Annotated in this window: 48 protein-coding genes (2 of these 48 cut by a window edge); 18 read left to right on the top strand and 30 right to left on the bottom strand. The window is 72.3% G+C overall.

Annotation, left to right across the window (positions count from 1 at the left end; genetic code table 11):
• Positions 1-2,950: the 5' portion of a UPF0182 family protein gene (locus B082_RS0100670; protein ID WP_026249278.1), read on the bottom strand. Its footprint begins 62 nt before the window's first position; the window shows 2,950 of its 3,012 coding nt (coding positions 1-2,950); it begins with the start codon at positions 2,948-2,950; its stop codon lies off the left edge, out of view.
• 128 nt (positions 2,951-3,078) lie between these two features.
• Between B082_RS0100670 and B082_RS0100665 the strand changes: the two genes are divergently transcribed.
• Positions 3,079-3,648, top strand: a complete 570-nt coding sequence (locus B082_RS0100665; RefSeq protein WP_234018096.1) for a PPA1309 family protein — start codon at positions 3,079-3,081, stop codon at positions 3,646-3,648.
• A 21-nt stretch (positions 3,649-3,669) separates the two neighbouring features.
• Here the strand turns inward: B082_RS0100665 and B082_RS0100660 are convergent, their stop codons facing one another.
• The 4 genes from B082_RS0100660 to B082_RS0100645 all read right to left on the bottom strand — a co-directional run bounded on the left by B082_RS0100660 (position 3,670) and on the right by B082_RS0100645 (position 6,897).
• Complete coding sequence (locus tag B082_RS0100660) at positions 3,670-4,761, bottom strand: PDZ domain-containing protein (RefSeq protein WP_018549891.1); 1,092 nt, start codon at positions 4,759-4,761, stop codon at positions 3,670-3,672.
• Between the two features lie 93 nt (positions 4,762-4,854).
• Positions 4,855-5,043: a hypothetical protein gene (locus tag B082_RS37665; RefSeq protein ID WP_026249277.1), complete on the bottom strand. Its 189-nt coding sequence runs from the start codon at positions 5,041-5,043 to the stop codon at positions 4,855-4,857.
• A 129-nt stretch (positions 5,044-5,172) separates the two neighbouring features.
• Complete coding sequence (locus tag B082_RS0100650; RefSeq protein ID WP_026249276.1) at positions 5,173-5,634, bottom strand: molybdenum cofactor biosynthesis protein MoaE; 462 nt, start codon at positions 5,632-5,634, stop codon at positions 5,173-5,175.
• 108 nt (positions 5,635-5,742) lie between these two features.
• Positions 5,743-6,897, bottom strand: a complete 1,155-nt coding sequence (locus B082_RS0100645; RefSeq protein WP_026249275.1) for an SDR family oxidoreductase — start codon at positions 6,895-6,897, stop codon at positions 5,743-5,745.
• A gap of 190 nt (positions 6,898-7,087) precedes the next feature.
• On the opposite strand from B082_RS0100645, the gene B082_RS0100640 reads away from it, so the two are divergent.
• Both B082_RS0100640 and B082_RS0100635 read left to right on the top strand, forming a co-directional pair.
• Entirely contained in the window at positions 7,088-8,578 is a 1,491-nt protein-coding gene (locus B082_RS0100640) for a zinc-dependent metalloprotease (RefSeq protein ID WP_018549888.1), read from the top strand.
• Positions 8,575-9,123, top strand: a complete 549-nt coding sequence (locus B082_RS0100635) for an NUDIX hydrolase (RefSeq protein ID WP_018549887.1) — start codon at positions 8,575-8,577, stop codon at positions 9,121-9,123. Before B082_RS0100640 ends, B082_RS0100635 begins: the two co-directional genes overlap by 4 nt.
• Positions 9,124-9,191: 68 nt before the next feature.
• On the opposite strand, the gene B082_RS0100630 is transcribed toward B082_RS0100635, so the two are convergent.
• The 4 genes from B082_RS0100630 to B082_RS0100615 form a co-directional block, all read right to left on the bottom strand.
• A complete protein-coding gene (locus B082_RS0100630) occupies positions 9,192-9,947 on the bottom strand; it encodes an AIM24 family protein (protein ID WP_018549886.1) in 756 nt (251 codons plus the stop codon).
• A gap of 18 nt (positions 9,948-9,965) precedes the next feature.
• Positions 9,966-10,646 carry an AIM24 family protein gene (locus tag B082_RS0100625; RefSeq protein WP_018549885.1) on the bottom strand — a complete coding sequence of 227 codons (681 nt, stop codon included), beginning with the start codon at positions 10,644-10,646 and terminating at the stop codon, positions 9,966-9,968.
• An 11-nt stretch (positions 10,647-10,657) separates the two neighbouring features.
• Positions 10,658-12,286 (bottom strand): TerD family protein, encoded by a 1,629-nt coding sequence (locus B082_RS0100620; RefSeq protein WP_018549884.1) that lies wholly within the window; start codon positions 12,284-12,286, stop codon positions 10,658-10,660.
• Positions 12,287-12,391: 105 nt separating this feature from the next.
• Entirely contained in the window at positions 12,392-12,973 is a 582-nt protein-coding gene (locus B082_RS0100615) for a M48 family metallopeptidase (protein ID WP_078622461.1), read from the bottom strand.
• Positions 12,974-13,221: 248 nt separating this feature from the next.
• Between B082_RS0100615 and B082_RS0100610 the strand changes: the two genes are divergently transcribed.
• Together B082_RS0100610 and B082_RS0100605 are read left to right on the top strand one after the other, a co-directional pair.
• Positions 13,222-14,370 (top strand): ThiF family adenylyltransferase, encoded by a 1,149-nt coding sequence (locus B082_RS0100610; protein WP_026249274.1) that lies wholly within the window; start codon positions 13,222-13,224, stop codon positions 14,368-14,370.
• A 41-nt stretch (positions 14,371-14,411) separates the two neighbouring features.
• Positions 14,412-15,929, top strand: coding sequence for an ABC1 kinase family protein (locus B082_RS0100605; RefSeq protein WP_018549881.1), 1,518 nt, complete (start codon positions 14,412-14,414; stop codon positions 15,927-15,929).
• A 174-nt stretch (positions 15,930-16,103) separates the two neighbouring features.
• On the opposite strand, the gene B082_RS0100600 is transcribed toward B082_RS0100605, so the two are convergent.
• From B082_RS0100600 to B082_RS0100585, 4 genes are all read right to left on the bottom strand, one after another.
• On the bottom strand, positions 16,104-16,427 hold the full coding sequence (locus B082_RS0100600) for a hypothetical protein (RefSeq protein ID WP_037709199.1): 324 nt from the start codon (positions 16,425-16,427) through the stop codon (positions 16,104-16,106).
• Between the two features lie 32 nt (positions 16,428-16,459).
• Positions 16,460-16,828 carry a WhiB family transcriptional regulator gene (locus B082_RS0100595; RefSeq protein WP_018105532.1) on the bottom strand — a complete coding sequence of 123 codons (369 nt, stop codon included), beginning with the start codon at positions 16,826-16,828 and terminating at the stop codon, positions 16,460-16,462.
• 173 nt (positions 16,829-17,001) lie between these two features.
• Positions 17,002-17,340 (bottom strand): hypothetical protein, encoded by a 339-nt coding sequence (locus B082_RS0100590; RefSeq protein WP_018549879.1) that lies wholly within the window; start codon positions 17,338-17,340, stop codon positions 17,002-17,004.
• Between the two features lie 165 nt (positions 17,341-17,505).
• On the bottom strand, positions 17,506-19,704 hold the full coding sequence (locus tag B082_RS0100585) for an ATP-dependent DNA helicase UvrD2 (protein WP_018549878.1): 2,199 nt from the start codon (positions 19,702-19,704) through the stop codon (positions 17,506-17,508).
• A gap of 260 nt (positions 19,705-19,964) precedes the next feature.
• Here B082_RS0100585 and B082_RS0100580 point away from each other — a divergent pair, with 260 nt between their 5' ends.
• Complete coding sequence (locus B082_RS0100580) at positions 19,965-20,222, top strand: mycoredoxin (protein WP_018549877.1); 258 nt, start codon at positions 19,965-19,967, stop codon at positions 20,220-20,222.
• A 69-nt stretch (positions 20,223-20,291) separates the two neighbouring features.
• Here the strand turns inward: B082_RS0100580 and nudC are convergent, their stop codons facing one another.
• Genes nudC through B082_RS0100565 form a run of 3 tightly spaced genes read right to left on the bottom strand, consistent with a single transcriptional unit; the run spans position 20,292 to position 26,207 of the window.
• Positions 20,292-21,236, bottom strand: a complete 945-nt coding sequence (gene nudC, locus B082_RS0100575) for an NAD(+) diphosphatase (protein ID WP_018549876.1) — start codon at positions 21,234-21,236, stop codon at positions 20,292-20,294.
• 44 nt (positions 21,237-21,280) lie between these two features.
• Entirely contained in the window at positions 21,281-22,675 is a 1,395-nt protein-coding gene (locus B082_RS0100570) for a dipeptidase (RefSeq protein WP_018549875.1), read from the bottom strand.
• Positions 22,676-22,685: 10 nt separating this feature from the next.
• Positions 22,686-26,207: a UvrD-helicase domain-containing protein gene (locus B082_RS0100565; protein ID WP_018549874.1), complete on the bottom strand. Its 3,522-nt coding sequence runs from the start codon at positions 26,205-26,207 to the stop codon at positions 22,686-22,688.
• 153 nt (positions 26,208-26,360) lie between these two features.
• Here B082_RS0100565 and B082_RS0100560 point away from each other — a divergent pair, with 153 nt between their 5' ends.
• The gene (locus B082_RS0100560) at positions 26,361-27,266 is read left to right on the top strand and encodes an SAM-dependent methyltransferase (RefSeq protein WP_018549873.1); all 906 of its coding nucleotides are present in this window, start codon (positions 26,361-26,363) and stop codon (positions 27,264-27,266) included.
• Positions 27,267-27,275: 9 nt separating this feature from the next.
• Here the strand turns inward: B082_RS0100560 and B082_RS0100555 are convergent, their stop codons facing one another.
• Together B082_RS0100555 and B082_RS0100550 are read right to left on the bottom strand one after the other, a co-directional pair.
• A complete protein-coding gene (locus B082_RS0100555; RefSeq protein ID WP_026249273.1) occupies positions 27,276-30,602 on the bottom strand; it encodes an ATP-dependent helicase in 3,327 nt (1,108 codons plus the stop codon).
• A 213-nt stretch (positions 30,603-30,815) separates the two neighbouring features.
• Positions 30,816-31,184 (bottom strand): MGMT family protein, encoded by a 369-nt coding sequence (locus B082_RS0100550; protein ID WP_026249272.1) that lies wholly within the window; start codon positions 31,182-31,184, stop codon positions 30,816-30,818.
• A gap of 221 nt (positions 31,185-31,405) precedes the next feature.
• Here B082_RS0100550 and B082_RS0100545 point away from each other — a divergent pair, with 221 nt between their 5' ends.
• The 3 genes from B082_RS0100545 (at position 31,406) to B082_RS0100535 (ending at position 37,464) form a co-directional block, all read left to right on the top strand.
• Positions 31,406-34,144 (top strand): lysylphosphatidylglycerol synthase domain-containing protein, encoded by a 2,739-nt coding sequence (locus B082_RS0100545; RefSeq protein ID WP_018549870.1) that lies wholly within the window; start codon positions 31,406-31,408, stop codon positions 34,142-34,144.
• 70 nt (positions 34,145-34,214) lie between these two features.
• A complete protein-coding gene (locus tag B082_RS0100540; RefSeq protein ID WP_018549869.1) occupies positions 34,215-35,816 on the top strand; it encodes an alpha/beta hydrolase in 1,602 nt (533 codons plus the stop codon).
• A 67-nt stretch (positions 35,817-35,883) separates the two neighbouring features.
• Positions 35,884-37,464 carry an alpha/beta hydrolase gene (locus tag B082_RS0100535; RefSeq protein WP_018549868.1) on the top strand — a complete coding sequence of 527 codons (1,581 nt, stop codon included), beginning with the start codon at positions 35,884-35,886 and terminating at the stop codon, positions 37,462-37,464.
• A 64-nt stretch (positions 37,465-37,528) separates the two neighbouring features.
• On the opposite strand, the gene moeZ is transcribed toward B082_RS0100535, so the two are convergent.
• The 7 genes from moeZ to B082_RS0100500 form a co-directional block, all read right to left on the bottom strand.
• Positions 37,529-38,707, bottom strand: coding sequence for an adenylyltransferase/sulfurtransferase MoeZ (gene moeZ / locus B082_RS0100530; protein WP_018549867.1), 1,179 nt, complete (start codon positions 38,705-38,707; stop codon positions 37,529-37,531).
• An 85-nt stretch (positions 38,708-38,792) separates the two neighbouring features.
• Positions 38,793-39,614 (bottom strand): spherulation-specific family 4 protein, encoded by an 822-nt coding sequence (locus tag B082_RS0100525; protein WP_018549866.1) that lies wholly within the window; start codon positions 39,612-39,614, stop codon positions 38,793-38,795.
• Positions 39,602-40,567 (bottom strand): NAD-dependent epimerase/dehydratase family protein, encoded by a 966-nt coding sequence (locus B082_RS0100520; RefSeq protein WP_018549865.1) that lies wholly within the window; start codon positions 40,565-40,567, stop codon positions 39,602-39,604. The genes B082_RS0100525 and B082_RS0100520 overlap by 13 nt, the downstream gene beginning before the upstream one ends.
• 193 nt (positions 40,568-40,760) lie before the next feature.
• Positions 40,761-42,311 (bottom strand): hypothetical protein, encoded by a 1,551-nt coding sequence (locus B082_RS35360; RefSeq protein WP_018549864.1) that lies wholly within the window; start codon positions 42,309-42,311, stop codon positions 40,761-40,763.
• 70 nt (positions 42,312-42,381) lie between these two features.
• The gene (locus tag B082_RS0100510) at positions 42,382-44,175 is read right to left on the bottom strand and encodes a glycosyltransferase (protein WP_018549863.1); all 1,794 of its coding nucleotides are present in this window, start codon (positions 44,173-44,175) and stop codon (positions 42,382-42,384) included.
• Between the two features lie 408 nt (positions 44,176-44,583).
• Positions 44,584-45,963 (bottom strand): DUF3152 domain-containing protein, encoded by a 1,380-nt coding sequence (locus tag B082_RS0100505; protein WP_026249271.1) that lies wholly within the window; start codon positions 45,961-45,963, stop codon positions 44,584-44,586.
• Complete coding sequence (locus B082_RS0100500) at positions 45,948-46,913, bottom strand: alpha/beta fold hydrolase (protein WP_018549861.1); 966 nt, start codon at positions 46,911-46,913, stop codon at positions 45,948-45,950. The genes B082_RS0100505 and B082_RS0100500 overlap by 16 nt, the downstream gene beginning before the upstream one ends.
• A 110-nt stretch (positions 46,914-47,023) precedes the next feature.
• Between B082_RS0100500 and B082_RS0100495 the strand changes: the two genes are divergently transcribed.
• From B082_RS0100495 to B082_RS0100480, 4 genes are all read left to right on the top strand, one after another.
• Positions 47,024-47,239 (top strand): hypothetical protein, encoded by a 216-nt coding sequence (locus B082_RS0100495; RefSeq protein WP_018549860.1) that lies wholly within the window; start codon positions 47,024-47,026, stop codon positions 47,237-47,239.
• A gap of 168 nt (positions 47,240-47,407) precedes the next feature.
• Positions 47,408-48,049 (top strand): TetR/AcrR family transcriptional regulator, encoded by a 642-nt coding sequence (locus B082_RS0100490; protein WP_018105511.1) that lies wholly within the window; start codon positions 47,408-47,410, stop codon positions 48,047-48,049.
• 131 nt (positions 48,050-48,180) lie between these two features.
• Entirely contained in the window at positions 48,181-48,408 is a 228-nt protein-coding gene (locus tag B082_RS0100485) for a DUF3107 domain-containing protein (RefSeq protein ID WP_018549859.1), read from the top strand.
• A 212-nt stretch (positions 48,409-48,620) separates the two neighbouring features.
• A complete protein-coding gene (locus B082_RS0100480; RefSeq protein ID WP_018549858.1) occupies positions 48,621-48,890 on the top strand; it encodes a hypothetical protein in 270 nt (89 codons plus the stop codon).
• A 34-nt stretch (positions 48,891-48,924) separates the two neighbouring features.
• Here B082_RS0100480 and B082_RS0100475 read toward each other — a convergent pair whose 3' ends face one another.
• Entirely contained in the window at positions 48,925-49,659 is a 735-nt protein-coding gene (locus B082_RS0100475) for a ferritin-like fold-containing protein (RefSeq protein ID WP_026249270.1), read from the bottom strand.
• A 316-nt stretch (positions 49,660-49,975) separates the two neighbouring features.
• Between B082_RS0100475 and B082_RS0100470 the strand changes: the two genes are divergently transcribed.
• Positions 49,976-52,060: a DEAD/DEAH box helicase gene (locus tag B082_RS0100470; protein ID WP_202453309.1), complete on the top strand. Its 2,085-nt coding sequence runs from the start codon at positions 49,976-49,978 to the stop codon at positions 52,058-52,060.
• A 178-nt stretch (positions 52,061-52,238) separates the two neighbouring features.
• The gene (locus tag B082_RS0100465; protein WP_018549855.1) at positions 52,239-53,084 is read left to right on the top strand and encodes an alpha/beta fold hydrolase; all 846 of its coding nucleotides are present in this window, start codon (positions 52,239-52,241) and stop codon (positions 53,082-53,084) included.
• A 24-nt stretch (positions 53,085-53,108) separates the two neighbouring features.
• On the opposite strand, the gene B082_RS0100460 is transcribed toward B082_RS0100465, so the two are convergent.
• Positions 53,109-53,996, bottom strand: a complete 888-nt coding sequence (locus B082_RS0100460) for an NYN domain-containing protein (RefSeq protein ID WP_018549854.1) — start codon at positions 53,994-53,996, stop codon at positions 53,109-53,111.
• Positions 53,997-54,216: 220 nt separating this feature from the next.
• Between B082_RS0100460 and B082_RS39395 the strand changes: the two genes are divergently transcribed.
• Complete coding sequence (locus B082_RS39395) at positions 54,217-54,369, top strand: hypothetical protein (protein WP_018549853.1); 153 nt, start codon at positions 54,217-54,219, stop codon at positions 54,367-54,369.
• A gap of 127 nt (positions 54,370-54,496) precedes the next feature.
• Here the strand turns inward: B082_RS39395 and B082_RS0100450 are convergent, their stop codons facing one another.
• From B082_RS0100450 to B082_RS0100440, 3 genes are all read right to left on the bottom strand, one after another.
• On the bottom strand, positions 54,497-55,102 hold the full coding sequence (locus tag B082_RS0100450; protein WP_026249268.1) for a MarC family protein: 606 nt from the start codon (positions 55,100-55,102) through the stop codon (positions 54,497-54,499).
• 151 nt (positions 55,103-55,253) lie between these two features.
• On the bottom strand, positions 55,254-56,120 hold the full coding sequence (locus tag B082_RS0100445; RefSeq protein WP_018549851.1) for a PHP domain-containing protein: 867 nt from the start codon (positions 56,118-56,120) through the stop codon (positions 55,254-55,256).
• A gap of 75 nt (positions 56,121-56,195) precedes the next feature.
• Positions 56,196-56,840 carry a DUF6758 family protein gene (locus B082_RS0100440; RefSeq protein ID WP_026249267.1) on the bottom strand — a complete coding sequence of 215 codons (645 nt, stop codon included), beginning with the start codon at positions 56,838-56,840 and terminating at the stop codon, positions 56,196-56,198.
• A 168-nt stretch (positions 56,841-57,008) separates the two neighbouring features.
• On the opposite strand from B082_RS0100440, the gene B082_RS0100435 reads away from it, so the two are divergent.
• Positions 57,009-57,671, top strand: the 5' portion of a protein-coding gene (locus B082_RS0100435) for an MFS transporter (protein ID WP_018549849.1). Its footprint extends 585 nt past the window's final position; only the first 663 of its 1,248 coding nucleotides appear in the window; its start codon is at positions 57,009-57,011; its stop codon lies beyond the right edge, outside the window.

Genomic DNA, 57,671 nt, shown 5'->3' with positions numbered 1-57,671 from the left:
TCGTACCGGCCTTGTCGCCCTTGCCGTCACTGTCGGCCTTGCCGTCGCCGTCGCCCTTGCCGTCACTGTCGGCCTTGCCGTCGCTCTCGACCTTGGACTGGGCCGCCGCCGCCCGCTCCAGCGCGTCCTGGAGATCGGTCTGCGCCTTGCCGTAGGCCGCCCAGTCCTGCTTCTTCAGGGCCGCCTCACCTTCCGTGTACGCCTTCTGCGCATCGGAGATGGCCTTCTTGAGCGCGGCGTCACCGGTGGCCGGCGGCTGGGTGGTGTCCGGCGGCTCGGTGGTGTCGCCCGGTGGCTCGCTCGTATCGGAGCCCTCGGTGCCGAAGACGGCGTTGAGCGCCTCACCGAGACTGTTCTCGAAGACGATCTTCGAGCCGTACGAGGCGGCGACCTTGCGCAGCAGCGGGTAGTTCTGCGTGCCACCGCGCGTGTAGACCGGCTCGATGTAGAGGAAGCCCCCTTCGAGCGGCACGGTCAGCAGGTTGCCGTACTCGATGTCGGAGTCGGTGCCCTTGAGGTTCCGCACGAACTCGGCGACGTCGTCGTTGCCGTTGAGCTCACTCTGTACCTGGCCGGGACCCTTCACGGCTCCGGTGACTCTCAGGAGTCTTATCGTGCCGTAGTCCTTGCTGGCCGCATCGGCGTCCACCGCCATGAACGCACCCAGGTCGGGTCGCCCCTTGGGGGTGAAGGTCGTGGTCAGCGAGAACTTCTGGGCCGACTGGTCCGGCATCTTTATGCTCAGGTAGTACGGCGGGACGGAGCCGGACTCCTTGTTGGTCGGGTCGTCCGGGACCTGCCAGGCGTCACTGCCGCTGTAGAACTGGGCGGGGCTCGTGACGTGGTAGCGGGTCAGCAGCTCGCGCTGCACCTTGAACAGGTCCTGCGGGTAGCGCAGGTGCTCCATGAGCTCCTGCGGGATGTCCGACTTGGACTTCACGGTCCCGGGGAACGCCTTGCGCCAGGTCTTGAGGACGGGGTCCTCGGTGTCCCACTCGTACAGCGTGACCGTCCCGTCGTACGCGTCGACGGTCGCCTTCACCGAGTTGCGGATGTAGTTGACCTGGTTCTGCTGGGCGACGACCGCGCGCTGGTTCGTGGTCAGCGAGTCGGCCGTGGTGTCACCGAGCGTGGTCCGCGAGGCGTACGGGTAGCCGTTGGTCGTGGTGTACGCGTCGACGACCCACTGGATCCGCTTGTTGACCACGGCCGGGTAGGCGTCGCCGTCGATGGTGAGCCAGGGGGCCACCGCCTCGACGCGCTCCTTGGGCGTGCGGTTGTAGAGGATCCGCGAACCGTCGCCGATGGCTCCCGAGTACAGGATCTGCGGCTCGCTGAACGCCACCGCGTACGCGGCCCGGTTGAACGCGCTGGAGAGACTGACCCCGCTGTTGCCCTTGTAGCTGGTGGTCTTCTCGCCGTCCTCCTCGTAGTCGAGCTCCTTCTGGGGCCCGCCGACGATGGAGTACTGCTCGGTCTTCTCGCCGTAGTAGATCTCCTGCTTGTACGTGCCCAGGTCGCCGGTGGTCGGCAGGCCGGACTCGGTGAAGTCGGGAGATCCCTTCGGGTTCTTGCCGGTCGTGGTGCCCCGGGCCGCGATGGCGCCGTAGCCATGGGTGTAGGTGAAGTGGTCGTTGATCCAGTTGCGCTTGGGGATGCCCTGGATGTTGAGCTCGCGCAGACCGATGACCGTGTCCTGGTCCTTGCCGGACTCGTCCTTGTAGCGGTCGACGTCGAGCGTCTTGGGGAACTGGTAGTAGTTCCTCTTCTGCTGGAGCTGCTGGAAGGCCGGCGAGACGACGTTGGGGTCCATGACCCGGTAGCTCGCCGCGGAGTCCGCGCTCGCCCGGAGCTTGGTGCCGTCGTCCTCCGTCGACTGGCCCGCGTAGTCCGTGACCTGGGCGTTGTCGATGTCGTAGGCCTCGCGCGTGGCCTTGATGTTCTTCTGGATGAACGGGGCTTCCTTGGCCTGCTCGTTCGGCTGGACCTGGAACTTCTGCACGATCGCCGGGTAGAGCCCGCCGATCAGGATCGCCGAGAGGACCATCAGCCCGAAGCCGATCACCGGGAGCTGCCAGGTGCGCCGCCACAGCGTCGCGAAGAACAGCACCGCGCAGATCGCGGCGATGCAGAACAGGATCGTCTTCGCCGGCAGATACGCGTTGGCGTCGACGTACCGCAGGCCCGTCCAGTTGTCCGTGGCCTTGAAGTCACTGGACTTCACGGCCAGGCCGTAGCGGTCCAGCCAGTACGCCACGGCCTTCAGCGTCACGAAGACGCCGAGCAGCACCGAGAGGTGGCCGGTGGCCGCGCCCGTGGCCCGCGCGCCGGGGCTGGTGATGCGCAGCCCGCCGTACAGGTAGTGGGTCAGGGCGGCGGCGATCAGGGAGAGGACCGTCGCCGCGAAGCCGAAGCCCAGCAGGAAGCGGTACCAGGGCAGGTCGAAGGCGTAGAACGACACGTCCAGATGGAACTGGGGGTCCTTCTGGCCGAACGACACGCCGTTCACATACATCAGCCAGGTACGCCACTGGCCCGAGGCCGAGGCCCCGGCGATCAGACCGACGAGCGCGGTGATCGCGAGCAGCACCCACTTCTTGTACGGGGCGAGACTCATCCGGTAGCGGTCCAGGCTCTGCTGCTCCAGCGACATCGCGCTCAGCGGCGGCCGGAGCCGGTGCGCGAGCCAGATGTTCAGACCGACGGCCAGGGCCATCAGCAGTCCGAAGACGAGGAACAGCCCGATCTTGGTCCACAGGGTGGTGGTGAAGACGGACGAATACGCGACCGACCTGTACCAGAGCCAGTCCGTCCAGAACCCCGCGAACATGACGAACGCCATGGCGAGAATCGCCAGGACGCCAAGTGTCATGAGCAGGGTTCGGGCGCGCCGGGACGGGCGGCCGACTCTGATCCGTGGCCCGGTCGGGCCTCCGCCGCGGTCCGGCATCTGGAAAGCCAACGTGCGCACCTCGAAGTTCGCGGGTCGTGTGGAGCGGGCCCAGCGATCGTAGAGCCCATCCCTTCAACTTACTGATGCTTTACCTAGTTCCCGTTCCCGGGGCGGAAGGAGGCAGGATGTTGTCCATGCCCAACGTTTCCCCCTCAGGCCCTCCGATGGCCGCGAGCCCGCTCACCGTCGCGGTGCTCGAAATCGACGAGTACATCTCCGGCCTCGGCTGGGACCAGCCCGCCCGCCTCTTCGCCCTGGTCGACACCGCCCGGCTGCGGGTCCAGGAACCAGGGCTCGCCGCCCAGCTCGGCCTGGACGACGACGGCTCGAAGCCCGCCGCACTGACCCCCATCGAGCAGGAGGAGCTGCCGGCGGGGACGGCGCTGGACGAGTTCCTCGCCACGATCGCCTGGCCCGACGCGGTCGTCGGGTGCGCGATGACGGTGGAGCGGCTGATGCTGCCGCCGTCCGCCGAGGCCTCCGTGCCCGAAGGCCTCGACGAGAAGCGGCTGACCGAGTGGGTCGCCGAGCATCCGGACCGGCAGGAGGTCCGGATGACGGTGGCCGTGCTGCGGGACGGGGCGCGCGAGTCGGCCGTACGGCTGCGCGAGAAGGACTCGCCCAGCGAGGTGCTGACCGGTGCCGGCCTGGTGCCGGGGCTGGCCGAGGCGCTTGCCGCGACGTTCGAGTCCTGACCGCCCGGTGCGGGGGCGCGGTCAGCCTGTCGAGCAGCTCGGCAGTCCGGCCGTGTCTCCCGCGCGGAGCTTGTCCAGGGACTTCTTGGCGTCCGCGATGGTCTTGACCCGGATCAGGGTGAGCCCGTCGGGGGTGTCGGACGCGGCGGCCTTGCAGTTGTCGTCGGGGGTCAGGAAGTAGCGTGCGCCCGCGTCGCGCGCGCCGACCAGCTTCATGTTGATGCCGCCGATCGGGCCGACCTTGCCGTCGTCGTCGATGGTGCCCGTGCCGGCGATGAACTTCCCGCCGGTCAGCTGCCCCGGGGTCAGCTTGTCGACAATGCCCAGGGCGAACATCAGCCCCGCGCTCGGGCCGCCCACGTCGGCGAGCTTGATGTCGATGTCGAAGGGGAAGGTGTGGTCCGTCCCCGCCTGGATACCGACGATGGCGCGGTTCTCCTTGGCGGAGGCCTTCCGGGTGGTGATGGTGACCTTCTCGGAGCCCTCGGGCTTCTTGCCGGCCTTCTCTGCCGCAGCCGCGGTCTTGGCCGGGATCACCGTGAAGGTGACGTCCTCGCCGGGCTTGTGCCGGGTGACGAGCTTCGCGACGTCCTCGGGCCCCTCGACCGCGGTGCCGTCGACGTCCTCGATGATGTCGCCCGCGTGCAGCTTGCCCTGGGCGGGGCTGTCCTTGACGACGGTCGAGACCACGACGTACGACGTCACCGGGATGCCGAGCTCGGTGAGGGCCGCGACCTTGGCGCTCTCCTGGGACTGGCTGAACTCCTCGGCGTTCTCCTGCGTCGACTGCTCCTCGGTCTTGCCGTCCGGGTAGAGCGTCTCGTGCGGTACGACCACACTGTCGTGGGCCAGCCACCCGTAGAGGGCCTCCACGAGGTTCATGCTGTAGTCGGCGCCGGTGACCCTGACGGTGGTCATGTTGAGGTTGCCGGACGTCTTGTACGTCCGGTGGCCGGTGATCTGCAGGACGGGGTCGCCCGCGACCTTGCCGAGCGTGTTCACCGTCGGGCCGGGCGACATCTCCGAGTACGGCACTTTGATGACCACGCCCGCACAGATCAGTGCGATCAGGATCAGCGTGGAGGCGAGCATCGTCGCGGTGCGGCGTGGCATGGAACGACAGTACGGGAAGGGTCTGTCAGTGCACCGCCGGGGCCGGTCCGTACGGGGCCCGGGGCGGGGGCGTCGAGGGCGGTCTCCGCGGCCTCAGACGTTCGATATCTGCTCCAGCGGTTCGGAAGCGGAGTGCGACTTCTCCATCGCTTCACGGAACCGTGCGTACCCGGCGAGTTCGGTGACGTCACCGGTGGTGCGATTACGTGCGGCCCAGCTTCCCCATATCGCTGCTCCGAACGCAGCGAAAAGCGGAATCAACAACCAGGCGAGTGCTGCCATGCCGACCTCCCTACCCCAATGAGCGGTCGCAACTGACCGATCAGCAGATTAACCATCCGCAGGACCAACGCTCACGGCCGGGGTGCGGTTACGCAAATCGGGGCGGATGCCCGCCGTTCCGGTTTGCGCTCAGCAGGCTCCGACCCACTCCTCCGTGCCGTCCGAGAAGCGCTGGTGCTTCCAGATCGGAACCTCGTGCTTGAGGTCGTCGATGAGCTTGCGGCAGGCGGCGAAGGCCTCCGCGCGATGGGGGCAGGACACCGCCACGACCACCGCGAGATCACCCACTCGCAGGTCACCCACTCGGTGGACCGCCGCCAGAGCCCGAACGGGGTAGTCCGCGACGACCTTCTCCGCCACACGGCGCAGTTCCTCACCGGCCGAGGGGTGGCACGAGTAGCCGAGGCCGTCGACGTCCTGGCCGCCGTCGTGGTTGCGCACGGTGCCGACGAAGAGCGCGGTGCCCCCAGCGGCGGCGTCGCCGACCGCCCCGAAGACCTCGTCCACCGACAGCGGCGTCTCGCGGATGTCCAGCAGCCGGATCGGGTCCAGTGCCGTCTGCTCGCCCGGATGGTCGTACGTGAGTGCCATGACCACCATCGTGCCGTACCGCGCGGACAACACGGAATTGCCGATTCACCCGGCGGGCCGCGCCGCGCCTTGGAGCCTCCTACAGCGGACGGCCCGCGGCCCCCGCTCTCAGATGCGGCGGCGGGCCTTGCGGGCGCGGCGGACCAGGGCCGCGGTGCCCAGGAGGGCGACGGTCGCGCCGGCGGCTCCGGCCGCGGTGGCGTCCTTGCGGCCGAGCCTGCGGCCGGCGACGGTGTGGCGCCCCTCCACCTCCTCCAGGAGCGCGGCGAGCACCTCCTCGTTGGTCCAGCTCGGGCGCCATCCCGCGTCGTGCAGCCGGCTCACGCTGACCACCCAGGGGTGCATCGTGTACGCCAGGTCGCCCGCGGGCGAGGGGGTGAGGCCGATCCGGTGCAGCCGGGCGGCGGCACCGAGCGCGACGGCGGAGGGCAGCTCCATCCGGCGCACCCCGCTCAGCTCCTCGACCTCGGCCTGTTCGAGCCAGCCGTCGCAGCCGACCGCGAACTCCCCGTCGATCTTCTCCAGTGCCGCGTACTCCAGCGCCGTGACCAGGTCGTCGACATGGCAGAACTGCCAGGCGGGCCGGGAACCGGCCACGACGAGCAGCCGGGGCGACTCGAAGTAGCGGGTCAGCGCTGTGTCGGTGCCGCCGACGAGCACGGTCGGGCGCACGACGGTGACCTGGAGCCCGGGGTGGGCGCGCGGCGCCCGGCGGCCCAGCCGTTCGATCTCCAGCAGGTCTCCCACGCCGGTGGCCTCGGCGGTGGCCCGCAGCTCGGCGTCCTCGGCGAGCGGGAGGTCGTTGTCGGGCAGCGCTCCGTAGACCATCGCGGAGGTGCATAGGACGACGCGGTGCACGCCGACGGCCGCGGCGGCGGTCAGCACGGTCTGGGTTCCCCGCACGTTGTAGGCGGTGCGCGCGGCGGGGTCGGTCTCCAGGTCGAGGTCGAGGGCCAGGTGCACCACGACGTCCGCGCCGCGCAGCTTCTCGGCGATGGCCGGGTCGCGTACGTCGAGGAGGTGCCAGGTCGCGTCGGAGACATCGCCCCGGCGCTCGTCGATGGCGATGACCTGCTTGATCTCGTCGGAGGCCGCGAGGCGCGCGGTGAGGAGCTCACCGACGCCCTTCGCGGCTCCGGTGACGGCCACGACGGGGCCGCGGCTTCTGGGGCGGCCGGGGACGGACGTGTTCTCGGGCTTCTTCTCTAGCGATGGGTCGGCCAGGTTTCGCGCTGCGCGAACCTGCGGATCTGGGGAACTCACCGGGCGTCTCCAGCGGTTGTCTTCAGTACGTACCCGCATGACTCGTACGTACCAGGTGGCGTCCATCCTGCCGCAGGGCCGGTGCCGACGGAGCACTGAGGCCCTGAGCGGACTTGGTGTCTACGCTGGAAGGTGATGTCGGGCAGTCGCCGTCGGTTCCCACCGGCGGCCCTACGAGCCGAGGAAACCCGTGAGTGACACCCCATTCGGATTCGGCCTTCCGCCGGAGGAGCCGGACGACGGCGACAAGGGCAAGAAGAACGACCCCACCGGAGGTGGGCAGGGTTCGGGCGGTCCGGCGAACCCGTTCGGCTTCGGTCCGGGCGCGGGCGGTGACAACCCCTTCGCCGCCATGTTCGGCTCGATGAACCCGAACGATCTGGGCGCGGCGTTCCAGCAGCTCGGGCAGATGCTGAGCTACGAGGGCGGTCCCGTGAACTGGGACATGGCCAAGCAGATCGCCCGGCAGACGGTGTCGCAGGGCACGCCGGACGGTTCCAAGGACGCGAGTGTGGGCCCCGCCGAGCGCGCCTCGGTCGATGAGGCGCTGCGTCTGGCCGACCTCTGGCTGGACGGCGCGACGTCGCTGCCCTCCGGTTCCGTCTCCAGCGTGGCGTGGAGCCGCGCCGAGTGGGTGGAGGCGACGCTTCCGGCCTGGCAGCAGCTGGTCGACCCGGTCGCCGAGCGGGTCGGCCTCGCCATGGGCGATGTGCTGCCCGAGGAGATGCAGGCGATGGCGGGCCCGCTGATCGGCATGATGCGGTCGATGGGCGGCGCGATGTTCGGCCAGCAGATCGGGCAGGCCGTCGGCGTGCTGGCGGGCGAGGTGGTCGGTTCGACCGACATCGGGCTGCCGCTCGGCCCGGCCGGCCGCGCCGCGCTCCTCCCGCTGAACGTCGAGCGGTTCGGCAAGGACCTGAGCGTCCCGCAGGACGAGGTGCGGCTGTATTTGGCGCTGCGCGAGGCCGCCCACCAGCGGCTCTTCGCCCATGTGCCGTGGCTGCGCTCGCATCTGTTCGGTGCCGTCGAGGGCTACGCGCGCGGGATCAAGGTGGACACCAGCAAGCTGGAGGACGTGGTCGGCCAGTTCGACCCGTCGCAGCCCGAGCAGTTGCAGGAGGCGCTCCAGCAGGGAATGTTCCAGCCGGAGGAGACCCCGGAGCAGAAGGCGGCCCTGGCCCGGCTGGAGACGGCCCTCGCCCTCGTGGAGGGCTGGGTGGACGCCGTGGTGCACGCCGCCGCGAAGTCCCGTCTGACCTCCGCCGACGCGCTGCGCGAGACGATGCGCAGGCGGCGCGCTTCCGGTGGCCCCGCCGAGCAGACGTTCGCCACGCTCATCGGCCTCCAGCTGCGGCCGCGGCGGCTGCGGGACGCCTCTCGGCTGTGGGCGTCGCTCACGGACGCGCGCGGTCTCGACGGGCGCGACGCGCTGTGGGAGCACCCCGACATGCTCCCGACCGCGCACGACCTGGACGACCCGGACGGTTTCGTCCACCACGAGCAGCTGGACTTCTCCGAGCTGGACAAGATGCTCGGCGAGGCGGCGAACAGGCCGCGGAAGCCCGCGCCCGGAGCGGATGCCCAGGACAAGCAGGGCAATCAGGACACCGCGGCCGATGACGACAACGGCAGTGGCGGGGGCACGGACGCGGGCGACGGCAAGGACGACACCGACAAGTGAGCCTGCACGACGAAGCCGTCCTCGTACTGAAGGGTTACGAAACCGGGGGCGACGCGGCCCAGGAAGAGTTGCGCGACATCTATCTGGAGCACCTGGCGCTCCATCCGGACGGCATGTGGAAGGCCTGCGGTGCCGGGCATCTCACGGCCAGCGCCCTGGTCGTCGACCCCGAGCGCGGCCGGGTGCTGCTCACGCTGCACCGGAAGCTGCGGATGTGGCTGCAGATGGGCGGCCACTGCGAGCCGGGGGACGCCACGCCGGCGGCGGCGGCGCTGCGCGAGGCGACGGAGGAGTCCGGCATCCCCGGGCTGACTCTGCTGCCGGACGGGCCGGTGGTCCTGGACCGCCATCCGATCCCCGGCCCGTGCCACTGGCACCTGGACGTCCAGTACGCGGCGCTGGCGCCCTCGGGCTCCACGGAGCGGATCAGTGAGGAGTCCCTCGACCTGCGCTGGTTCCCCTACGACGAGGTGGCGCGGGTCGCCGACGCCTCGGTGGTCCGGCTGATGGAGCGGACCCGCGCGGCGATCGACGGCGGCCGGTAGCCGCCCGTACGACACGCATGGGTAAGGGGCGCCCTCTCTGGAGGCCGCCCCTTACCCATGCGTGTGACTCAGTTCCAGGAGTTGTTCTGGTTCTGGCCGTGCGCGCCGTGCTGGCCCACACCGAACTGGGCGGCGAGGCCCTGTCCGATCTGGGCGTTCTGCGGCGGAAGCAGCTCGCTCGGCTGCACCAGGGCGAAGCCCTGACCGAGGAAGCTGAGCTCCCAGCCCTCCCCGGTGTTGCCGCGGCGGCGGAAGACACCCGAGGAATGCGTCTGGGCCTGCATCTGCACCCGCAGGGAGCTGGACCAGGCGACGATCGCGTCGGCGTCGGCACTGACGTACTTGTCGGGCGTGACCTGCATCATCAGCGGCTGGCCGGAGGTCATCAGCGCGACCTTGCCGGTGCCGGAGATGTTGAGCTGGTACTTTCCGGTGCCCGAGATGCCGTACTGGCTGTCCACGGCGATGACCTCGGCGTGCAGCGAGGAGTCGAGCGCCAGGACATAGGCGCTGTCGACCGTCAGACCGTCGTGGTCGACGTCCACCACGTGGATGTACTGCGCCAGGTTGGCGAAGTAGACGGTGCCCTGTCCTGAGCAGCGCATCAGGTCCAGGCCCTCGCCGGTGTGGGCGCGGGCGCGGCGCTGCTCGTTCGACTGGTATTCGCCGTCGAACTCCATCAGCCCCTGGTAGGCGACCATGGCGCCCTTACGGGCGAGGACGTCGTCGTGGCCGGTCAGCGAGACGCGCAGGAGCTGCGGGTTCTGGATCGTGTAGCGGTCCTGGGACTGCTGTTCCGTGTAGTTGAAAAGCGGACTCTGCATGGTGTGCTCTCCCTCCCGTCAGTTCCGGATCCGCAGCCGGTCGGTACTGTCCTCGCTCGGCTGGACGACGACGATCCCCTGGCCGGAGAAGGCCATCTGGAACGCCTCGCCGCTGCCCCGCCCGATGAGCGAGGATGCCTTGAAGCTCCGCTTGCCCTTCACCTTGAGGTTCGGGGACCAGGCCACGAGGGCGTCGGGGTCCACGTACGTCTCGTCCTCGCCACGTCCGCAGTCGACGACGATCGGCGTGCCGCGCGAGGTGATCGCGACCCAGCCGGTACCCGAGATGCAGACGTTCCACAGCCCCTGGCCGGCGAACTTGGCGAGCCCCTTGACCCGCTCGACGCCCCAGCTGAGATGGCCGTCGAAGGCGAGGACGTTGGTGCCGTTGACCGAGAGGGAGTCGTTGTTGAGGTTGATGACGACGACATCGGCGCCGTAGTCGGCGAGGTAGAGCAGCCCGTCCCCGGTGCACTTCATCAGGGGCGCGCCCTCGCCGGTGATCCACTGCGAGGCGATCTGGCGGACGGCGGGCGGGTTGGGCTCGTACTGGATGAAGCCCTCGTACGCCACCATCGAACCGGTGCGCGCGTAGAGATCCTGGCCGGTCGCCATCGCGACCTTCAGCATGGAATGGCCGTGGTTCTCCATCCGGGCCGTGACGGGGGTCGGGACGTAGCCCGCGAGTTGCTGGTTCATGACGGGCTCCCTCAGACCTCGTAGGGCTGGACGACGATGAAGTTGCCGGGTGCGCCCCGGAACTGGAGGTTCACGGACTCCCCGCTGTGCCCGGGGTACGCGTTGCGGCGCAGCCGGACCTGGCTGGAGACGATCACCTGGGACGCGGACGACCACGCCACCACGGCGTTGCAGTCGGCGAAGGTGGTCGGGGTGACCGGCAGGACCACGGGGGTGCCGTGGGTCTTGACGACGATGGTGCCAGTGCCCTGGAACTGCATGGTGAACAGGGCGCCGCCGGGGATGCCGTGGCCCTCGATCCTGCGGACCTCGTACTGGAGCGACTCGTCGAAGGCGAGGACGTTCTCGGCGGAGACGCAGATACCGTCGCCCTGGAGCTCGATGGAATGCAGATGGGTGCCGTCCTCGGCGAGGAAGACCTGTCCGCGGCCGGTACAGCGCATCAGCTGCATTTCCTGGCCGGTGGCGTTCCCGACCATGCGGCCGGCGAAACCCGCGCCCTTGTAGCTGAAGTCGACCTTGCCCTGGTACATCACCATGCTGCCCTGCCGGGCCAGCACTCCGGCACCGCCGCTCATGGTGAGGTCGACCCGCATGAGCTGGCTGTTCTGCGAGGTCCAGCGCTGACCGGTGGCGGTCTCCTTGTACGGCTGGAGCGCGGCCAGCAGCCCGGCACCGGCCTGCGGAACGGCCTGCTGCCCGCCCGGCGGCATCCCGGGAGGCTGCTGTCCGAACGGGGCGGGGGCGGGCTGTCCGTACGGCGGCGGAGCCTGTCCGGGGACCTGTCCGAACTGCGGCGGCTGGGGCGGCTGCCCGAACTGCTGTGCCGGCTGCTGCCCGTACGGGGCGGGTGGGGGCGGCGGCGGGGGTACCGTGCCGCCGGGCGGCGGCGCCAGGGGGGCGACGATCGTCGGCGCGGCGTGCATCTGCTGCTGCGCGGCGGGCATCGGCGGCGGGGCGGGGGCGGGCGGCGCTCCGAAGGACGGTGCGGGCTGCGGGGCCTGAGGGGCCTGCGGTGGGGCCGGGGCGCCGAACGACGGAGCCGGGGACGCCTGGGCGGGCGGGGCGAACGACGGCGCCGCTGCCTGCGGCTGCGGGGCGGCCGGCTCCTCCTCGGCGACCTCTCCGCCGAAGTTCTTCAGCAGCGCTTCGAGTCCGCCGTCGAAACCCTGGCCGACGGCGGCGAACCGCCAGACGTCCTTGCGGTAGAAATCGCCCAGCATGACCGCGCGCTCGGTGCTGAACTCCGAGCCGGTGAACGCGTACCTGACGACTTCCTCGCCGCCCGCGACGATCCGGATGTAGCCGGGGCCGACCTGCGACATCTGCCCGGCGCCGTCCACCGTCGCGGTGAACGACAGCCTGTGGATGCTCGCCGGAATACGGTCCAGGGTGACGCGGAAGGACTCGGTGTCACCGGCCTGGGCACCGAGGAGCTGAATGGACTCCTCAGGGGATTTCGGCTGATTGAAGAAGATGAAATAACGGTCGTCGGAGAGCTGCTCATTGGCATCGAGCCCGAAGCAGCTGATGTCAAAGGTCAGTCCCGGGCCGGCGATCTGCACACCTACGTACAGGTCCGTCCCCGGCGTGAGATCGCTGATCTTGGCCTTGTGGCCGCGTTGGAATTCCCTGGCCATGCGTAACGACCGTCCCCCATCCGGAAGGTGAATGCGTCGCGTCAGGCTATCCGCAAACTCCGGCAGGGAGTGAAGCCGGTACAGACCCGGTACACAACCCCCGCGTCACTCGCCGCGCGCGGCCGGCAGGTGCGGCAGCCGGTCGGCCGCCACCACCCCTTCCAGATAGCCGCGCGCCCGTTCGGTGCGCGGATAGGCGTCCAGCAGCCGCCAGAACCGGGGGCCGTGACCGGGCACCAGGAGGTGCGCCAGCTCGTGGACGAGCACATAGTCCACGACGTACTCCGGCATGCCCTGCAACCGGTGCGACAGGCGGATGCTGCCCTCGGCCGGGGTGCAGGAGCCCCACCGGGTGTTCTGGTTGGTCACCCACCGCACCGATACGGGCCTGGCCCGGCCCTGGAAATACTGGGCGGACAAGCGCTCCGCGCGTTCCGCGAGCTCGGTGTCGCCGATGATCCGCTTCTTCTCCTGGGCGGCCAGCTTGTCGAGCATCACGCTCACCCAGCGCTGCTCCTCGGCCTCGGACATCCGGGCGGGAATCAGCACAATGGTGCGGTCGCCCTCTCGGTACGCGGAGACCGTCCTGCTGCGACGGGCGCTCCTGCGGACCTCGACGGCACTCGTCGCCGAGGCTCGGCGGGCAGGGTCCGCCGAGCTGCGCCGGTGGGTTCCGGCTGCGGGCACGGCAGGCTCCCCGGCGGAGCCGGGCGACGGGTCGGCGGGCACGGCACGACGTTACCCGCTGCCAGGCCGGGAAGTCCCGCCCCCGGGACGGTTCCGCATGATCGGCTCCATGCCTTGCACCATTTGAACGACTAATACCCCAGGCCTGTGGATAACTTTCCGCACGCCTCGGCGGTCCGCTGCATTCTGGCAATGCACATCGCACAGCAGTCACAGCCACACAGGCCGCACACAGACCGGGGGAAGCCGTGCATCCGATGTTGAAGCCCGCACTGCGCCGCGCATGGCGCGGACGCGACACCGTGCAATTCGGAGTGACACCCGCCCACGCGGTGAAGGTGGGCCCGATGGATATCGCGACGGGCTGTTTCATGGAACTGCTCGACGGGACCCGGGGCATGCCTCTGCTGCGCGAGGAAGCGAGGGCGATGGACCTGAGCGAGCGTCATGTGGACGCGCTGGTCATGCGGTTGATGGACGCCGGTCTGGTCGATGACGTACGGGCGGGCGGCCCGGAGGCCGACGCCCTGCGGAAGCGGCCGGATGTCCTGGAGCGCCACCGCCCCGATCTGGCGTCGCTCTCCGTCGTGCATCCCGAGCCCGGGGCGGCGATGCGCCGGCTGGCGGCCCGCCGCTCGACGCGCGTGCAGGTACGGGGCGCGGGGCGGGTCGGCGCGGCCATCGCCGCGGTGCTCTCCGGGGCCGGCGTGGGGCGGGTCGAGGTGCTGGACGGCGGATGCGCGGAGCCCGGTGACGTGTCGCCGGGCGGGCTGCCCGCCTCCGCCGTGGGCGAGCGCAGGGACATGGCGGCCCGCCAGCTGGTACGCCGCTCCGCCCCCGGCCCGGCTCCGCGAGCGCCCGGGGCGGCGGGTACCGGCCCGGCCGGCCGGGAGCCGGGCCTGTCTCTGATCGTGGTCGCCCCGCGCGACGGTCTGTCCGGGTACGTCCCCGATCCGGGTACGGCCGAGCCGTGGATCTCGTCGGGCACGCCCCATCTGTACGCCGGGGTGATGGAGGCCACCGGATTCGTCGGGCCGCTGGTCCTGCCCGGCGGCACCGCCTGTGCCGGCTGCCTGCGTCTGAACCAGCGGGACCGGGACCCCCAGTGGCCGCGCATGCTGGCGCAGTGGCAGTCCGGGCGTCGCGGTGCCGTGCAGGCGTGCGACCTGGGGCTGGCAACGGCAGTCGCGGGCCTCGCGGCGGCCCACGCGCTGGCCTTCCTCGACGGTGAGCTGCCGGCGAGCACCGGGTCCCGGTGGGAGGCGGCGCTGCCGCTGTTGGACTGGAGGTCGGAACGGATCGGGGCTCACCTCGACTGTTCCTGTGGGGCCGCCGGTCACACTGAAGGGGTCCGCGCCTCCGTAGCCGGCAGGGCGCACGACACAATGGCCGGGTAACCGCCGCACGCAGCGCGGCAGTCTGGGATTTGGAGGGGCATATGTCTGATCTTCCCCGGAAGGCGGTCACCCGAACCGCCAAGCTGGCCGCGCTGCCCTTGGGATTCGCCGGCCGCGCCACGTGGGGCCTGGGCAAGCGCATCGGGGGTAAGTCCGCGGAGCTGGTGGCCCGCGAGGTGCAGCAGCGCACGGCCGACCAGCTCTTCAAAGTGCTCGGCGAGCTGAAGGGCGGGGCGATGAAGCTCGGCCAGGCCCTGTCGGTCTTCGAGTCCGCGCTGCCCGAGGAGGTCGCCGGCCCCTACCGTGCGGCCCTCACCAAACTCCAGGAGGCCGCCCCACCCCTGCCGAGCGCCACGGTGCACGCGGTGCTGGCGGAACGGCTGGGCGAGGACTGGCGGGAGCTGTTCCTGACGTTCGACGACAAGCCGTCGGCCGCCGCCTCCATCGGGCAGGTGCACCGGGCGGTGTGGCACGACGGCCGGGACGTGGCGGTGAAGGTGCAGTATCCGGGCGCGGGCGAGGCCCTGCTCTCGGACCTCACCCAGCTCAGCCGGTTCGCGCGGCTGCTCGGACCGCTGGTCCCGGGCATGGACATCAAGCCGCTCATCACGGAGCTGCGCGACCGGGTGTCGGAGGAGCTGGACTACGAGCAGGAGGCGCGGTCCCAGCAGGAGCACGCGCTGGAGTTCGCGGACGATCCCGACGTGGTGGTCCCCGGGGTGGTCCACCAGTGCGCCCAGGTGCTGGTCACCGAGTGGATCGACGGAATCCCGCTGGCCGAGGTGATCGCCGGGGGAACGGCCGGGCAGCGCGACCGGGCCGGGCAGCTGCTGGCCAGGTTCCTCTTCTCGGGCCCCGCGCGCACGGGCCTGTTGCACGCCGATCCGCACCCGGGCAACTTCCGGCTGCTGCCGCCCGCCTCGCCCTCCACCGCGGAGACCGACGGGACCGAGGAGACCGACGAGGCCGAGGGAGCCGAGGCGGCAGGGCATACCGAGCAGGGGGCCGACGACGCGGCTCAATGGCGGCTCGGGGTCCTCGACTTCGGGACGGTGGACCGGCTTCCGGGTGGGCTTCCGCAGACCATCGGGGACTCGTTGCGGCTGACACTGCGGGGAGACGCGGACGCGGTGTACGAGATGCTGCGGGCGGAGGGGTTCGTCAAGGACTCGATCGACCTCGATCCGGACGCGGTGCTCGACTATCTCCTGCCGATCATCGAGCCGGCCGAGGTGGAGAGCTTCACCTTCAGCCGGAGCTGGATGCGCCACCAGGCCGCCCGGATAGCCGATCCGCGCTCCCCCGCCCACCAGTTGGGCAAGCAGCTGAACCTGCCGCCCTCCTACCTGCTGATACACCGGGTGACGCTGAGCACGATCGGAGTGCTGTGCCAGCTCGGCGCCACGGTCCGGCTCCGCGACGAACTGGAGTCCTGGCTCCCGGGCTTCCTCCCGTCCGAGGAGACGGGCCTGCCCGAGCAGGAAGAGAGCCTCGCGGCAGAGAAGCAGTTGGGCGACGAGGCCGGGGCCGGGGCCGCTGAGACGGTGGATGCCGGGTAGGCGGAAGGCCGCGGGGCCGGTCCGTCGGACGGACCGGCCCCGCGGCACGGGCACTGCTGGGTGGGTGTTGCCGGCCGGACGCGGCCCGCCGTGCGCAGAGAGCGGCTGCGCGCCGGCGGACACCGTTGGTGACCGGCCCCGTCCGGCCCGTTCGGGTCGGCGGTGCGTGGCGGATCAGTGCATGACGGCCATGGCCAGCGCACGGCGGGCACGCATCGAGGCGCGCTCGGCCCGGCGCTGCATCCGCCGCGCGGAGATCAGGCGCACGGCCTGACGGTCCGCGTCGGCTTCACGCATCCGGTCGTGCATATGCGCACGAGCCAGCGCTTCTGGGATGAGTTGCATTTCGCGGGTCCTGTTCTGACGCGAGTCGTTCGCGCCGATGATGGTGACGTCTGGTGTCGCGGAGCCGACGGGCTCTGACGTGGGGATGGTCATTGGAGCCTGGTTTCGGGGGTCGTGGGTGAGGGGACGGTCGATGGTTCCGATGCGCTTCATGGGCTTGGGGGCCGGGACCCCCAGGTCGGCGGTCACGCCGCGACCGGGTTCTTGCGCGGACGGCCACGCGGACGCTTGCGGGCGACGACGACACCCTGGATGAAGAGCTCGCCACCCCAGACACCCCACGGCTCGCGGCGCTCCTTGGCGCCGGCGAGGCAGGCCTCGACGAGCGGGCAGGTGCGGCAGAGGGACTTGGCGTACTCGACGTCGGCCGGGGACTCCGCGAAGAAGACCTCCGGGTCGTAGGCACGGCAGGGGACGGGCACACCGAGGTTCTCGATGGCGTCGTCGAGCGCGGTGAGCGCGGTGAGGGGGGTCAAGGTGGAGTCCTCCGTGAGGCCGGGCGGGGAGATCGTGTCGGAAGGCGGTACTGACGGGGCGTGCGCTTCGAGTTGCACGGTGGTGGTGTCCTCGTCTGGTCGTTTCCGGCCTGTTGGCCGGGGGGCGGCTGGTACCAGGTCCTGCTTGTCCCGAGGCTCCTTCGCGCTGTCCCGTCCGTTCGGACAAAACAAAAGGGCCGCGGATCCCGAGTGGGGTTCCGCGGCCCTGAAGGCGCCGGCCTGATGCTGGATCAGGCTGGATCACTCCAGGGTTCAGGCCCACGGAAGGCCCACATCGTGTGGTGGTGCTTCGTCTGCTCGGTGAAGCCGGCTTCCGCTCCCGCACCGACGGCCGCAAAGGCATAGGCCTGGGCCTGTCCCTTCGCTACTGCTGCTGCCGGTGCCTGGGTCGGTCGCTCATTGCGCTCCCGCACGGGAAGGCCGGCCGGGGACATCGGGATGACGGCGGAGACGCCGGACACACCGGTGGCACGCAGCGAGGACTTCGAGGAACGGGCGAGAAGGCCGAGCGAGCAGGCGGAGACGACCGAGAGATCGGTCATTTTGTTGGTCTCGATGATGCTGATCACTGGAATCGCCTCCTCTCGGCGTCTCGGGGGGACCGGCGGACCGGTCCTGCGTATTCGGATAAGTACAGCACGGAACCAGGGCTTCAGAGAAGCCGCTGTTTCCGTGGTTAAGAACCTATGGTGATGACTGGGGCGGGCGCAAACTATTTTTTCGACGAGTTTTTCTCACATCTCCCCGTCGGCCTCCGCGCTCCCCTCGCTCCCGTCCCCACCTGCGCAGATGTCCAGGACAGCGGCACCGAAGCGGCCCAGCTTCCGCGCGCCGACCCCGGAGATCCCGGCCAGCTCGCCCTCGCTGCCGGGCACCGCCTCCGCGATGGCCATCAGCGTCTTGTCGGTGAACACGCAGTAGGCGGGCTGGCCGATCTCCCGCGCCCGGACCGCCCGCCAGTCGTGCAGTCGCTCGTACAGCGCCTCGTCCATGTCGGACGGGCAGTCGTCGCAGCGCATCAGCTTCATCTCGCCGGCATCCGTCAGCGTCTTGCCGCAGACCCGGCACCGCGCGGGGCCCCGGGGCTTGCGGCGGGCCACCACCGGCCGCTCGACGCCCCCGCCACCGACCGCGGTGCCCGCCGCGCTCCGGCCGCCGGGCCCGGCCGAGCCGGGGCGCAGCCCGTTCAGGAATCGGGTCGGCCGCCGTCCGGGCCGACCGCCGGGCGAGCGTGACAGCGACCACGACAGCGCGAGGTGGTAGCGAGCCCGGGTGACGCCGACGTACAGCAGGCGACGTTCCTCCTCGACCTGCTCCGCCGTCTTGGCGTAGGTGATCGGCATCATGCCCTCGGTCAGCCCGACCAGGAACACGGCGTCCCACTCCAGGCCCTTCGCCGAGTGCAGCGAGGCCAGGGTCACGCCCTGCACCGTGGGGGCGTGCTGGGCGGCGGCCCGCTCGTCGAGCTCGGCGACCAGGTCGGAGAGGGTCGCGCCCGGCTTGGCCCGTTCGAAGTCCTCGGCGAGCCTGACCAGGGCGGCCAGGGACTCCCAGCGGTCGCGCACCGCACCGGAACCGGCGGGCGGCTCGCTGCGCCACCCCTTCGTGGAGAGCACCGCCCGCACCTCTGCGGGCAGGCCCTCCGCGTCGTCGAGCAGGGAGTCGTTGCCCCCCGCGCGGGCCGCCCCGCGCAGTGCGATGCCCGCCTCGCGCACCTCGGGGCGCTCGAAGAAGCGCTCCGCGCCCCTGAGCTGGTAGGGCACGCCCGCGTCCGCGAGGGCCTGCTCGTAGACCTCGGACTGGGCGTTTACCCGGTAGAGGACGGCGATCTCACCGGCCGGGACGCCCGCGGCGATCAGGTCGCGGATGCGGCGGGCGGTCCCCTCGGCCTCGGCCGGCTCGTCCGCGTACTCCACGAAGGCGGGCTCGGGGCCGCGCTCGCGCTGCGAGACCAGGTCGAGGCGGTGCTCGGCGGCCCGGCCGGTGGCCTGGGCGAGCAGCCCGTTGGCCAGGTGGACGACCTGGGGGGTGGAGCGGTAGTCGCGGACGAGCTTGACGACCGTGGCCCCCGGGTGGCGGGTGCGGAAGCCCAGCAGGTGGTCGGGGGTGGCCCCGGTGAAGGAGTAGATCGTCTGGCCCGCGTCACCGACGACGCAGAGACTGTCCCGGTCGCCGAGCCAGAGGTCGAGCAGCCGCTGCTGGAGCGGGCTCACGTCCTGGTACTCGTCCACCACGAAGTGCTGGTACTGGCGGCGGACGTGGTCGGCGATGTCGTGCCGGTCCTGGAGGATGCCGACGGTCAGGAGGAGCACGTCCTCGAAGTCGATCACCGTCCGCTCGCGCTTCAGCTGCTCGTACATCGCGTAGACCTGGGAGATCTCCGCCGGGTCGCGCGGGGCATCCCGCTGGGACTTGGCGACCATGGCGGGGTAGTCGGCGGGCACGGTCTGCGTGACCTTGGCCCACTCGATCTCGCTGGTGACGTCCCGCAGCTCGTTGCGGTCGAGCCGGATGCCGCAGCGGGCCGCCGCCTCGGCCACCAGCTGGACCTTGCGCTCCAGCAGCCGGGGCAGACTGCCACCGACTGCTTTCGGCCAGAAGTACTGGAGCTGCCGCAGCGCGGCGGAGTGGAAGGTGCGCGCCTGCACCCCGCCGGCTCCCAGCTGCCGCAGCCGGCCGCGCATCTCGCCGGCGGCCCGGTTGGTGAAGGTGACGGCCAGCACGCTCGACGGCTGGAGTATCCCGGCGCGCACCCCGTAGGCGATGCGGTGCGTGATGGCACGCGTCTTGCCCGTACCGGCTCCGGCCAGCACGCACACCGGGCCCTGCAGGGCCGTGGCGACCTCGCGCTGCTCGGGGTCGAGCCCGTCCAGGACGGCGTCGGCGGTGTCGGGGACCTGGGGGAAGAGGGTGGAGTGCGTTGCTGATGTCACCCCGCCATGCTGCCAGGTCGCGCGGGGCCGGTGCGGTGGTTGTCCACAGGGGTGACGTATCCGTCGTACTAATGCGGCGGCCCCGTCCGGTCCGGTACGCGGCCGCCGCCCACCCGGCCCCCCGCGCCGGGAATGGCGGCCGGGCTCCGTACGTTCACCCTGCGTGCGGCAACGCACGTCCCGGCCCCTGTGCGACGCACCGGACCCCCGCCCGGACGTGAGGGATTGCCGGTACCGATGAGACAGAGGAGTGCGAAGACATGCCGGGCACTGTGACGATGTACAGCACCACGTGGTGCGGCTACTGCCGTCGGCTCAAGGGTCAGATGGACCGTGAGGGCATCGCCTACACCGAGATCAACATCGAGCAGGACCCGGAGTCGGCGGCCTTCGTCGAGAAGGCCAATGGCGGAAACCAGACGGTTCCGACGGTTCTGGTGGTCCCGGCCGGCGGCGGTGACGACGTCGTCATGACGAACCCGAGCCTGGCCCAGGTGAAGCAGGCCCTCGCGGTCTGATCATCCTCGCGCCCGCCCCGCCCTCTCCGGTCAGCGCACCGGAGGGGGCGGTCGTGTGTCCGGGTCCGGTCAGCCCGCCCGGACCGGCTTCGGGAGCGGCTTTCCGTACCAGAGTTCGATCAGGCGGGACGCGATCGAGATGCCGAACGGGGGCAGGATCTCGCCGGACTCGAAGGCGGCCGTCAGCTCCTCGCGGGAGAACCAGCGCGCCTCCTCGATCTCCTCGCCGTCCACGTTGATGTCGTACGTCGTGGCGCGGGCCATGAAGCCGAGCATCAGGCTGGAGGGGAACGGCCAGGGCTGGCTGGCGACGTACTCGACCTCGCCGACGGTGATGCCCGCCTCCTCGTAGACCTCGCGCGCCACGGACTGCTCGATGGACTCGCCCGGCTCGACGAATCCGGCCAGCGTGGAGAAGCGGCCCTCGGGCCAGTGGACCTGGCGGCCCAGCAGGGCGCGGTCCTGGTCGTCGGTGACGAGCATGATGACCGCCGGGTCGGTGCGCGGGTAGTGCTCGGCGCCGCAGGCCTGGCAGCGGCGGATGTGGCCGGCCGCCGCGATGACCGTGCGTTCGCCGCAGCGGGAGCAGAAGCGGTGCAGCCGCTGCCAGTTCTCCAGGGCGACCGCGTGCACCATCAGACCGGCGTCACGGGGGCCCAGGAGCATTCCGGCCTCGCGCAGCCCGGCGGGCCGGGCGGACTGGTCCATGCGGCCCGGGAGGGTGTCCTTCTGGAGGGCGAAGTAGCTGACGCCGTCGGCGTCCGTGCCGAGGAAGTAGCGGTGGGTCTCGGTGACGGGTGCCTCGAAGGCGGGCGTCATCACGAGTTCGGTGCCGTCGTCGGTGTCGTCGATCAGCACCTGACCGCCGGAGACGACGAAGACCCGGGTCGTCGGGTGGCTCCACGCGGCGGACAGCCATGCCTCGTCGAGGCGGTGGTGCGCGGCGCGGTCGATGCCGCTCGGCGCGGTCAGACCGATGGGCCGGTCTGCGGTGGCGTTGTCGAAGGTGCTCACAGGTGCTTCCTACTCCCCCGGGATGGATCGGGTGTTCAGAGAATTCAGCGGAGGGCGGCCGCCATTTCGCTCCAGAGGTGGGCGGCTGTCTCCACGCCCTTGAACAGCAGGCCGAGTTCGACCTTCTCGTCGGGGGCGTGCCAGCCGTCGGACGGTACGGAGATGCCGAGGAAGAGGACGGGTGCGCCGAGCACGTCCTGGAGGTCGGCGGCGGGACCGGAGCCCCCTTCCCGGGTGAAGAGGATCTTCTGGCCGAAGGCCCGGCCCATGGCGCGGGCGACGGCCCGCAGCGCCGGGTGGTCCAGGGGCGTCAGGCAGGGGCGGGTGGCGGGGAGGAAGGTGATCCGGTGGCCGATTCCGGCCGGGACGCGGGCCTCTGCCCAGGCCTGTACGGCCTGCTGGACGTGGTCCGGGTCCTGACCTGCGACCAGGCGGAAGCTGATCTTGACGCGGGCGGACGACGGGATGATCGTCTTGCTGCCGGCGCCCTGGTAGCCGCCGCCGATGCCGTTGACCTCGGCGGTGGGGCGGGCCCAGATCCGCTCCAGCGTGGAGTATCCCGCCTCGCCGGATGCCGCTCCGGACCTGGCGGTGCGCAGCCAGGTGTCCTCGTCGAACGGCAGCTCGGCGAAGAGGGCGCGTTCGGTGGCGGTGAGTTCGGCCACGCCGTCGTAGAAGCCGGGGACCGCGACCCGCCCGTCCGTGTCGTGGAGCGCCGCGACGAGGCGGGCGACCTCGGTCGCCGGGTTGGGGACGGCGCCGCCGAAGGAGCCGGAGTGGATGTCCTGCTCCGGCCCGTGCAGCTCGATCTCGCACTCGGCGAGGCCACGCATCCCGGTGCAGACGGTCGGAGTGGTCTCGTTCCACATGCCGGTGTCGGAGACGATCACCGCGTCCGCGGCGAGGCGGTCGGCGTGCTGCTCGACCAGGGCGCGGAAGTGCGGGGAGCCGGACTCCTCCTCGCCCTCCACGACGAGCTTGAGGTGGACGGCCGGGGTGGTTCGGCCGGTCGCGGCGAGGTGGGCCCGGACGCCGAGGGTGTGGAAGAACACCTGCCCCTTGTCGTCGGCCGCGCCGCGTCCGTACATCCGGCCGTCGCGGATCACCGGCTCGAACGGCTCGGTGCTCCAGCCGTCCTGGCGGGCGGCGGGCTGGACGTCGTGATGCCCGTACACCAGGACCGTGGGGGCCGCCGGGTCCTCGGACGGCCACTCGGCGAAGACGGCGGGCGCCCCGTCCGTCTCCCAGACCTCGGCGACCGGGAAGCCGGTCTCCTTCAGCTTGGCCGACAGCCACTCGGCGCTGCGCCGTACGTCGCCCTCGTGCTCCGGCTGAGCGGATACAGAGGGGATGCGCAGCCACTCGGCGAGGTCGTCGAGGAAGGCCGCGCGGTGCTGCTCGGTGTACGCGTGGACAGCGCTGTCCGGGGTGTCGCTCATGACCTTCAGCTTATCCGTCCGACGGAGGTGGCTCGTCCAGGAGGATGCGCTCCAGCTCCGGGCGGCCCGGGAGGCGGGCCGGGCGGACGCTCTCGCCGCTGCGGACGAAGAGGAACGTCGCCGTGACGTCGGTGAGCGCGAGGCCGTGCAGCTCGGCCCAGGCCAGCCGGTAGACGGCGAGCTGGAGGGGGTCGGCGGTGTTGGTGCGACTGGTCTTCCAGTCGACGATCTCGTACGTGTCCCCCGTGCGGTACACGGCGTCGATCCGGCCCCGGATGATCCGCCCGGCCAGTGTGATCTGGAAGGGCGTCTCCACGCGGTACGGGGTGCGGCGGGCGTACGGGGTGCGCTCGAAGGCCTCCTTCAGCTCGGCGAGGTCACGCTCGTCGGCGATGTCGGCGTCGCGCTCGTCGCCGCCGGGCAGCTCGTCGGGGCCGAGCATGGGCAGCGGCAGCTCCTCGAACCGGGACTCGACCCAGGCGTGGAAGCGGGTGCCCCGGCGGGCGGCCGGCTGCGGCGGGCGGGGCATCGGCCGGGCCAGCTCCCGGGCGAAGCCGTCGGGGTCGTCGGCGAGGCGCAGCAGCTGGGTGGCGGAGAGGGAGGCGGGGACGAGGACGTCGCGCACGGTGGCGCGGGCGCGACGCAGCTCCCCGGCGAGGGCGTCGAGGTCGCGGTCCCAGGAGGCGAGGGTGCGGGCCTCCTCGGGCGTGAGCCGCGCGGCGGCGGGGGTGCGGGCCGCCTCTGGCGTGAGCCGCGCGGCGGCGGGGGTGCGGGCCGCCGGGACGTGGGGGAGCGGCGGTTTGTCGTCGTCACTGCCGGGGAACGGCGCGTCGTCCGGGAACGGCTCGTCGTCCAGGAACGGGTCTTCCTCGAACGGGTCCTCCTCGTCGAGCAGGGCGTCCCCGTCGAGCAGGGCGCCCCCGTCGAACTCGCCGTCCTCCTCGGGGAACGGCTCGTCGTCGGGGAACGGCGGCCCCTCCGGGCGGGCGGTCTCCCCGGGCCGCGACGCCTCCCCCGTCACCGCCGCCAGGTGGTCCAGCACCGTGTCCGCGGCCGCGCGGCGGCGGGCCAGGGCGGTGGCGTCCAGAGGCAGCGGCCAGGCGTGGTCGGCGGCGGCCTCGGACAGGGCCGGGTTCTCCTCGGTCTCGGCCGGCCCGTCCTCCCAGGCCTCGATCTCGCCGTACCCGGCGGCGCAGTGCTCGTACAGCGCGTGCAGGAAGGCGGACGGGCCGCGCGGCTTCTTCTGGCTGGGGCCCCACCAGTGGCCGGAGCCGAGCAGCAGGGTGCGGGGGCGGGTGAAGGTGACGTAACCGAGGCGCAGCTCCTCGGTGTGCTGGTGCTCCTTCATCTCCTCCTTGAAGCCCTTGAGGCCCTTGGCGTCGACGGTGTGGAGGGCGGGCAGTGTGGCCCGGTCGCCGCGCAGGGCGTGCGGGAGGACCTGGGACTGGGTGGTCCAGGCGTCGCGGGACTGGCCGCTGGGGAACTGGCCCGCGACCAGGCCGGGCACGGCGACGACGTCCCACTCCAGGCCCTTGGACTTGTGGGCGGTGAGTACCTTGACGGTGTTCTCGCCTCCGGGCAGCGCGTTGTCCAGGCCCTTTTCGTACTGGGCGGCGGTGCGCAGGAAGCCCAGGAAGGCGAGCAGGGTGGCCTCGCCGTCGACGGCGGCGAAGCGGGCCGCGACGTCCAGGAAGTTGCCCAGGGTCTCGCGGCGGCGGGCGGCGAGTGCCTGCGGGGAGGCGGAGAGCTCGACTTCGAGGCCGGTCGTGCTCAGGACCCGGTGGAGCACGTCCATCAGCGGGTCGGCGAGCGAGCGGCGCAGCTCGCGCAGTTCGGCGGCGAGGCGGGCGAAGCGGACCCGGGCCTCGGCGGAGAACGGAAGCCGGTCGTCCTCCTGGCCGCCCGCGTCGAGGAAGGTGTCCAGGGCGTCGGCGAGGGAGATCACCTCGGCCGGGTCCACCCCCTCGACGGCCTCGGCGAGCCGGCGGTCGGGGTCGAAGTCCTCGTCGTCGCCGTGGGCCGCGCGGTGGACGAGGAGGCGGGCCCGGCGGCCGAGCAGGGCCAGGTCACGGGGGCCGATCCGCCAGCGGGGGCCGGTGAGCAGGCGGACCAGGGCGGCGTTGGCGCCCGGGTCCTGGAGCACCTCGCAGACGGCGACGAGGTCGGCGACCTCGGGGAGGTGGAGCAGCCCGGAGAGGCCGACGACCTCGACCGGGATGTCCCGGGCGACCAGCGCCGCCTGGATCCCGGGGAAGTCACCGGCGGTGCGGCACAGGACGGCGATCTCGCCGGGTGCCTTGCCGGTGCGCACGAGGTGGGCGATGGAGTCGGCGAGCCAGGCCAGCTCATCGGCGTGGGTGCGCAGCAGGGCGCAGCGGACGAGGCCGTCCCGCTCGGCGCCGGGGGCGGGGCGCAGGGCCTCGACACCCTCGTGCATGGCGCGCAGGGGTGCGGCGAGGTTGTTGGCGAGGTGGAGGAGGCGGCCGCCGCTGCGGCGGTTCTCGCTGAGGGAGTAGCGGGTGGCGGGGGTGCCGTCGGCGTGCGGGAAGTGGCTGGGGAAGTCGTCCAGGTTGGCGACGGAGGCGCCGCGCCAGCCGTAGATGGCCTGGCAGGGGTCGCCGACGGCGGTCACGGCGTGTCCGGACGCGGCGCCGTCGGGGCCGCTGCCGAAGAGGGCGGAGAGCAGGAGGCGCTGGGCGACGGAGGTGTCCTGGTATTCGTCGAGCAGGACGACCCGGTATTCGTCGCGCAGGATCGCGCCGACCTCGGGGCGGGTGAGGGCCAGCTCGGCGGAGAGGGCGATCTGGTCGCCGAAGTCGAGGAGGTCGCGGCTCCGCTTCGCCTCGCGGTAGCGCCGGGTCAGCGTGAGCAGTTCGCGGCGGGCCTCGGCGGTCTCGGGGATCCTGCGCAGCTCGGCGTTGCTGAGCCTGGCGGTCTCCAGGGTGCGCAGCAGTCCGGTGTCGTACTCCCCGAGCTGTTCGGGGCGCACGAGGTGTTCGGCCAGCTCGGCGTCGAGGGCCAGCAGGTCGCTGACCAGGGTGGGGAAGGACCTGGTCAGGGCAGGGTAGGGGCCGGGTGCCTCGCGCAGCACGCGGGCGGCGAGCTGGTAGCGGGTGGCGTCGGCGAGGAGGCGCGTGGTCGGTTCGAGGCCGATGCGCAGGCCGTGCTCGGTCAGGAGGCGGCCGGCGAAGGCGTGGTACGTGGAGATGCCGGGCTCGCCCGGGGGGTTGTCCGGGTCGATGGCGTCCGGGTCGGTGACGCCGGCCGCGACGAGGGCCTTGCGTACGCGCTCGGCGAGCTCGCCGGCCGCCTTGTTGGTGAAGGTGAGCCCGAGGACCTGCTCGGGGGCGACCTGTCCCGTGCCGACCAGCCACACCACGCGCGCCGCCATCACCGTGGTCTTCCCCGACCCGGCTCCGGCCACGATCACCTGCGGGGCGGGCGGCGCGGTGATGCAGGCCGTCTGCTCCGGGGTGAAGGGGATACCGAGAAGCTCCTTGAGCTGCTCGGGATCGGTGAGGCGCGGGGACACTCCACAGAGGCTAACCGGCTCCGCCGACAACCCACGAAGCGCCGGGGCGCGCACCCGTCACCGCCTCGTCCCCGCCTCCCGGTGGGACGCGTGCGTCGCGGATGCGTCTAAATTATCTACTTGTCGCATCAACAGCCTTACGAGGACGGTCATATGAGCGCCGACGCACCCGCCCCCGACGCCGCCGAGCTCCGCAGGCGCATCGACACGACGAAGGCACACCCCGCACGGGTCTACGACGTCTTCCTCGGCGGCAAGGACAACTACCCGGCCGACCGCGAGGCCGCCGCCATGGCCCTGGCCGCCAACCCGCGCGGCTACCTCACGGTGCGGCACAACCGGGACTTCATGCGGCGGGCGGTCACCCTCGCGGCGAACGAGGGCGTCCGGCAGTTCCTGGACATCGGCACCGGGCTGCCGACCCAGCAGAACGTCCACCAGATCGCCCAAGCCCTCGCGCCCGAGTCTCGGGTGGTCTACGTCGACAACGATCCGGTCGTCCTCGTCCACGCTCAGGCGCTGCTCACCAGCGGTCCGGAAGGCCGTACCGACTACATCGAGGCCGACCTGCGCGAACCGGACAGGATCCTGGAGGCGGCCCGCCGCACCCTCGACCTCGACCGGCCCGTCGCCCTCGTCCTCGCCGCCGTCCTCCACTTCATCGAGGACGAGACCGCCCACCCCGTCGTGCAGCAGCTCGTCGGCTCCCTCGCACCCGGCAGCTTCGTCGTCCTCAGCAATGTCAGCTCCGACCTCAACACCGAGCAGGTCGGCAGCATCACGAAGGGGTTCAAGGAGCGCGGCTTCGCCATGGTCCGCCGCTCCCACTCCCAGATGGAACGCTTCGTCACCGACAACGGTCTGGAGCTGCTCGACCCCGGGATCGTCCCCGTGCACCGCTGGCGGCCCGAGCGGGTCGTGGACCTGCCGGAGGCCAGGAACCCCGACCCGGAGTTCGTGGCGGACCTGGACGAGCTGGACCGTACGCGCTACCTGGACATCAACGACGTCACCGACGCGGATGTCAGTGTGTACGGCCTGGTGGCACGCAAGCACTGACCCGGGTTCCTACTCCAGGACGTGCCGGCCCTCCGGCTGCGCGCTGCACGAGGCCCGGAAGGCGCAGTGGGCGCAGTGCTGGCCGGTCGTCGGGGTGAACCGTTCGTCCAGGACCCGGCCCGCGGCGGTCGCCAGCAGGTCGGAGACCCACTCGGAGTCGGGCGGCGCCTGCCCCTGCACCTTGGGAGCGGCGTCGCCCCCCTCCTTCTTGGGGGCGGCCTGGCGCAGCTGTACGAGTTCGGCGCCTCCCGGCTCGGGCCGCGTACCGCCGAAGACGTCGTCGACCGCCCCTTCCCGGACCGCCAGCTGGTAAACGGCGAGCTGGGGGTGGCGGGCGACCTCGTCCTTCGTCGGGGACTGCTTGCCGGTCTTGAAGTCGACCACGTAGGCCCGGTCCTCGGCGTCCCGCTCCACGCGGTCCATGGAGCCCCGGATGCGTACCGCGAACTCCCCCGCCTCCAGCGTCACGTCGAAGTCGTGCTCACTGGCGACGGGGGTACGGCCGGCCCGGTCCATGACGTGCCAGCGCAGGAAACGTTCGAGGGCGGCCCGCGCCTGCTCCTTCTCCTGGCCGGACTTCCAGGGCGCGTCGAAGACCAGCCCGTCCCAGACCGAGTCGAGCCGCTCCATCAGGACGGCCAGATCGGCGGGCGTCCGGCCGGAGGCCACCTCGTCGGCCAGGACGTGGACGACGTTGCCGAAGCCCTGGGCGGCGGTCGCGGGCGCGTCGGCCTTCACCTCACGGCCCAGGAACCACTGGAGCGCGCAGGTGTTGGCGAGCTGGTCGAGCGCGCTCCCGGAGAGGGCGACGGGCTGGTCCCGGTCGCGCAGTGGCAGGGCCGAGCGGGTCTGCTCGTAGAGGCCCCACCACCGGTACGGGTGGGCCGAGGGCACGAGCGGCCGGCCCTCGTCGTCGGTGAGCGCGGCCAGCCGGGCGAGGCGGCGGGCGGCCTCCTCGCGCAGGGCGTCGGAGGCGGCGGGGTCGACGGTCGTGGCGCGCAGCTCGGCGACGAGCGCGGCGACGGCGAGGGGGCGGCGCGGGCGGCCGGTGACGTCCCGGGGTTCGACACCCAGCTCGGTGAGGAAGCGGGAGGGCTGGTCGCCGTCGTCGGCGGGGGCCTTGACCGCGGTGACGACCAGGCGCTCGCGGGCCCGGGTCGCCGCCACGTAGAACAGCCGCCGCTCCTCCGCGAGGAGGGCGCCGGGCGTGAGGGGTTCGGCGAGACCGTCGCGGCCGATCCGGTCCGCCTCCAGGAGCGAGCCGCGGCGCCGCAGGTCCGGCCAGAGCCCTTCCTGCACCCCGGCGACGACGACCATCCGCCACTCCAGGCCCTTGGACCGGTGGGCGGTCATCAGGCGCACGGCGTCCGGCCGCACCGAGCGGCGGGAAAGGGTGTCGGCCGCGATCTCCTGGGCGTCGACCTCCTCCAGGAAGTTGAGCGCGCCCCGGCCGCCCGTGCGTTCCTCGGCGCGGGCCGCGGTGTCGAACAGGGCGCAGACCGCGTCGAGGTCGCGGTCGGCGTTGCGCCCGCCCGCGCCCCCGCCCAGGGCCGCGCGCTCCAGCCGGCCCGGCCACGGGGTGCCGGACCACAGCGCCCACAGGGCCTCCTCGGCGGTGCCGCCCGCTTCGAGCAGCTCACGCGCCGTGCGCAGCAGCGCGCCCAGGCGCTGGGCGCCGCGGGCGTACGCCGGATCGTGCGCCACGAGCCGCTCCGGTTCGGCGAGCGCGCGGGCCAGCAGTTCGCCGGAGGGCGCGGGCACCCGGTTCCCGGCGGCGCGCTCCTCGTCCCGCAGGGCGCGGCCGAGCCGGCGCAGATCGGCGGCGTCCATGGAGCCGAGGGGTGAGGCGAGCAGGGTCAGGGCGGTCTCGGTGTCGAGCCAGACGGCTCCCTCCTCCTCGGCCGGTCCCCCCTCCAGGGCCGCCGCGGCCACCGCGCGCAGGGCGGTCAGGAGGGGGGCCACCGCGGGCTCGTGGCGCAGGGCCAGGTCGTCGCCGTCCACCTCCAGGGGGACGCCCGCCGAGGTCAGCGCCCGGCGCAGGGCGGGGAGCGTACGGCCGCCGGCCCGGACGAGCACCGCCATCTCGTGCCACGGCACCCCGTCCTCCAGGTGCGCCCGGCGCAGCAGGTCGGCGATGTTGTCCAGCTCGGTGGAGGCGGTCGGGTAGGTGTACGTCTCGACGCTGCCGCCCTCGAAGACCGCGCCCAGCTCCCGGTGGGCTCGGACCTTCGCCGACGGGAGCCGGGTGAGCGGCATCCGCCGGGTGAGCAGCCGGGTGGCGGCGAGCAGCCGGTCGCCGGAGCGGCGCGAGGTGGTGAGGACGCCGACCGGGGCCGGGGCGCCGTCCGCGCGCCGGAAGATCTCGGGGAAGTCGAGGATGCCGTTGACGTCGGCGCCCCGGAACGCGTAGATCGACTGGTCGGGGTCGCCGAAGGCGATCAGATCACGCCCGCCGCCTGCCCCGGGAGCGCCGCCCCGGTTGCCGGCCAGCGCGTGCAGCAGCCGCACCTGGGCCGGGTCGGTGTCCTGGTACTCGTCGACGAACACCGCGTCGTAGCTCCCGGCCAGCAGCGCCGCCACCTCGGGGCGCTCCGCGAGCAGCACCGCACGGTGGACCAGCTCGGCGTAGTCGAGGACGCCCTGGGCGTCCAGCACGTCGAGGTATTCGGCGAGGAAGCGGGCGGCGGCGCCCCAGTCGGGCCGGCCGGTGCGCCGGGCGAAGTCGGCGAGGGCGTCCGGGCCGAGGCCCAGCTCACGGCTGCGGGCGAGCACCGCGCGCACCTCGTCGGCGAAGCCGCGCGTGGTCAGGCAGGCCCGCAGCTCGTCGGGCCAGCGGATGTGCGGACGGCCCTCCTTCTCCAGGTCGAGCTGGCCGGCCAGCAGATCGCGGACGGTCACGTCCTGCTCGGGTCCGGACAGCAGCCGCAGCGGGTCCGCGAAGAGATCGGCGTCCTGATGGGCGCGGACCAGGGCGTAACAGAAGGAGTGGAACGTGGTGGCCTGCGGTCCCCGGGCGGCGCCGAGCCGGGCGGCCATCCGGTCACGCAGTTCGACGGCGGCCTTGCGGCTGAAGGTGAGGACCAGCACGCGCGCCGGGTCGGCGCCCCGGGCGATCCGGGCGGCGACGGCTTCGACGAGCGTGGTCGTCTTGCCCGTACCGGGTCCGGCGAGCACCAGCAGCGGCCCGCCGGGGTGGTCAACCACCGCGCGCTGCGCCGCGTCCAGGAGAGGGGGCTCCACGGAACCCGGCAGGGTACGCACCAGCCGGTACGGACCCGTGGTCCCCTGCCGTGCCTGACGGCGAGGGCTGTGCCGGGTGGTGGAGGAGGTACTCACGTGGGATCGCCGGTCCTGGTGGGTGTACGGGTGGTGAGGGCGTGGTGTCTGCCGCGAACTGACGACGCTACTCCGGCGCGCGGAGCGAATGCGCCGGGACGGCTGCGGGGATCGTCACGTTCTCCGGGCGGCCGCGTCCCGGTCCCGGGCCGTGCTTCCCGCACACCGTACGGACCAGGCTCCGCCCGATACGCCTCCGGATGGCCGAAGCTGTCAGGTGTGAGCTCCCCCACCGCCGCCCGTCACGCCGTCCCACCGGGCGCGCCGCATGTCCAGGCGCGGGAGGTGGCCCTCCGCGCCGCGCGACGCCTCGCGCAGCGGGGTGCTCTCCTCGCGGTAGTGGTCCAGCGCGCGCAGCTCGTGGCCGGGCAGCAGCGCGCCGTCCGAGCGCACCACGCGCCACCAGGGCGCCGCTCCCCCGTACAGCGCCATGACGCGGCCGACCTGGCGCGGGCCGCCGTCGCCCAGCCACTCCGCGATGTCGCCGTAGGTCATGACGCGGCCGGGCGGGATCAGATCGGCGACGTCGAGCACGCGTTCCGCGTACTCCGGCAGCGCGTCGCCCGTCGGGTGTTCACTCATCGTGCCCATCCTGCCGTACGCCACCGACAGTCCCCGCAGGTCCGTGTCCGGGCGCACACGCAGCGTGCGCGTGGTGGGAAAGGAGCGTATGTTGCGCATCGCACGCCCCCGCATCGCACCCTGATGCCCCCTTGTGTCCGTCGGCCGTGCCACCATCATGCGGGCGGTGACCGGTGATACGAGACCACGAAGACCAATCAGAGGCGACGAAGGAGCAGGGCGTGCAGCCACCGAAGGCGGCCGACGACGCCTCCGACGCCGAGCCACGCCCGGACAAGGCCCGGCAGGAGCCGGACACGGACGCGGAGGGCTCGTCCGGGCACCTGGCCGGCTCGACGCTCTCCACCTCCGAAGAGGCGCTCACCGAGCGCGTCTCGGGCGACGAGCCCCTGCTGCCCGCCCGGGTGCACCGCCCCTCCGACCTGCTGCGCCTGCTCATCGGGGTGCTGGCGGTCGTCGTGCTGTTCTCCGTCGCCGCCTTCGCCCACGGCACGACCACCGGACTCGAACAGGACATCAACAAGGGCACCGGACAGGCCCCCGACCTGCTCATCAAGCTGGCCGGGCTGGTCTCCAGCATCGCCGTGCTCCTGGTACCGGTCGCCTTCGCCATCGAGCGGCTGATCAAACGGGACGGGCTGCGGATCGCGGACGGGGTGCTGGCCGCGGTGCTGGCGCACGGTGTGACGCTCGCCACCGACCTGTGGGTCGCCAAGTCCGCTTCCGGAACCGTGCAGGACGCGCTGACCCAGCCGACGCCCGGTGACGCGGTGACCGATCCCGTGCACGGCTACCTCGCCCCCGTGATCGCCTATATGACGGCGGTGGGGATGGCGAGACGGCCGCGCTGGCGGGTCGTGCTGTGGGTGGTGCTGCTGCTCGACGCGTTCGCCATGCTGGTCGGCGGCTACACCACCCCGTTCTCCATCGTCCTGACGGTCCTGATCGGCTGGACGGTCGCGTACGGCACGCTGTACGCGGTCGGCTCGCCGAACGTCCGCCCCACCGGGCAGCACCTGATGGCCGGGCTGCGCCACGTGGGCTTCCGCCCGGTCACCGCGATGCGGGCCGAGGACGCGCCCGACTCCGGCGACCAGAGCGACCGGGGGCGGCGCTATCTGGTCTCACTGGAGGACGGGCCACCGCTCGATGTGACGGTCGTGGACCGCGAGCAGCAGGCCCAGGGCTTCTTCTACCGGGTGTGGCGCAGACTCACCCTGCGCGGCATCACCCAGCGGCGGTCCATCCAGTCGCTGCGCCAGGCGCTGGAGCAGGAGGCGCTCCTCGCGTACGCCGCCATCGCCGCCGGGGCCAACGCGCCCAAGCTGATCGCCACGTCCGAACTGGGCCCGGACGCGGTGATGCTCGTCTACGAGCACATCGGCGGCCGGTCCCTGGACGCCCTGGAGGACGCCGAGATCACCGACGCCGTGGTGCGCGGCGCGTGGCATCAGGTGAAGGCCCTCCAGTCGCGCCGGATCGCGCACCGCAGGCTCACCGGAGACGCCATCCTGGTGGATCGTTTCGGCAAGGTGTTCGTCACGGACCTGCGCGGCGGGGAGATCGCGGCCGGTGATCTGGTGCTGCGGATGGACGTCGCGCAGCTGCTCACGACGACCGGTCTGCGGGTGGGCCCCGAGCGGGCCGTGTCCGCCGCGCTCGCCGTGCTCGGCCCGGACGCCGTCGCCGATTCCCTGCCGCTGCTCCAGCCGATCGCGCTCAGCCGGTCCACCCGGGCGCATCTGCGCAGGCTCGCCCGGGAACGGTCGCAGCGCGAGCGCGAGGCCGTGCTCGACGCCTCGGACGCGGCGAAGCGGGCCAAGGCCGAGGGCGCGGAACTCCCCGATGACGGGGACGCGGGCCGAAAGGCCGGCCGCAAGTCGCTGCGCACCGAGAAGCAGGCCGAGAAACGGGCCATGGACGACGCGCTGGAGGAGGCGCGCGAGGAGGACCTGCTCTCCCAGATCCGCCGGGAGGTCCTGCTGATCCGGCCGCAGGCCCCCGTCGAGCCGGTCCGCCTGGAGCGCATCAAGCCGCGCACCCTGTTCAGCTTCATCGCCGGTGCCATCGCCGCGTACTTCCTGATCTCGCAGGTCACCCAGGCCGACTTCGGCGCGGTGGTCGAGCAGGCGGAGTGGGGCTGGGTGGCGGCGGCGGTCGGCTTCTCGGCGCTCAGCTACGTGGCGGCGGCGATGAGCCTGCTGGGCTTCGTGCCCGAGCGGGTGTCGTTCGGCAGGACGGTCCTCGCGCAGGTCGCCGGTTCGTTCGTGAAGATCGTGGCGCCGGCGGCGGTCGGCGGGGTCGCGCTGAACACCCGTTTCCTCCAGCGCTCCGGGGTCCGGCCCGGCCTCGCGGTCGCCAGTGTGGGCGCCTCGCAGCTGTTCGGCCTGGGCTGCCACATCCTGCTGCTCGGCGCTTTCGGCTATCTGACCGGCACCGAGAAGACCCCGTCCTCGCTCACCCCGTCCAGGACCGTGATCGCGGGGCTGCTGACGGTCGCCGTGCTGGTGCTGGTGGTGACGGCCATTCCGTTCCTGCGGAAGTTCGTGGTGACCCGGGTGCGGTCGCTGTTCGCGGGGGTCGTCCCGCGCATGCTCGACGTGGTGCAGCGGCCGCAGAAGCTGCTCACCGGCATCGGCGGGATGCTGCTGCTGACCGGTGTGTTCGTGATGTGCCTGGACGCCTCGATCCGGGCGTTCAGCGGACCGGACACCCCCCATCTCAGCTACGCGAGCATCGCGGTCGTCTTCCTCGCCGGCAACGCGCTGGGCTCGGCCGCCCCCACGCCCGGCGGCATGGGCGCCGTCGAGGGCGCCCTGACGCTGGGTCTGATCGCGGTCGGGCTGCCGAAGGAGGTCGCCGCGCCCGCGGTGCTGCTGTTCCGGCTGATGACCCTGTGGCTGCCGGTCCTTCCCGGCTGGCTCTGCTTCAACCACCTGACCCGCAAGGGCGAGATCTGAACCGCGCACCGGCCACCCGGTTGGACCGGCACCCCGTGCACCCCTCCCCGCACCGCCGCAGCATGGAGCGATGAGGACCTCCCCTGCCCTGCGCGCCGCGGCGCTCGCCGCCACCGTGACCGTGCTGCTCCCCCTCGCCGGCTGTGCGAACGGCGGTGACAAGGACGCGGCCGACCGCTCGACCAGCCCGCCGCGCGCGGCGAACGCCGCCACCGGCAGCCCGTCCGGCCTCGCCGCCCAGAAGCTGACGTGGAAGAAGTGCCCCGCCCCTTCCCAGGCACAGGGCGGCGGAAACGCGCCTTCCCCGCTGCCCGGCGGGGCCGCCTGGGAGTGCACCTCGATGAAGGCTCCCCTCGACTACGCGAAGCCCGACGGCGACACCATCGAGCTGGCCCTCGTCCGCGCCAGGGCGATCAGCGAGAAGAAGCGGATCGGCTCGCTCATCTTCAACTTCGGCGGCCCCGGCGGTTCGGGCGTCGCCACCCTGCCCGCGTTCGGCACCCAGTACGACAAGCTGCGCGCCCGTTACGACCTGGTGAGCTTCGACCCGCGCGGGGTGGGGAACAGCGACGGGGTGGAGTGCGAGACCGACAAGCAACTGGACGCGCGCTACCAGGAGGACGGCACGCCGGACGACGCGGCGGAGGAGAAGGCGTTCGTCAAGGACACCAAGGAGTACGCCGCCGCCTGCGAGAAGAGGTCCGGCGAACAGCTCCCGTACGTCGGCACCACCAACGCCGCCCGTGACATGGACCTGATGCGCCAGGTACTCGGCGACGACCGGCTCCACTACTTCGGCATCTCGTACGGCACCGAACTGGGCGGCGTCTACGCGCACCTGTTCCCCAAGAACGTGGGCAGGGCGGTGCTCGACGCGGTGGTCGACCCGACCGAGGACGCCGAGCAGTCCTCGCTCGGCCAGGCCAAGGGCTTCCAGCTCGCCCTGGACAACTTCGCGAAGGACTGCGCCGACCGGGGCGACGCCTGCAAGCTGCCCGGCTCCGACCGGAAGGAGATCGAGCAGGGCATCGTCGACCTGCTGGACCGGCTGGAGAAGAAGCCCGTCAGGGGCATCGGCTCCCGCAAGCTGACGCAGACCCAGGCCACCACCGGCATCGCTGCCGCCCTCTACTCCAAGGAGACCTGGCCGCTCCTCGAACAGGGTGTGGACGAGGCCGACGGCGGGAACGGCTCGCTGCTCCTGGCCCTCGCCGACTCCCTCAACGGCCGCTCCGAGGACGGGCGCTACGACAATTCGGCCGCCGCCTACACCGCGATCAGCTGCGCCGACTCCCGGGAGCGGTTCACCCTGGAGCAGACGAAGGCGAAGCTCCCCGCCTTCCGGGAGGCCTCTCCGGTCTTCGGCGACTACCTGGGCTGGGGCCTGATGGGCTGCACCGACTGGCCGGCGAAGGGCACCTGGAAGACCCCTGACGTCAGCGCTCCCGGCTCGGCCCCCGTGCTGGTCATCGGCAACACCGGTGACCCGGCGACCCCGTACGCGGGCGCCAAGGCGATGGCCGAGGAGCTGGGCGAGGGCGTCGGCGTGGAGATGACGTACAAGGGGCAGGGGCACGGCGCGTACAACAGCGGCGACGCCTGCGTGCAGAAGGCGGTGGGCGGCTATCTGCTGGACGGCAGGGTCCCGGCCGCCGGAACGGTCTGCGGATAGGCACCTGCCGCGCGCCTACCATGGGCGAACTGCCGGACGGCAGGGCTCTACGGGGAGGTACGCACACGTGGTCGCACACGCACGGGCCGGGGCACTCGCCGCCGCCGCACTGCTCCTGACCGGGGTGCTCGCGGGCTGCGAGGACGGTTCGGACGACAAGCCGGGCAAGGCGGCGGACGGCGGCACGGCCTCTTCGGCCGCCTCGCCGTCCGCCGGCCGTCCGTCCACCGCGGACGGGCTGCCGGCCCTGCCCACGTCGCTCACCTCCCAGCACCTGGACTGGAAGCGCTGCGAGGCCCCCGAGGGGGGCAGCGCCCCGGGAGCGGAGTGGCGCTGCACCCAGGTGAAGGTGCCGCTGGACTACGCGAAGCCCCAGGGCGACACGATCGGCATCGCCCTGGTCCGCAAGGAGGCCCGCGACAAGGGCCGGCGCCTGGGCTCCATGCTGTTCAACTTCGGCGGGCCCGGCGGCTCGGGCGTCTCGATACTGCCGCGCGCCGCCGCCTCGTACACCACCCTCAACACCCGCTACGACCTGGTGGGCTTCGACCCGCGCGGGGTCGCCGGGAGCGCCGGGGTGCGGTGCCGCGACGACAAGGAGCAGGAGGACGCCTACCGGGACGTCGACATGACCCCGGACACGGCGGCCGAGCAGGCCGAGTTCATGAAGGACGGCGCCGCCTTCGGAGCCGGCTGCGCACGCCTGTCGGGCAAGGTCCTCCCGTACGTCGGCACGACGAACGCGGCCCGTGACATGGACCTGATCCGCGAGGTCCTCGGCGACCGGAAGCTGACCTACTTCGGCATGTCGTACGGCACGGAGCTGGGCGGCACCTACGCCCACCTCTTCCCGGAGAACGTGGGGCGTACGGTCTTCGACGCGGTGGTCGACCCCACCGCGGACACCACCGGGCACGCCCGCAACCAGGCGACCGGCTTCCAGCGGGCGCTGGAGAACTACTTCAAGGACCGCGGCCAGGACCCGAAGGCCGCAACGCGGCGCATCGCCGCCCTGCTGAAGCGGATCGACGCCGAACCGCTGCCCACCGGCACCGACCGCGAGCTCAACGAGTCGCTGGCGATCACCGGCATCGTGCTCCCCCTCTACTCCAAGAGCAGCTGGCCGACCCTCACCCGGGCTCTGGACGAGGCGGAGAACGGCAGCGGCGCCACGCTGCTGCGACTCGCCGACTCGTACAACGGCCGCGACGAGAACGGGCACTACGACACCGAGAGCCACTCCCAGCGGGCCATCTCCTGCGCGGACAGCAGGGCCAGGCCCACGGCGGCCGAGGCGAAGGCGCTGCTGCCCGAGTTCGAGAAGCTGTCTCCGGTCTTCGGTCCGTTCCTGGCCTGGGACACGGCCGGCTGGTGTTCCGGCTGGCCGGTGGAGGGCGAGCACGACACGCCCGAGGCGAGCGCCCCGGGAGCCGGTCCGATCCTGGTCGTGGGGACGACGGGCGACCCGGCGACACCGTACGAGGGTGCGCGCAAGATGACGGACGAGCTGGGCGAGGGCGTCGGCGTCCTGCTCTCCAACAAGGGCGAGGGGCACGGCGCCTACGGCGGCAACAGCTGCGTCACCTCGGCCGTGGACGCGTACTTCCTGGAGGGCAAGGTCCCGGCGGACGGCACCACCTGTTCGTAGGCCCCGGGCACGAGAAGGGGGCCGGCCCGCATGACGCGGACCGGCCCCCTTTCGAAGCGCTGTTCTAGTAGACCGGCTTCTCGGGCTCGATCTGGTTGACCCAGCCGATCACGCCGCCGCCCACGTGGACCGCGTCGGCGAAGCCCGCCGACTTGAGGACCGCGAGGACCTCCGCACTGCGGACACCCGTCTTGCAGTTCAGGACGATGCGCCGGTCCTGCGGGAGGTCCTGGAGGGCGTTGCCCATCAGGAACTCGTTCTTCGGGACCAGCCGGGAGCCCGGGATCGCGACGATCTCGTACTCGTTCGGCTCGCGGACGTCGATGATCTCGATCTTCTCGTCGGCGTCGATCCACTCCTTGAGCTGCTTCGGAGTGATCGTGGAACCGGCAGCCGCCTCCTGGGCCTCCTCGGACACGACGCCGCAGAAGGCCTCGTAGTCGATGAGCTCGGTGACGGTGGGGTTCTCGCCGCAGACCGCGCAGTCGGGGTCCTTGCGGACCTTGACCTGGCGGTACTGCATCTCCAGGGCGTCGTAGATCATCAGCCGGCCGACCAGCGGGTCGCCGATGCCGGCGAGCAGCTTGATGGCCTCGTTGACCTGGATGGAGCCGATGGAGGCGCAGAGCACGCCGAGGACGCCGCCCTCGGCGCAGGACGGAACCATGCCCGGCGGGGGCGGCTCCGGGTACAGGCAGCGGTAGCAGGGTCCGTGCTCGGACCAGAACACGGACGCCTGGCCGTCGAAGCGGTAGATCGAACCCCAGATGTAGGGCTTGTTCAGCAGGACCGCGGCGTCGTTGACGAGATAGCGGGTGGCGAAGTTGTCCGTGCCGTCCACGATCAGGTCGTACTGGGAGAAGATGTCCATCACGTTGTCGGCTTCGAGCCGCTCCTCGTGAAGGACCACGTTGACCAGGGGGTTGATTCCCTGCACGGTCTCCTTGGCCGACAGCGCCTTGGACTTGCCGATGTCACCCTGGCTGTGGATGACCTGGCGCTGCAGGTTCGACTCGTCGACCTCGTCGAACTCCACGATGCCGAGCGTGCCGACACCGGCGGCGGCCATGTACATCAGGGCCGGCGAGCCGAGGCCCCCGGCGCCGACACAGAGCACCTTCGCGTTCTTCAGCCGCTTCTGCCCGTCCATCCCGACATCCGGGATGATCAGGTGGCGGGAGTACCTGCGGACCTCGTCGACGGTGAGCTCAGCAGCTGGCTCGACCAGGGGTGGCAGCGACACAGGAACCTCAACAATGCAGGTGGTCGGTTTCTACGTACTTCGACTACGTACGGTTGTTCTTGCCGTAACACTGCCACGCCCCCTCTCATTCCGAGATACCGAGTCCGATCCGCGAGACAATTTCGTCCCAGTAACTGGGCAGTGCCGCGAATGGGTCGCTTTGTCCGCGCCCGCGCCCGGATTCCGACTGCCCGCCGCGGTCGGTGAAGAAGATCGTCCCGGCTCCCTGCCAGCGGGCGATGCGCATGGCCTCCTCCAGATGGGTGCGCGGGACGCCGTGGACGAAGTGGGCGAACCGGCCGGGCGGATAGGCGGCGGTCCACTCCGCCACCTGTGACCAGCGGTAGTCGCTCCACGCGCCGCGGAAGGTGACGAGCTGGTCGGCGGCCTCCGCGTAGCCGGGGTACGGGTGGGTGTCGTGCCCGAGCACGAGGGGCCCGTCCGCGTCCGTGAGGAAGGCTCTGAGCGTCCCGGCGAGGCGGCGGACGGCCGGCAGATCGGCGCGGTCGACCGGACAGCGGTCGAGGTAGAAGCCGTCCACGCGGTACCACTCCAGGAACGACCGGGCGTCCGCGAGCAGTTCCGTGAAGGGCCGCCGGCCGTGCGCGAGGTCGAGCTGCCCGAGCAGCCGCCCGCCCGCCGCCCGCATGGTGTCGGGCGGCTCGCCGCCGCGCGGCGCGCGGGCGTTGCGGAACCGCCCCGCCGCCTCCAGGCAGTGCGGGTCGGGCCGGCTGCCGGGGCCGTTGTCGACGTTGAGGACGGCCCAGTGCAGCGGCGTCCCCGGGCGCGTGAGCTCGGCCCACTCGGCCGTTGCGAGCAGCGGGTGCGCGTAGCCGGGGACGCCGAAGCCGAACTGTTCGGCGCCGCTGCTCCGCCGGGCCGTGCCGGTGCTGGTCAGATACGGCACGCCGCCTCCATCCAGATGTCGGCGAGTGACTCCTCCAGATTGATCCGGGGGCGCCAGCCGAGCCGGTCGCGGGCGGTGCGTACGTCCGCCTGCTGCCAGGCCCCGCAGCCGTCCGGGTACGGGGACGGCGTGGCCGAGAGGTGCTCGATGACCGATTCGGTGGAGGTGCGGGGGGCACCGATGGGCAGGCGCGCGGGGGGCGTGTCCAGCTCGTGGAGCGCGCCGGCGTATCCGGCGACCTTGGCGAGGACGGCCGCCGCGTCGCGGAGCCGGACGGCCCGGCCGGTACCGATGTTGACGACGCCCTGCGCGGCGGAGAGCGAGGCGGCGTGCACGGCGCGCGCCACATCGCGTACGTCCACGAAGTCGCGCTGCACGCCGAGGCCGCTGAGCTTCAGCTCGCCGTCGCCGGACTGCATGGTGCGCCGCATGGCCTCGGCGAGTCGGCCCAGCGGGGAGCCCGCGGGGGTGCCGGGGCCGACCGGTGAGAAGACCCGCAGCACGACCGCGTCGAGGCCGGAGCCGAGGACGAGCTCGGTGGCGGCGAGCTTGCTGACGCCGTACGGGCCGCCGGGGCGCGGGATGGCGTCCTCGGCGGTGGAGGAGCCGGGCTGCGAGGGGCCGTACTCGGAGGCGCAGCCGACCTGGACGAGGCGGGCGGAGCAGCCGCTGCGCCGCATCGCCTCGCAGACGGTGGCGACGGCGACGGTGTTGTGCCGGGTGAGGTCGCGGGCCCCGCCCCGGGTGGCGCCGGCGCAGTTGACGACGACTCCGGGGTGGACGGCGTCCAGGAAGCGGGTGAGCGCTCCGGGGCTGCCGCCGGCGAGGTCGAACCGCACGTCGGCGTCGTCGCCGCGCCCGAGGGCGGTGAGGTGGACGGCGGGGTCGGCGAGCAGCCGGTCGGCCACGAACCGGCCGATGAATCCGTTGGCTCCGAGCAGCAGCACCCTCATCGCGCACCGCCCAGGCCCGGTCCACCCGGGCGTCGCGAACCGGGCGGGACTGGGCGGACCCGGCCTGGGGGCCGACGGCGGGCTGCCGGTGCGGGGGATTGGGGGGTCATGTCCGGTGTCTCCTTGGGGCAGTTACGGGTGGAACGGGTGATGACGACCCGCGGCGTCGGCTCCGCGGGGGTTCTGGGGCGCCTCAGGCGGCGCTGTGGGCGGATGCCCTGGAGAGGGCGAGGGTGGCGGTGGTCAGCAGGCCGAGGGCGGCCGCGCCGCAGGCGAGCGCGGGCACGGCCCCGGTGCCCGCCGCCTCGATCAGGGCGTCGACGGGGCGGGCGAGCGGGTCGAGTCCGGGCAGCCGCCCGGCCAGGATCAGGGCGGGGGCGGCGGCCTCGACGGCGCAGGCGGCGGCGAGTCCGGTGGCGGCCGCTTCCGGGAAGCCGTGGACGGTGAGCAGGCGGGCCAGCAGGAGCAGCACCCCGAGGGCGGCGGCAGCGGCCGGGGAGCCGCCGGTGCCGAGCCCGAGCCGGGCCAGGTACAGCAGTATGGCCAGGACGCAGGCGAAGAGCGCGACGGCGCCGAAGAGCAGGGGGCGCACACCGGCGGCGAACTCCTCCAGCGCATGGCTGCCGTGGAGTCTGCGGTGGGCGTACAGGGAGAAGAGGTGGGCGCACCAGGCGGCGGGGGCCACCGCGAGGGCGAGCCCGAGCAGGGGCGCAGGGGTGAGCGTCCAGGGGCCTTCGGGGCCGCCGCTGAGGACCTGGTGGAGCAGGTCGTCGCCGTACAGGACGTAGCCGAGGAGCCAGCAGGCACAGAGGGCTGCGGTGCCCGATGAGCCGGCGCGGGCGCTGAGGGGGCCGGTGCGCAGGGCGAGGGCCAGGCCGATGAGCGCGAGCAGCGTGCCGCCGGCCCCGATGGCGAGCCGGGCGTCGCCGCCGAGCACCCCGTCGGTGAGGCGGAGCGCGACGAAGGTGGCCAGGCAGGCGGCGCCCGGCAGCAGGGCGCGCAGCGACCAGGCGGCGCGCGTCTCGATGTCGCGCGCCGGAGCGGGGCCCGCGGCGACGGACTCCGCCGCGACGGCCGGGATCCGGGCGAAGAGTTCCTCGGCGAGCGAGAACACGTCGCGGTGCCGGTAGCGGGCGGCGGTGCGGTCGGTGACGCCGTGGGCTTCGAGCCCGGCGGCGATCTCCAACGGGTCGACGGCCCGCTCGCACAGCTCACGGTGCCGGTGCATGAGGGCCTTCACCGGGTCGGCGGTCCCGTGCGCCCCGCCGGCCGCCTGGTGCGCGGCGGCCGCGGTGTCGCGGGCGGGGTGGGCGGTGCGGGGGTGGACGCGGGCCACCTCGGTGGCGCGCGCGGGAGTACGCGCCGGGGCGTGCTCCGGGTTGCGCTCCGGCGCATCGGCGGCCGTCCGGGCGGGGGCGTGCGCGGGGGCGGGGGGCACGCGGTCAGCTGGGGCGGGGTCTGACGGCGCGGGACGGACGGGTGCGGGGTCGGACGGCGCGAGGTCGGCAGGTGCGGGGGCGGACTGTACGGGGGCGGACTGTACGAGGTCGGCGGGCGCGAGGCCGGCAGGCGCGGGACCGGCAGGCGCGGAGCCGGCAGGCACGAGGTCGGACGGCACGAGGTCGGACGGTGCGAGGTCGGCGGGCGCGGATCCGATCAGCTCGGGCCGCCCGGCCGTCTCGCGCGCCGGCGTGGGGGCGAGGTCTTCCCGGGCTTCCGTGCGGGCGTCCGTCTGGGGGCCCATCGTCGTTCCTCCGTGCTGCTGTTCGTCCGGTCCCGGCCGACTGGGCCGGGCCGGGCCGGCCGTCTCCTGGTCACGCATCGCTCTCCCCCGGCCCCGGCGCCGCGCCCGCCCAACTGGGGGTGCGGTCGCCGGGGTACGGCTCCGGCTCCGGCTCCGGTTCCGGCCAGAGGCCCAGGACGTGGGCCTCCGGCGGGGTGGCGAAGGGGCGCGGTCCCTCACCGGGCTCCGGGAGCGGCGTGCCGCGTACCGGCGCCTGCGCGATCAGCTCCAGGTAGATGCCACGGAATGCCGCGAGATTCTGTTCGACGGTGAAGAGTTCCAGGGCTCGGGCGCGTGCCGCCGCACCCAGGCGCGCACGGCGCTCCGGGTCGCGCAGCAGCGCCAGGCAGGCGTCCGCGAGCGCCCGGGGGTTGCGCGGCGGGACCACGAGCCCGGTGCCGCCGATGACCTCGACGACCGCGCCGACGTCCGTCGACACGGTGGCCCGGCCGCAGAACATCGCCTCGACCACGCTGATCGGAAAGCCCTCGACCACGCTGGACAGCACCACGACGCCGCCCGCCGCATACGCCTGGGCGAGACCGGGTACGCCGTCGCCCCCGATGTCCTCGAAGGAGACCGGATTCTCGCCCCCGGCGTGCGTACCGGCCACCCCGTCGGGGAACAGCTCGGCGGCCACCGCCCGGCAGTGCGCGAGACAGGTGGCGCCCGCCGGGCCCGGGGCCGGCGCCCCGATGATCCGCAGCCGGGCGTCCGGCTCGGCCCGGCGCACCTCGGCGAAGGCGTGCAGAAGGGCGATCAGGTCCTTGGCGGGCTCGATCCGGCCGACCCAGACGAGCGTGTCGGGACCGCCGTCGTCGTCGCGTTCCCCGAGTGCCGCGAACCGGGCGGACTCCATGCCGGGGTACACCGTCCGCACCTTGGCGGGGTCGGCGCCGCAGCGCTCCTGCCAGCGGCGGGCGTGGGTGTTGCCGGGGGTGATGAGCGCGGCCTGCCGGTACACCTCGGTGGCGAGCCGCCCGTGGAAGTTCGCCAGGAGGGCGCGCACCGGCGCACTCACGGGCGCGCCCCCCGACGAGAGGTAGTGCGCCCGCACCTGCACGGAGTACTCCGTGACCAGCAGGGGCACGCCGAAGAAGCGTTTGGCCAGCAGACCCGGCAGAGCGGCCGCGCCACCGGACGCGGCATGGCAGAGGTCGACGGCTGCGAGGCCGTCCTCCTCGTACCAGTCCAGGGAGAGCGGGCGCAGCACCCGGTCCAGCTCCGCGGTGAAGGCGAGGAGGTCGGCGACGGTGGCGGTCTGCACGGTGCGCCCGGTGCCGGGGGCGCGGCAGGCAGCCTCCAGGATGCGCACGGCGGTCTCGGAGCGGAGGGCGGCGGGCAGTCCGCCGTGCTCCCAGGCCAGTTCGGCGAGCCCGTAGAGGCCCTGGGTGAACTGCTCGTCGGCGGCCCGGGGGCCGATTCCGTCACCCGTACCGGCGGGCCGGGCGGTGTCCGCCCCGCCGGGCTCGCGGCCCGCCGTGCAGACCGAGGCCGCGAGGGAGGTGAAGTGGGTGGCGAAGCGCCGCCGTTCGCGCCGGGCGTAGGTCCGCGCGCCCCCTCCGGTCAGCAGGCGCGAGAGCGGTCCCCTGGGTGCGTGCAGCCCGAGGGATTCCTCGTCGGCCGTCCACAGGGGGGCGGTACGCACCTGCCCGACCTGGGCGGGGAGCCTGACCCAGCCCCGCGCTTCCTGTTCGGCGGTGCGGCTGAGTGCGAAGAGGTCGAACTCGTGCTGGGCGAGCCCGCGTACCAGGCGGTCGCACCAGAGCCTGGACTCACCGGTCGCGTACGGATAGCCACCATCGGTGAGCAGTCCGATCCGCACGAGTGCACCCCCGATCTCCCTTGTGTGCGGCCGCCGTTGGATCGGCGACTCGCGGCGGGACGACCGTAAGCGGATACGCCGGTGGTGCGATGGACGGTTGTCCGTCGCACCACCGAAAGGGGTGAACCGGCGTAACTTTCCTGCGCGAATGACGTTTAGGGCCTGTCCGGCGGATCTTCGCGGGCCCGCGACGCCTGGCACGCACTCTCGCCGCACGCCCGAATCACCCAAGTACGTCCAGTACGAGGGCGATTCTGGCGCACGCCGATAGCACGCACCGGACGCCGCGGGCTGATCCACGAAGATCCGCCGGACAGGCCCTGATCGCGCTATGGAGGCGAAAGGTCACTCGGGGTCAGGCTCATGGCGCCGCGGGTGCTACCCGCGCACCGGCCTCCCGACACCCACTCAGTCCTCGGGATACACCCAGGGGTTGGCCCGGCACTTGATGCCGTCGAGGTTCAGCGTCTTGGTCTGCTGCTGCATGACGGGCGCGAGGGCGCCCTCCGTACGGCAGCTGACATGGTTGTGGCCGAGCCGGTGGCCGACCTCGTGGTTGATCAGCATCTGCCGGTAGGAGAACAGCTTGTCCGGCCCGAAGGTGGCCGACCCCTGCGCCCAGCGGTAGGCGTTGATCATCACGCGCTCGGTGGCGGCCGAGTCGCAGGAGACGTTGTCCTCGGTGGTGTCCAGGCCCGACTTCCGGCACCACTTGGCGGTGGTGCCGGGACTTGCCAGCGTGATGACGAAATCCGGCTCGCCCTTGGAGATCCGCTCGAAGGTCATATCGCCGTCGTGCGCCCAGCTCCGGTCGTCGTTGAGCGTCTTCTGCACGGCCTGCGCGAACAGTTCGGCGTCGAGCCCGAGCCCCTTCTCGACATCGATGCGGTAGCGGTGCTTCGTACCCTTGCCCGGGGCCTTGGCCGAGCCGGGGACCGTCTCGAAGTCACCCGATCCCATGAGCGCCGGAGCCAGCGGATAAGGCTTGGCCATTTTCTGCTCATACGAAAGGGGCTTGACCGTCGCCGTTTCGGGGGACGGGGTGTTACGGCTGTCCGACCGGGAGGCGTCGTCGCTCTCGCCCCGGTCCACGCCCGCGGCCCGCGCCGCTCCGTTGCCGCCGGTGCCGTCGTGGGCGACCTGGCCGGCCACGACGACCGCGAGCACGGTGGTGACCGCGGCGGCGGCGATACCGGTGAACGTACGGCCCTTGCCGCCCTTGGCGTCCTTCGCGTCCCTGGTCCGGGCCGCCTCGTCGCGCCCGCGCTCGGGCGGGCGCTCGTCCCACTCGGTGACGGAGGCGAACGGGTCGGCGGGCGCCGCCGCCTGCCGGCGCGGCGCGGGCGGTGCGGGCGGGTTGTCGAAGGCCTCGACGAACTCGCGCCGCGGACCCGGTATCAGCGGCCGGGTGGAGGTCGCCTGCTGATGGTGCGTGGGGCCCTGCGGGTGGTGCGCGGGACGCGGGCCGCCGGGCCTGCCGCCGGGGGCGGGCGCCTGGAGACCGGGCCGTCCCTGACCCCTGCCCTCGGCGCCCCGGCCCATGGGGCCCGCGCCCCAGCCGCCGCCGGGTTCACGCTGTTCGGGGTGACCGCCGCGTACCTCGGGCGTGCCCGGGAACGGCCCCGGGCCGGCCTGCTCGGCCTGCCGTCTGCGCCGCCCGCTGCCGGCGACCGGCCGGGCGGCCTCGCGCCCCGCCTCGTTCGCCTCCGCCTGCCCGGTCTCGGGCACCCTGGGCGCAGGGCCCTTACGGCTGTGTCGTCCCACGCCCCGGATCAGCTCCCGCCGCATTCGTCGAGCAATTCCCGGAACGCCTGGGCGACCGCCTCCGGGTACTCCATCATCGCCACGTGCCCGGCGTCGGGCAGTGTCAGCAGGCGCGCGTCGCGGAAGGCCGCGGACGCCCTGCGGGCCATCCGGAACGAGACGAGCTGGTCCCGTCCGCCGTACACCAGCTGGGTCGGCGCGAGCACCCGCTCGGCCTGGCGCCACAGCCCGTGCTGTCCGCCCAGGGTGTACGCGTCGACGATGCCACGGGCGGTACGCGCCATGGCGTCCCAGAAGTACGGCAGTTCCAGTCGGCGCTCCATTTCGGCCACCGCGTCGCGGAAGCCCGTCTCGGAGACCCGTGCCGGATCGCCGTAACAGAGTGCCATGACTCCGCGGGTGCGCTCTTCCGCACTCCAGTCCCGGGTCAGCCGGGCGAACAGGGAGGCGACGCCCGGGAGTGCGAGCAGCGCGGTCGGGGCGGCCGTGCGCTGGACCCGGATCTCGGGGAGCGCGGGCGAGACCAGGGTGAGGGTGCGCACCAGGTCGGAACGGACGGCGGCGACCCGGGTGGCCACCGCGCCGCCCAGCGAGTTGCCGAACAGATGGACGGGGCCGCGCTCCTGGGCGTCCAGGAGGCGGATCACCGCGCGGGCGTGCCCGGTGACCGAGTAGTTCCCGTCGTCGGGCGGCGGGGAGTCGCCGAATCCGGGCAGGTCGACCGCCTCGCAGTCCACCGCGTCCTCCAGGAGCGGCATCAGCGCCGTCCAGTTCTGCGAGGAGCCGCCGAGGCCGTGCACGAAGAGGGCGGGCGGCAGTCCGGGCCGCCGGGAGGGCCGCGAACGGAGGGTGAGCGTCAGTCCGGGCAGTTCGACGGAGCGCAGCCGCTCCCCCTCGGCGACCCTGACGGCGCTCACCGTGGGGGCCACCGCTGCGGCGGCGGCGCGGACTCCCGGCAGCTCGGTCGAAGACATGCGGGCAATGTTACGAGATGATCACACGACGATTCATGTGTTCGCCGTCACAGATCGCATAGCGGCTTCCGGGGGTACCCCATAGGCTCGAACCGAGGAAGGGAGTCACCATGACGGTCGACCCGAGGGACCCCGAGACCTTCGAGGACGTCCAGCCGGACGAGCCCGACCAGGAGACACCCGACGCGGACGCCGCCGAGCAGCGGACGGATCTGCGCCCCGAGAGCGACGAAGCCCTCACGGACCACGACCGTGACGAGGTCAGCGAGGCCGATGCGGCGGAACAGGCCCGCGTCGTCCCCCAGGATGAGGACGATTACCGCTGATACGTCCCCATCTGCGCCGGGGGCGGGGCAGTGCATGGCTTCCGCAGCCGTCCGGTCCGTGAAATTCTGCGTCCGCGCCGCGCATACCGGGGTTACCCAAAAGTACGATGTCGGTAGGGCATGGCGTGTACGGAACGGCTGTGTCTGACCACGAATTTGGGAGGCGGCGTGACAGCCATCGAGCAGACCGAGGCGGCGCGCCCGCGGGGCACTCGCCTGCCCCGCCGCGCCCGACGCAACCAGCTGCTGGGAGCCGCGCAGGAGGTCTTCGTCGCGCAGGGCTACCACTCTGCGGCGATGGACGACATCGCGGAGCGGGCCGGGGTCAGCAAGCCGGTCCTCTACCAGCACTTCCCCGGCAAGCTGGAGCTGTATCTGGCCCTCCTCGACCAGCACTGCGAGTCACTGCTCCAGGCGGTGCGCACGGCGCTGGCGTCGACCACGGACAACAAGCTGCGCGTGGCCGCGACGATGGACGCGTACTTCGCGTACGTCGAGGACGAGGGCGGCGCCTTCCGGCTCGTCTTCGAGTCCGACCTGACCAACGAGCCCGCCGTCCGCGAGCGGGTGGACCGGGTCTCGCTCCAGTGCGCCGAGGCCATCTCCGACGTGATCGCGGGTGACACGGGCCTGTCCAAGGACGAGTCGATGCTGCTCGCGGTGGGTCTCGGCGGGGTGTCCCAGGTGGTCGCCCGCTACTGGCTCTCCAGCCGGTCGGCCATCCCGCGCGACACCGCGGTCCAGCTGCTGACCTCGCTGGCCTGGCGGGGCATCGCGGGATTCCCGCTGCACGGCATCGATCAGCACTGACCGCCGGGCGGCGCCCGCTGTTCGCTGCGGGCGTGGCCCGTGGCGCCCGGACAGGTCCCCTCAGCGGGCTAATGTGTGCTGCGTACGGCGCGGTTCACCGCGCAGGGACTGACCGTCGGAGGGACATAGCCGTGGAGGTCAAGATCGGGGTGCAGCACACGCCCCGGGAGATCGTTCTGGAGAGCGGGCTTTCCGCCGAAGAGGTCGAGAGCACGGTCGCCGAGGCTCTCGCCGGCAAGGCGCAGCTGCTCAGCCTCACGGACGAGAAGGGCCGCAAGGTCCTCGTGCCGGCCGACCGGATCGCCTACGTGGAGATCGGCGAGCCCAGCGCACGACGGGTGGGGTTCGGCACGCTGTAACGGCGTACTGACGCACAGGACACGGAGAGCGGCCCGGCGGGAGTCCCGCCGGGCCGCTCTCCGTATGCGCCCGTCCGCTCTCCGTGTGCCCGTCCGCCTGGCTGTGCGGCGGCTGAGCGAAGCCTGTGCGTGAAAGGATTGTGACCGGGCGCTCACGGGTAGTACGACCAGGACCGATATACCCGGCCCGTCGTCCTGCGAGGTGATCGTCTGTGATCCTGGAAACGCTGAGCGCCGTCGTGCTCGGGGTGGCCCTCTCCTGGGCGGCCCTGCGCTCGCTGCCCGGCCGCCTCCCGGCCCGTCGCACCGTGTTCGCCGCCGGGGCGCTCGGTGCCCTGTTCGGCACGTCCCTGATGCGTTCGGTGCTCGGCTCCGGCCATCCGGCGGTCACGGTGGTGGGCGCCGTGCTGATCGCGGCGGTGACGGTGTCCCTGCTGATCCGGCCGCGCAGCCGACAGCTGGGCCGGTCGGCCGCGGCCTGACGCCGGGGCCGGTCCGACCCCGACGGGCGGGACGCTAGGCGGCCAGCCCCAGGGCGGCCATCCGCTTGGTGTGCGCCTCGGTGATCCGCGAGAACATCCGGCCGACCTCGGCCAGGTCGAAGCCGTCGGCGACGCCGCCCACCAGCATGGTCGACAGCGCGTCACGGTCCGCGACCACGCGCTGCGCCTGCGAAAGCGCCTCACCCATCAGCCGCCGCGCCCACAGCGCGAGCCGGCCGCCGAGCCTCGGGTCCGCCTCGATCGCGGCGCGCACCTTCTCGACGGCGAAGTTGCCGTGGCCCGTGTCGTCGAGCACCGCGAGGACCAGGGAGCGGGTGTCGGAGTCGAGCCGGGCCGCGACCTCCCGGTAGAAGTCGCTGGCGATCGAGTCACCGACGTACGCCTTGACCAGGCCCTCCAGCCAGTCCGACGGCGCGGTCTGGCGGTGGAAGTCGTCCAGCGCCCTGGCGAACGGCTCCATCGCGCCGGTCGGCTCCACCTCGATGGCCGTCAGCCGCTCCGTCAGCCGCTCGAAGTGGTGGAACTCGGCGGACGCCATCTTCGCCAGCTCCGCCTTGTCGGCCAGGGTCGGCGCGAGTTTGGCGTCCTCGGCGAGCCGCTCGAAGGCCGCCAGCTCCCCGTAGGCGAGTGCTCCCAGCAGGTCGACCACGGCGGCCCGGTACTGCGGCTCCGCGGACGCGGTGGTCCAGTCCTGGTCGGCGATTTTGGTGGTCGCGGGGGCTTCAGTGGCGTTGTCAGGCGTCTCCATGCAGCGCAGAATAGCCCGCCCGGAGGGGAGCGGAACGGTCCGGCCGCCGGCCGGCGTCACACCCTCCCGACGAATTCGCCCAACACAGATGCGCGGATCCGGGGTACAGTGGTAATGCGCTTACTGAGCACTTTGCATCTGCTCGTGGCGCGAAATTGAATGAGGATGCCCGGTCGGTGGCCCGATCGGCTCCGACCTGACAGCCCTCCACGCGGTGCGTGCGACACGTACGACCGCACCATGAGGGGCCCCCTCAGCGGCACGAGCGCTCTGAGCGACGGCAGTGGTCCCGCGCCACCCGGCCCATCCCGGCCGGATGACCAACCCGGCACGGTACGACCCCCTTCGTTCGCCTCGGGCCGCGTCTCACAGAAGAGGCAGCACCCTGACTACGTTCCGAGACCTCGGGATTCTTTCCGAGACCGCCGAGGCCCTTGAGGCCGTCGGCATCACGTCCCCCTTCCCCATCCAGGAGCTCACGCTCCCCGTCGCCCTCTCCGGCTCCGATGTCATCGGGCAGGCCAAGACCGGCACCGGCAAGACCCTCGGTTTCGGTCTGCCGCTGCTGGAGCGCGTCACCGTCCTCGCCGATGTCGAGGCGGGCCGCGCCAAGCCCGAGGAGCTGACCGACGCCCCGCAGGCCCTCATCGTCGTGCCCACCCGCGAGCTGTGCCAGCAGGTCACCAACGACCTGCTGACCGCCGGCAAGGTGCGTAACGTCCGGGTCCTCGCGATCTACGGCGGCCGGGCGTACGAGCCGCAGGTCGAGGCCCTCAAGAAGGGCGTCGATGTGATCGTCGGCACCCCGGGCCGGCTGCTCGACCTGGCCGGCCAGCGCAAGCTCGACCTCTCCAAGGTCCGCGCGCTCGTCCTCGACGAGGCCGACGAGATGCTCGACCTGGGCTTCCTGCCCGACGTCGAGCGCATCATCACGATGCTGCCGGCCAAGCGCCAGACCATGCTGTTCTCGGCCACCATGCCGGGCGCGGTCATCTCCCTCGCGCGCCGCTACATGTCGCAGCCGACCCACATCAACGCCACCTCGCCCGACGACGAGGGCACGACCGTCAAGAACACGGCGCAGTACGTCTACCGCGCCCACTCGATGGACAAGCCCGAGATGGTCTCGCGCATCCTCCAGGCCAACGGCCGCGGGCTCGCGATGATCTTCTGCCGCACCAAGCGCACCGCGGCCGACATCGCCGAGCAGCTGGAGAAGCGCGGCTTCGCCTCCGGCGCGGTCCACGGCGACCTCGGCCAGGGCGCCCGCGAGCAGGCGCTGCGCGCCTTCCGCAACGGCAAGGTGGACGTGTTGGTCTGCACCGACGTCGCCGCTCGCGGTATCGACGTCGAGGGCGTCACGCACGTCATCAACTACCAGTCGCCCGAGGACGAGAAGACCTATCTGCACCGCATCGGCCGGACCGGCCGCGCGGGCGCCAAGGGCATCGCGATCACGCTGGTCGACTGGGACGACATCCCGCGCTGGCAGCTGATCAACAAGGCCCTGGACCTGAAGTTCCCGGACCCGGTCGAGACGTACTCCACCTCCCCGCACCTGTACGAGGAGCTCGACATCCCGGCCGGCACCAAGGGTGTCCTGCCGCGTGCCGAGCGGACCCGGGCCGGTCTGCGGGCCGAGGAGATCGAGGACCTCGGTGAGACGGGTGGCCGCGGCCGCAAGTCCGCCGCCCCGGCGCCCGCCGTCCGCGAGGAGCGCCCGCCGCGCACCCCGCGTCAGCGCCGTCGTACCCGTGGCGGCTCGGCCCTCGCCGAAGGCGCGGCGACCGTGCCCGCACCGGCCACCGAGGCCGTGACCGAGGCGGCGGCGCCCGCCGATGCCGTGGAGGGCCCGCGCACCCCGCGCCGCCGCCGGCGCACCCGCGTCGGTGCGGCGGACATCGCGGCCGAGGCAGCGGTCGCCGTGGCCGAGGCCCCCGCGGTCGTCGAGCCCGAGGCCGAGGCCGAGCCGAAGAAGCGCACCCGGACCAGGACGGCCAAGCCCAAGGCGGAGGCCGTCGTGGACGCCGTGGCCGAGCCCGTGGCCGCTGAGCCGGTGACCGACGAGACGGTGACCGAGGCGGCCAAGCCGCGTCGGCGCCGCGCCCGGGTGGCCAAGCCGGTGACCCAGGAGGCGGACTTCCAGACCGCGCCCGTGGCCGAGCCGGAGGCGCCCGCCGTCACCCGGCCGCGTCGCCGCGCCCGGGTGATCAAGCCGGCCGAGGACGAGGTCGACTTCCAGATCGCGCCGGTCTCCGAGCCCGAGCCGCCGCGCCGCCGCACCCGCGCGGTCTCGAAGCCCAAGACGGAGGCCGTGGCGGAGACCGCGACCGCCGAGGGCGAGGCCAAGCCGCGCCGGCGCCGGGCACCGCGCGCCGCCGCAGCGAAGGCCGAGAGCTAGGTCGGTCCGCGAAGTCCCCCCCGTACGCCCGGAGGGCGTGGCCCGCGGCAGGCCTCGTGGGCCGGGCGGGGCTTTGCGGACACGGTCCAGCGGACCACTCACCGCCTGCCGGACGGCCCCGGGGACTTCCCCCGGGGCCGTCCCGCGTACCCGGCCGCACAGGTTCTAACCTCGTCCCATGAGCAGGCCACCCACCTTCACCCCGCCCCCCTGCGCGCGGGCCCGCGCGCTGCACACCGCGCGCGGCGACTTCGCCGTGCTGGACGCCTCCCCGCCCGCCGCCCCGCGCGGCACCGCCCTGCTGGTGCCCGGATACACCGGCAGCAAGGAGGACTTCATCGCGCTGCTGGAACCCCTCGCGGACGCCGGATACCGTGCCGTCGCCGTCGACGGGCGCGGGCAGTTCGAGAGCCCGGGGACGGACCGCCGGGAGAGCTACGCCCAGGAGGAGCTGGCCCGTGACGTGCTCGCGCAGGCGGCCGCGCTCGGTGCGGGCGAGGACCCGGTGCATCTGGTGGGGCACTCGCTCGGCGGGCAGATCGGCCGGGCCGCCGTCCTCCTGGACGCCGCGCCGTTCCGTTCAGTGACCCTGATGTCGTCGGGGTCCGCCGCCGTGGTGGAGGCGCAGCGGGTCAAGCTGAAGATCCTGGGCGACGCGCTGGCGACCATGACCATGGACGACGTCTGGGCGGCGATGCGCGCCTTCGAACCGCCGGCCGAGGCGGACACGGACGGCGAGGACCTGCGGCGGCGCTGGCTGCGCCACCACCCGGCCCAGCTGATCGCCACCGGCCGCCTGCTGTCCACCGAGCCGGACCGGGTGGCCGAGCTCGCCGCCGCCGGGCTGCCGGTCCATGTGCTCTCCGGCGAGAGCGACGATGTGTGGCCGGTGCCGGTGCTGGACGAGATGGCGGTGCGGCTGGGCGCCCGCCGGACCCGGATCGAGGGTGCGGAGCACTCCCCCAACACGGACCGGCCGGACGCCACGGCCGCCGCGCTCGTCTCCTTCTGGGACGGCCTCTGAGGGCTGTCAGTACTGCGAGGGCTGTCAGTACTGCGCTTTGAGGTGCTGCCAGAAGCCGTCGCGCAGGGCCCTGCGCAGGGGGGCGTAGCCCCGCAGGGAGCGCTGGAGGAGGCGTTCGGCCTCGTTCAGCAGGTCCTGGTCGACGGAGCCCGGCAGATACGGATGGCCGGGCAGCAGGTCCGCCAGGGACTCGCGGCCCCGTGCGGCGAGCCAGGCACCGGCGATCTGTGCGCCGACGAAGCGGACGTCCTCGCGCGACGGCGCGGGGGCGTCGTCCTCGTAGGTGGTGACGGCGCGTCTGGTGACGTAGGGGCTGCAGAAGTCCAGGTCGAAGGTGCGCTGGCTGTCGACCTCCCAGAGCAGCGGCTCCGCCTGGTTGCGTCCCTCGCCCGCCTCGATGCCCCAGAGGTGGACCCGGGCGCCGTAGCCCTGGGCGGCCTCGACGGCCGGGACCAGGTCCTCGTCGCCGCCGATGAGCGCGGCGTCGCTGATGGCGCGGTGGCGGGCGAGGGACTCCAGGTCGGTGCGGATGAGGGAGTCGACGCCCTTCTGCTGGTTGTTGGCGTTGAGGTTGCCGAGTCTGACCTTGACGTCGGGCAGTTCGGCGATGGCCTGCTGCTCGGTGGTGTGGATGCGGCGTCTGGCTCCGTCGTACCAGTACACGCGGAGCAGTCTGCTGTCCGCGAAGATGGTGCGGGCCTTGTCGATGAAGGCCTCGATCAGCCCTTCGGCGTCGAGGTCGAAGGAGCGCCGGTCCTCGGTGCCGGTGACGAGCAGCCCGGCGGCGGCGTACACATAGCCCGCGTCCACGAAGATCGCGTGGGTCGAGGGGGTCTTCGAGACCTCGGCGAGCACCCGCTGGAGCAGGGTGTTGGTGCGGTCCAGCCGCTCGCCGATCTCCGCGTCGTTCATGCGGTTCCCGTCGGGGAGCCGGTCGTGCGCACACGCGTGATTACCCGCTGGTACTTAGACATCCAAAAAATTTCCTTAGCGTAGGGAATGTTTGCAGGGGGCAAGCCGTTGTATCCCCTGTGGAGCGCACGACAGCCATGCCTGGCGCTCCTCATCCTTGCGGACGGGAGACCGTCCTCCAGTAGTTCTCCAGCAGGAGGATCAGACGAAGGGAAGCCGTATGCGCTTCGAGATCATGCGACTCAGCGATGTCGACGGTACCGCCGTGGACAGCACTGTTGTGGACGCCGCCTCCGTCAACCGGATCGTGCAGCAGGCCGCCGCGACGGGCCAGCGCATCTATATCCGACCGGCCGAAAGTCCGGCTTCGTAACACCTTGTTGAGCACCTTGCCCAGCGCCTTGCCGATGTGAATTGTCGACGTGACGAAGACGAAGCGCCCCCGTACGGAATGTCCGTACGGGGGCGCTGTGGTGTGCGGGCCGGACACCGGGCCGGGGTCAGGCGCCCTGGATGACCTGGGTGACGCCGTTGATGATCTGCTGCACGGCGATGGCGGACAGCATCATGCCGGCCAGCCTGGTGACGAGCACGACGCCGCCGTCCTTGATGACCCGGATGATCAGCAGCGAGTAGCGCATGGTCAGCCAGAGCACGACGTGCATGGCGACGATCGCCGTCCAGACCGACACCTGGCCCGCCATGCTGTCGGCGTGCTGCACGGCGAGGATCACCGAGACGATCGCGCCGGGTCCCGCGAGCAGCGGCATGCCGAGCGGTACGAGGGCGACGTTGACGTCCTTGGTCTGCGTCGGTTCGTCGGTCTTGCCGGTCAGCAGGTCGAGCGCGATCAGCAGCAGGAGCAGCCCGCCGGCGATCATCAGCGCGGGGACGGAGACGTGCAGGTAGTCCAGGATCTGCTGGCCGAGCAGGCCGAAGACGGCGATCACGCCGAACGCGACGGCGACGGCCTGGAGGGCCATCCGGCGCTGCATCCGGGCGGGGCGGCCGGCGGTGAGAGCGAGGAAGATCGGGGTGATCCCCGGTGGATCCATAATCACAAAAAGGGTGAGAAAAAGGGATCCGAAGACAGCGACGTCGAACACGGTGAGCCTTGCGAGGAGAGAGCGGGAATGCGGAGGGTGGCCGCGGGGAAGAGGCGCGCCACAAGACCGCCGGGCGGTCCGGACGGACAGCCGGGGGCGGCCTGTGCGCGGGTGGGGGTGAGCGGTGCGAACGGGCGGGGCCCGTGTGCCGTTACGAGGCGGTGGGTCCGCCGGCGCCCGGCACCGGGAAGGCTCCCGTGGCGCGCCGGGTGATCTCGCCGTAGATCTCGGGGTCGGTGGTGTACGCGCCGAGCTCCACGGTCTTGCGGCTGCCGTGGTAGTCGCTGGAGCCGGTGGTCAGCAGCCCCAGCTCGCCGGCGAGTGCGCGCAGCCGGGTCCGGGTCGGCTCGTCGTGGTCCATGTGGTCGACCTCGATGCCGTCGAGCCCGGCGGCCGCCAGTTCGGCTATGGCGGACTCGGGGACCGTACGGCCGCGTTTGACGGCGGCCGGATGGGCGAGGACGGTGACGCCCCCGGCGGCCTTGACCAGCCGGACGGCGTCGAAGGGGTCCAGCTCGTGCTTGTCGGCGTACGCGCGTCCGCCGTCGCCGAGCCAGTCGGGCGTGAAGGCGTCGGAGACGGTCCCGACGACGCCGAGCTCGACCAGGGCGGTGGCGACGTGCGGCCGGCCGACCGAGCCGTCCCCGGCGATCCGGGCGACCTGCTCCCAGGTGACCGGCACGCCCAGCTCCTGGAGCTTGCGCACCATGGTCCGGGCGCGCGGCACCCGGTCGTCGCGCACCAGCTCGCGCTCGCGGGCGAAGGCGGGCTCGTCCGGGTCGAAGAGGTACGCCAGCATGTGCAGGCCCACGCCGCCGATGCGGCAGGACAGCTCGGCGCCGGTGACGAGCGTGAGCCCCTCGGGGAGTGCGCCGATCGCCTCGGCGTGGCCGCGCACGGTGTCGTGGTCGGTGAGGGCGACGACATCGAGGCCCGCGGCAGCGGCGTTGCCCACCAGCTCGGCGGGGGTGTCCGTACCGTCGGACGCGGTGGAGTGGGTGTGCAGGTCGATGCGCACGACACGGACTCCAGTGCTCGCGGCCGATAGGGGACACCCAAGGATAACCGGCGCGCGGGACCCCTCCGGCCCCGCTCAGGGCCCGGTCAGCAGGCGGGGCGTGAGCGCGCCGCAGGGCACCAGGTCGACCTCTCCCCCGGCGTCGCGCAGGTCGGTGAGGACCAGCTCGTCGTACATGAGGAGCCCGGACTGCTCGGGCCAGACGATGGCCCACAGCCACAGCCCGCGCGCCTCGCCCGCGAAGACGGCGCGGTCGGCGGGGGCGTCCTTGACGTGCCAGAGCGGCGTCGGGCGGCCCGCGGCGAGGACCTTGGCGTCCGGGGGGCCGTCCACCCGCAGTCCCGGCCCGGGGTCGGGCCCCTCGATCCCGGCGTACCGCGCCCCGAGTCCGACACCCAGCTCCTCGGCGACGAGCAGCAGCTCGCCCATGCCGCCGAGCGGTCCCGGCCCGGTGCAGGCGACGGCGGTGGCCCGGCCCCCGCTGCGGTCGTCGCCGGCACAGGCCACGCCCGTGAACAGCCAGCCCACCGGCAGCGGCCAGGGCATCCAGACGGGCACCTGCGCCCGGTGCACCACGACCCCGAGCGCCTCGACGCTCGGCGGGATGACCGGCTGGAGCGGGTGCACGCTGCCGTGCGCGTCGCACTGCCAGGTGTCGGCAAAGAGACCCGGCGCCCGGACCCGGCCTGCGCACTTCGGGCAACTTGGTTCGCCCCTCATACCGTCCAACGGTCCTCCCCGGCCGTCGCCGCGTCAAGGACGATCACTCCTCGGCCGAGCGGGATCGTTCCTGCTCCCACCGGCCAATTTAGATGTAGCTTGCACTCATTAGATCCTCTAACTTATTCTGTGCATAACACATCGATCTAGCGGAGAGCGAGAAGGCCCATGCGGAGCGAGGCCACACCGGGAGAGGATCCATTCGATCAGGAGACGGTCAGCCTCCTGCGCCAGCCGAAGGCGGTCTGGGCGACGGCAGGCGCGTCCGTCGTCGCGTTCATGGGAATCGGCCTGGTGGACCCGATCCTGCCGTCCATCGCCAAGGGACTGGAGGCGACACCGAGTCAGGTGTCGCTCCTGTTCACCTCGTACTTCCTGATCACCGCCGTCGCGATGCTCGTCACCGGATTCGTCTCCAGCCGCATCGGCGGCCGCAAGACGCTGCTGGCCGGACTGGCGCTCGTGGTGGTCTTCGCGGCCCTCTCCGGCACCTCGTCGTCCGTCGCCGAACTCGTCGGCTTCCGGGCCGGCTGGGGCCTGGGCAACGCCCTCTTCGTCTCGACCGCGCTCGCCGTGATCGTCGGCGCCGCGGCCGGCGGCAGCTCGGCGGCGATCCTGCTGTACGAGTCGGCGCTCGGCCTCGGCATGGCGTGCGGGCCCCTGCTCGGCGCGCTGCTCGGTGACGCCAGCTGGCGCTACCCGTTCTTCGGGACGGCCGCGCTGATGGCGATCGGCTTCGTCTGCATCACGGCCTTCCTGAAGGAACAGCCCAAGCCCGCCCGCAGGACGTCACTGCTCGACCCGGTCAAGGCCCTCGGCCACGGCGGGCTC

Origin of the sequence: Streptomyces sp. ATexAB-D23, from assembly GCF_000373645.1 — a bacterium.
Classification (GTDB): domain Bacteria; phylum Actinomycetota; class Actinomycetes; order Streptomycetales; family Streptomycetaceae; genus Streptomyces; species Streptomyces castrisilvae.
This window is presented reverse-complemented; position numbering and strand designations above follow the sequence as displayed.

Bases quoted from the DNA above. Each gene is read 5' to 3' on its own strand.
- B082_RS0100665 (WP_234018096.1), top strand. From the start codon at position 3,079: ATGTTGTCCATGCCCAACGTTTCCCCCTCAGGCCCTCCGATGGCCGCG.
- B082_RS0100660 (WP_018549891.1), bottom strand. From the start codon at position 4,761: ATGCCACGCCGCACCGCGACGATGCTCGCCTCCACGCTGATCCTGATC.
- B082_RS37665 (WP_026249277.1), bottom strand. From the start codon at position 5,043: ATGGCAGCACTCGCCTGGTTGTTGATTCCGCTTTTCGCTGCGTTCGGA.
- B082_RS0100650 (WP_026249276.1), bottom strand. From the start codon at position 5,634: ATGGCACTCACGTACGACCATCCGGGCGAGCAGACGGCACTGGACCCG.
- B082_RS0100630 (WP_018549886.1), bottom strand. From the start codon at position 9,947: ATGCAGAGTCCGCTTTTCAACTACACGGAACAGCAGTCCCAGGACCGC.
- B082_RS0100625 (WP_018549885.1), bottom strand. From the start codon at position 10,646: ATGAACCAGCAACTCGCGGGCTACGTCCCGACCCCCGTCACGGCCCGG.
- B082_RS0100620 (WP_018549884.1), bottom strand. From the start codon at position 12,286: ATGGCCAGGGAATTCCAACGCGGCCACAAGGCCAAGATCAGCGATCTC.
- B082_RS0100605 (WP_018549881.1), top strand. From the start codon at position 14,412: ATGTCTGATCTTCCCCGGAAGGCGGTCACCCGAACCGCCAAGCTGGCC.
- B082_RS0100600 (WP_037709199.1), bottom strand. From the start codon at position 16,427: ATGAAGCGCATCGGAACCATCGACCGTCCCCTCACCCACGACCCCCGA.
- B082_RS0100580 (WP_018549877.1), top strand. From the start codon at position 19,965: ATGCCGGGCACTGTGACGATGTACAGCACCACGTGGTGCGGCTACTGC.
- B082_RS0100570 (WP_018549875.1), bottom strand. From the start codon at position 22,675: ATGAGCGACACCCCGGACAGCGCTGTCCACGCGTACACCGAGCAGCAC.
- B082_RS0100560 (WP_018549873.1), top strand. From the start codon at position 26,361: ATGAGCGCCGACGCACCCGCCCCCGACGCCGCCGAGCTCCGCAGGCGC.
- B082_RS0100550 (WP_026249272.1), bottom strand. From the start codon at position 31,184: ATGAGTGAACACCCGACGGGCGACGCGCTGCCGGAGTACGCGGAACGC.
- B082_RS0100540 (WP_018549869.1), top strand. From the start codon at position 34,215: ATGAGGACCTCCCCTGCCCTGCGCGCCGCGGCGCTCGCCGCCACCGTG.
- B082_RS0100520 (WP_018549865.1), bottom strand. From the start codon at position 40,567: ATGAGGGTGCTGCTGCTCGGAGCCAACGGATTCATCGGCCGGTTCGTG.
- B082_RS35360 (WP_018549864.1), bottom strand. From the start codon at position 42,311: ATGGGCCCCCAGACGGACGCCCGCACGGAAGCCCGGGAAGACCTCGCC.
- B082_RS0100505 (WP_026249271.1), bottom strand. From the start codon at position 45,963: ATGCGGCGGGAGCTGATCCGGGGCGTGGGACGACACAGCCGTAAGGGC.
- B082_RS0100500 (WP_018549861.1), bottom strand. From the start codon at position 46,913: ATGTCTTCGACCGAGCTGCCGGGAGTCCGCGCCGCCGCCGCAGCGGTG.
- B082_RS0100495 (WP_018549860.1), top strand. From the start codon at position 47,024: ATGACGGTCGACCCGAGGGACCCCGAGACCTTCGAGGACGTCCAGCCG.
- B082_RS0100475 (WP_026249270.1), bottom strand. From the start codon at position 49,659: ATGGAGACGCCTGACAACGCCACTGAAGCCCCCGCGACCACCAAAATC.
- B082_RS0100470 (WP_202453309.1), top strand. From the start codon at position 49,976: ATGACCAACCCGGCACGGTACGACCCCCTTCGTTCGCCTCGGGCCGCG.
- B082_RS0100465 (WP_018549855.1), top strand. From the start codon at position 52,239: ATGAGCAGGCCACCCACCTTCACCCCGCCCCCCTGCGCGCGGGCCCGC.
- B082_RS0100460 (WP_018549854.1), bottom strand. From the start codon at position 53,996: ATGAACGACGCGGAGATCGGCGAGCGGCTGGACCGCACCAACACCCTG.
- B082_RS39395 (WP_018549853.1), top strand. From the start codon at position 54,217: ATGCGCTTCGAGATCATGCGACTCAGCGATGTCGACGGTACCGCCGTG.
- B082_RS0100440 (WP_026249267.1), bottom strand. From the start codon at position 56,840: ATGAGGGGCGAACCAAGTTGCCCGAAGTGCGCAGGCCGGGTCCGGGCG.